Here is a 57,671-nt window from a genome sequence, read left to right as displayed (position 1 = left end):
AGCCGCGCAAGGCCGGCGAGGTCTGGGTCGACGGCGAGGGCATCACAGCCTTCAGCAGCGCCGCCTGCACACTCGGCGCCTATGCCGACCTCAAGGCCAAGGGCAAGAAGATCAATGTCGCCTATGTGTTCGACACCGCGCGTGGCATCAAGCTGTTCGCCGACCAGGCCTTCTTCGCCGCCGCCAATGGCGAGATCGCGCCGTTCCTGCTGAAGAAGGATGCGGAGGCCCATGCCGCGAAGATCGGCGGCAAGGTGATGGGACTGGATGAGGCGGTGAAGCTGGCAGTGGCGGGAGGCAAGACTTGAGCAGCCCCGCCCTCATGACCTCGCCCAACCAGGCCGCGGCAACCGCCGCGCCTGGCGCCGCCATCCCGCCGAGCCGGCCGGAGTTTTCCGCCCGCGCAGCGCGCTGGTTCCGGCTCAACCAGGACAGGCTGCGGGCCTTGCTGATCGGCACTGCCTCGCTGATCGCGTTCCTGATCACCTGGCATCTGCTGACGACCTACCGCGTCGTCTTCTTCGTGAAGTTCACCAACGTGCCGGCGCCCCTGGCGGTCTATGCGAGCTTTACCAAGGCGATCCATGACCCCAAATTCCTGATGCACATCCTGCTCAGCTGCCGCCGGATCTTCATCGGGTTCTCGCTGGCTGCACTGGTCGGCGTTCCGCTCGGCCTGATCATGGGCCGCTTCAAACTGGTGCACGAGATCGTCTTTCCGGTCGCGGAGGTGCTGCGCCCGATCCCAGCCATCGCCTGGGTCCCGATGGCGATCATGCTGTGGCCGACCAACGAGCAGAGCATCGTCTTCATCACCTTCCTCGGCTCGTTCTTCCCGATCCTGGTCAATACGCTGCACGGCATGACGCTGGTCGATCCCGTGCTCGTGCGCGCCGCCAAATGCCTCGGCGCGCGCGAGACCTCGATCTTTCGCGAGGTCTACTTCCCGGCGTCGCTGCCGCACATCTTCACCGGCCTCACCGTCGGCATGGGCGTCGCATGGGTGTCGCTGATCGCGGCCGAGATGATCTCGGGACAGTTCGGCATCGGCTACTTCACCTGGGAGGCGTACTCGCTGGTTCAATATGCCGACATCGCGCTCGGCATGATCGCGATCGGGGTGCTCGGGCTCGGCTCGAGCCTCGTGATCCGCGCCGCCGGACAACTGGTGATGCCTTGGAGGTCACGATGAGCCACGCCGCATTGGAGACCCGACAAGGCCATATCGAGGTCCGCAACTTCGCCTTGAGCTATGAGACCATCGACGGCGCCGTCGAGGCCGTCACCGACACGCAGATCCATGTCGCACCCGGCGAGTTCGTCTCGATCGTCGGTCCCTCGGGCTGCGGCAAGTCGACACTGCTCAATGCCGTGGCGGGCTTCCTGAAGCCGACCTGCGGCATCGTCACGGTGGACGGCAACGCCGTCACCGGACCGAGCGCCGAACGCGGCATGGTGTTCCAGCAGTACTCGCTATTTCCGTGGAAGACGGTGCGCGAGAACGTCGAGTTCGGGCTGAAGATGCGCGGCATGCCGAAATTCGAGCGCGCACGCGCGGCACGCACCTTGTTGGGGCTCGCGGGCCTCGAGGCGTTCGAGAACCACTATCCCGAGCGGCTCTCCGGCGGGATGAAGCAGCGTGTCGGCATCGTGCGCGCACTCGCCACCGGCCCCAAGGTGCTGCTGCTCGACGAGCCGTTCGGCGCGCTCGATGCGCAGACTCGCATCATCATGCAGCAGATCCTCACCAACATGTGGCAGCGGCTGAAGATCTCGGTTCTGTTCGTCACCCATGACATCGACGAGGCGATTTTCCTGTCGGACCGCGTCTACTGCATGACCGCGCGCCCCGGCTCGATCAAGGCCGAGATCCAGATTCCGCTGGAGCGGCCGCGACAGCAGGCCATGATGATGTCGTCCGAGTTCCTGGCGCTGCGGCGTGGCCTGATGTCGCTGATCCGCGAGGAAAGCCTGAAGGCGATGGGCGGCGAGATCACTGATCTCGGCATGCAGGGGCTCAGCATCGAGCTGCAGGGCCATTCCATCGCCGACATACTCTGAAGCGACGCCTGACGGGCCCGTTCAGGAGTCGCGCCGATCGATATGAAGCTTGCCCGCCTTCATCACCAGCGGGATGTGATCGCCCTGGCCGAGCAGGCAAGACACGTCGCGCAGCGGATTGCCGTCGACGACGAGAAGATCCGCAATCGCGCCCGGCGCGATGCGGCCGAGCTTGCCTTCCATGCCCAGCACCTCGGCGCCGATCACGGTGGCGCTGGCGATCGCTTCGCGGGGACCGAGAATCTCGGCGCGGATGCGAAACTCGTCGCTCTGCAGCCGCTGCGACGGGCCCAGCAGGTCGCTGCCGAAGCCCATCTTCACGCCGGCTTCGCGATAGATCTCGAGCGAGCGCAACCCGGCGTCGCGCACGTCCGCGATCTTCGCGACGCTCTCCGGCGGCAGGCCGTATTGCGCGCCCTCATTGGCAAGCGCCTCATAGGTGACGAGCGTCGGAATCACGTAGACGCCGTGCTCGGCCATCAGGCGCGCCGTCGGCAGATCGACGAGGTTGCCATGCTCGATGGTGCGCACGCCGCAGCGCACCGCGCGCGCGATCGCCTCGGCCGTGTAGGCGTGCGCCAGCACATAGGTGCCGCGTCCCCTCGCCTCGGCAACGATGGCGCGGATCTCGTCCTCGGAATAGCCGAACGCGCCGACCGGATCGGTCGGCGACGCCACCCCGCCTGACGCCATGATCTTGATCTGGTCGGCGCCCATCTGCAGCTCCTCGCGCACCGCCTTGCGCACGGCATCCACGCCGTCGGCGACGCGCGCCAGCGCGCCGACGCGCACGCAACACGGACACGGCGCGTTGTCGGAGAGGAAATCGGTGCGCGCCCGCATGTCGCCATGGCCGCCGGTCTGGCTCAGCGCACGGCCGGAGACGAACAGCCGCGGGCCTTCGGTGAGGCCGGTGTCGACCGCCTGCTTCAGCGGATAGCCGGCGCCGCCGGCGTCGCGCACCGTGGTGAAACCGCGGCGCAACATGCCCTTCAGCAAAATCGCCGAGCGCAGGGTCACCAGCACGTTCGGCATCTGCACCTGCTGGGCGAGGTTGAGCTCGACCGCGATCGCATGGACGTGCAGGTCGATCAGGCCGGGCATCAGGGTCTTGCCCTGGAGATCGATGGTCCGGTCGGCGCTCGCCTGCAGTGGCTTGTCCGAGACCTCCTTGATCAGGTCGCCTTCGACCAGCACGTGCCGCCCTTCGAGCAGGTCGGGCTGCAGCGGGTCGAGCAGAGCGGCGTTCTTGAACAGGATGGTCGACATCAAGGTGTCCTCGATCGGAGCGAAGCGTGCGTCAGCGGGCGAAGCGGGCCGACGATGACGGTGTTCTCCCCTATCCTGTCCTGCGGCTTCGAGCCAGCCCGGGACGGCATACCTGTCTTCTCAGCCGATCGACATCAGGCTAGCATTGCCGCCGGCAGCTGCGGTGTTGGTGGAGAGACTGACCTCGGTGACCAGCCGGTCGAGATCGTAGCAGCCGTCGCTGGTGCGCGGCGTGACGAGCGGGATGATCGGCCCGGGGCGCGCGGCGAGGTCGCGGCCGAGCGCAATCAATTCATCCGTTTCGCCTTCGGCGAGCACAGCCTGCAGATCGCGGAGAGCCCGCCAGCTGTCGACGATCCGCAGGCGGCCGCGCAACTGGCTGGTGAGCGGTCCCAACACGGCACAAGCAGGGTTGGCGCGTTCGACGAATGCGTCGTTGCCGGTCATGAGGATGACGCCGATCTGGATCAGCAGCGCCTGCGCGCTTTGCGCCAGTGCAGCGACGGCGCCGCGCGAGGTGATGCGATAGATGTTCTGCTCGCCGACGGGGCCTGGCAGCTCGATCTCGAAGCCGGCCAACAGCTGGGTCCCATGCGCCTCGCACGCCAGCGCGGCCTCGGCATGTCCGCTGGCGCGCAACCCGTCGAGGTAAGAGCGCGTGACTGCGTCGGGCTGCGACGCCATGAGCCGCTGGCGCGGCGGCGTCGCGAACAGCCGGCGCAGATACAGCGGGCCGCCGGCCTTCGGCCCCGTTCCGGACAGGCCGGAGCCGCCAAACGGCTGCACGCCGACGACGGCGCCGATGACGTTGCGGTTGACGTAGATGTTGCCGGCAGCGCTGCGGCTCGACGCACGCGCGATGGTCTCCGTGATCCGCGAATGGATGCCGAAGGTCAGGCCATAGCCGGTGAGGTTGATCGCTTCGATGAGATCAGCGAGCTGCTCGCGACGGTAGCGCAGAACGTGGAGCACGGGGCCGAACACCTCGCGCTCGACATCGAAGATGCTGGCGATCTCGATGATTGTCGGCGCGACGAACGTGCCATGCGCCGCCTGCGGCGGCAGCGTCAGCCGCTCCACGGCATGACCGCGCGCCTGCATCATCGCGACATGCGCATCGAGCGTGCTGCGCGCCTCCGCGCTGATCACCGGGCCGACATCGACCGACAGCCGCGCCGGATTGCCGATCTCGAGCTCGTGCATGGCGCCGCGGAGCATCGCCACGGTCCGATCGGCGATCTCCTCCTGCAGGCACAGGATGCGCAAGGCCGAGCAGCGCTGCCCAGCCGAGTCGAAGGCGGATGCGATGACGTCGCCGACGACCTGCTCGGCCAGCGCCGAGGAATCCACGATCAGCGCATTCTGCCCGCCGGTCTCGGCGATCAGCGGCACCGGCTGTCCGTGCAGCGTCAGACGTTCGGAGAGCTGCTTCTGGATCAGCCGCGCGACCGCGGTCGACCCGGTGAACATCACACCCTGTACCCGCGCATCGGCAACCAGCGCCGCACCGACGCGGCCGTCACCTGGCAGCAGTTGAAGCGCGCCCGGGGGCAGTCCCGCCTGATTGATGATGCGAGCCGCTTCGGCGGCGATGAGCGGCGTCTCCTCGGCCGGCTTGGCCAGAACCGGATTGCCCGCCGCGAGCGCAGCCGCGATCTGGCCGGTGAAGATCGCGAGCGGGAAGTTCCACGGGCTGATGCAGACGACGGGCCCGAGTGGAGAATGCGCACCCGCATCTGCCAGGTCCTCGATCTGATCCGCATAGTAACGCAGAAAATCGACGGCCTCACGCACCTCCCCGATCGCGTTCGCGAACGTCTTGCCGGCCTCGCGCACGATCAGGCCGATCAGAACGCGTCCGCGCGCCTCCATCTCGTCCGCGGCCATGCGCAGGCATGTGGCACGTTCACGCGCGCCGGTCGACGCCCAGCGCGGCGCAGCCGCGGCCGCATGGACCAGAGCAGCTTCGATCTCCGCCGGCGCCGCGTCCCGAACGGCGCCCACGATGTCGGCGAGATCAGCCGGATTACGAACGAGGCGTTGGGATTCCCGCTCCGCCGCCATCGACGGCAGGGCTTGCCATGCGAGGCGGCCACTCTCGGCGAGCGCTTCGCCGAGCCGCGCGAGTTCGCCTTCGTCGGACAGATCGAGGCCAGCCGAGTTCCGCCGCCTGGCGCCGAACAGCCGTCGCGGACTGCGGATCTTGTCGTGGGGTGCACCCGGAGCCTGCGAGGAGCGCACGAGCGCCACCGGGTCCACGATCAGTTCGTCGACGGACACCGCCGGATCGGCGATGCGATTGACAAAGGACGTGTTCGCGCCATTCTCCAGCAGCCGGCGCACCAGATAGGCCAGCAGCGTTTCATGCGATCCCACCGGCGCGTAGATGCGACACGGACGGTCGAGGCGGTCACAACCGACAACCTCTTCGTAGAGCGGCTCGCCCATGCCGTGGAGACATTGAAACTCGTATTGGCCACGATAGAAATTCGGCCCCGCCATTTCAACGATCGACGCCAGGGTTCGTGCATTGTGGGTCGCAAATTGCGGAAACACCGCGTCAGGCGCCGCCAGCAGCTTGCGCGCGCAGGCAAGATAGGACACGTCGGTGTGGCTCTTCCGCGTGAAGACCGGAAAGTCCTTCAAGCCATCGACCTGCGCACGCTTGATCTCGCTGTCCCAATAGGCGCCCTTGACCAGCCGCACCATCAATCGACGTTGCGAACGGCGGGCAAGATCGACGAGCCAGTCGATGACGAAGGCACAGCGCTTCTGATAGGCCTGGACGACGAAGCCGATACCATTCCAGCCGGCAAGGTCACGATCGAGGCAGAGCGCTTCGAGCAGATCGAGGGACAGATCGAGACGGTCGGCCTCTTCGGCGTCGATGTTGAGACCGATGTCATACCGCCTCGCGAGCCCCACCAGTTGCTTCAGGCGCGGCAGCAGCTCCGCCAGGATCCGGTCGCGCTTGATGCGGCTGTAGCGCGGATGCAGCGCCGACAGCTTGATCGAGATGCCGGGCCCTTCATAGATGCCGCGCCCCGCCGAATGCCGTCCGATCGCATGGATCGCGGTCTCGTAGGCGGCGAAGTAGCGCGCGGCGTCGTCCGCCGTGGTCGCCGCCTCGCCCAGCATGTCGTAGGAGTAGCGGAAGCCCTGCTCCTCCCAGCGCAGGCCGTTAGACAGCGCCTCCGCAATCGTCTGGCCTGCGACGAACTGCTCGCCCATCAGCCGCATGGCGAGCGTCACGCCCTTGCGAATGATCGGCTCGCCACCACGGGCGATCAGCCGCGTCACGGCCGACGCCAGGCCCTCCTCGCTGGCGGCAGCCGTCAGCCTGCCGGTCACGATCAGCCCCCAGGTCGCCGCGTTCACCAGCAGAGACGGGCTGTGCCCGATGTGAGCGCGCCAGTCGCCCGTGGCGATCTTGTCGCGGATCAGCGCGTCGCGGGTCGCGGCGTCGGGGATCCGCAGCAAGGCCTCCGCCAGGCACATCAGCGCGACGCCCTCCTGGCTCGACAACGAATATTCCTGGATCAGGCCTTCGATCCCGCCCGACCGCGTCTTGGCGCGCAGCCGCAGAACGAGATCCCGCGCCAGGGCGGCGGCCCGTTGCGATGGGGCCTCAGCGAGGGCCGCAAGCTCGAGCAGCGGCGCGAGGCACTCGGGTTCGGCGCGACGATAGGCCGAGGTGATCGCGGCCCGCAGCCCGCTCTGCACCCGGAGCTGCGCACCGAACTGCGCAAACGGCATGGGGACGTTCTCCAGTGAATCGATCGTCTTCATTCTACCGGATACTGCCCCCTCGGTGCGCCTCTAATCCCGTCGCCCCTGAGCATAGCGGCCCTTGCTCTGGCCGATCGGAGCGTCCTCTTGATGAAACCCGTGCCGGGGCGGTCGGTGTCAAGGTGGCCCGACACGCCGGAGTTCCATTGCGAAGGTGGTGACGCTGACCTGACGGAGGACGCGCGAGCCGCAGCGATCGGCAGTGTGCGCCATCGCCGACTGGGTCAGGTCGGAGCTACGCCACGCGCGTCGACGAACCCGCCATTCAGAATCGCGAGGCCAGCTCGACGAGCTGCCGATGTGCCCTGTCTCGCGCCGCGCCCGTGTGCTCGGACGGCCCGCTGGTCGGCCCAAGAGCGACGAACTTGACGTCGCGGAGGCCCATGAAACGCAGCGCTTCGCGCAGATAGGGCGTGGCAAGATCAGACCGCCCGCGGCTCATGCCCGTCGTGAAGTCACCGCCGCTCGCGATGATCACGAGCGTCGGACGGTCCTTCAACAGCGGCAGATAGCCGCGCGCAGGATCGAAACGAAAGGTGAGACCGGGCTGGTTGATGATGTCGAGCCAGTGCTTGAGCTTGTAGGGGATGCCGAAATTCCACATCGGCGTCGAGATCACGACGCGCTCGGCCAGATCGAGCCGCACCGCCATGCGCTCGGCGATCGCGAAAGCCGCGCGTTGGCTGTCGGTGAAGGCACGCCCGCCCATGCGCGCATATTTCGCCTGCAGGATCTCGCCATCGAACTCGGGCAGGCTCTCACGCCACAAATGCAGCTCGTCGACGTCCCAACCCGGCCGTGCCTGCCTGAAGCGATCGAGAAAGACGCGCGCGCCGGCGCCGGATTCGGAGTCCGCACGCGGCGAGGCGACGAGATGAAGCAGCTTGGGCATGCCCTACCCCAGCGCTTTGATCACGGCATCGGCCCGGGTGACGACGGAGACGTTCTGCAGGGCGAAGTTGATCGACGCGTTGTGCCAGTCGGCATTCATGGTCGAGCAGCAATCCTCCGGCACCACCATGAAATAGCCCTTGTCGGCGCCGGTGCGCGCGGTGTGCTCGACCGACATGTTGGTCCAGGCGCCGGTGTTGATGATGACGTCTCGTCCGGTGGCTTTGAGGATCGTCTCCAGCCGCGTGCCTTCCCACGCGCTCATCCGCATCTTCTCCACGACGAAGTCGCCGCTGCGCGGCTCGAGCCCCGCAACGGGCGCCGCGCCCCAGCTGCCGCGGACCATCGCCTTGCTGTCGACCAGCCCCTCGAACAGCGGGGCGTTGAGCGTCACCCCGGGCGCGCCGGGCTCGACCACGAACCAGACATGGATGATCACGACGCCGCGCGCCCGGGCGGCCTCGGCCAGCCGAAGGACGTTGTCGACCACGCGCTGCTGCTTGGCATGACCGGGCGCTCCGGACTCGGCAAAAGCACCGCCATCCATGATGACGTCGTTCTGGAGGTCCTGGATGATCATCGCACAGCGGCGCGGATCGAGCTGCATGTCGCCCGTTGCCAGTTGCGGCGCCTGCGGAGAGGACGACGTTGTGGCGCCCCCAGGCCGCGCACTCATGTACGGCTCGTGGCGCGGACCGACCTTGGTCGCGATCGCGTAGACCGAATGGGTGGCGGTGAGATAGAGCGTGCGAAACTCAGGCCCGCCCCAAGCCAGGTTGGCGACCAGCTCCGGCACGCGCACCTTGCCGAGCAACTCGCCACCGGACGCATAGACCCAGACGCCGCCCGGCGCGGTGACCCAGACATTGCCGCGCTGATCGCATTTCATGCCGTCGGGCACGCCCGGCTCGAGCTCCGAGCGGATGCCGCTGGCGAAGACGCGGCCGTTCGACAACGTACCATCGCTGCCGACGTCGAACACGCGGATCACGGCCTGCACGGTGTCGTTGACGTAAAGCAGCTTCTCGTCCGGCGAGAAGCACAGCCCGTTGGGCTGGTCGAACAAATGGCGATCGACCAGCAGAAGCGGCGCGCCGCCGCCGGGCGCCACCCGGTAGACGCCCTGGAAGCCGAGCTGCCGCGGCCGCTCGACGCCATAGACCGGCATGCGGCCATACCAGGGGTCCGAGAAATAGATCGCGCCGCTGGAGTGGACGCACACATCGTTCGGGCTGTTGAGCTCCTGGTTCTGAAAATGCGACGCCAGGATCTCGCGCCGCCCGTCAGGCCGCTCGCGCACCAGCGACGACGTCGCATGCTCGCAGACGACCAGATTGAGCTCGGCATCGTAGGTCATGCCGTTGCACTTGTTCGACGGCCGCCGCATCTCGACCACGCCGCGCTTCGCATCCCAGCGGCGGCGGACATCCGCGGGCATGTCGGAGAACAGCAGGAACTGCTCGGCCGGGTGCCAGATCGGCCCCTCCGTGAATTCGAATCCGGTCGCGACCTGCGCCACCGGCGCGTACGGATCGATCAGGCTCTCGAATTCAGGACGCAAGGTGACGTGGGTCATGACGCGTCCTCACGCCGGAAACCAGTGCCGCTGCGGCAGCGACTGCACGACCGGGCCCGGAACCTGATCGTGCAGTCGCCCGACCACCATCCCACCCTCGATCTTGGCGGGGCGATCGTGCACCGGCAGCAGGTAGCGCGAACTCGACAGCAGCTTCTTGATCGCCGCCTTCTCGGCGCGCTTGCTGGTGCCATGGTTGCCGGTGGTGCGCGGCTCGGCATCCTGGATCTCGTTGAACGGCGTCACGATCTGGTCGTTGAAGTCGTAGATCACGTCGCCGCAGATGGTGGCGATGCCGTCGGCCGTGTGGACATGAATGTTCATCGATCCCTCGGTGTGGGCGTTGGCGGCGTCGCAATAGACGCCGGGCATCAGCTCCACCGGGCCAGTCAGCTCCAGATCGAGGAAACGCAGCGCGCTCTTGGTGTGCAGCCTGTCGATCAAATGCTTGATGTCGGGCGCCGGATATTGCGGATGCATCAGGCCCGAGACGGAATATTCGAGCTCGCGCCGGTTCAGCACGACCGTCGTGTTCATCGGAAACAAATCGTCCTTCCCTGCATGATCGATGTGCAGATGGGTGTGGCAGACATAGCGGACGTCGCCCATGCGCACGCCGTGGCGCGCCAGCTGGTTCTCGATCATGTTCTCGTGGTACTGCAGGCCGCGCATGCCCAGCGTCTCCATGATCTGGTTCGAGCGATAGCCGGTGTCGACCACGACCGGATACGGCCCGCCCAGGATCAGGAAACCGAGCGTCAGCACCCGGCGGGTACGGCCGCAATCGCGGCCGAGCACGAGGAAGCTGGATTCCAGCTCGATATCACCATAGTCGAGAATCTTGATTTCCAGCGCCATGAGCGTTCCCTGTTGCTTTTGTTGTCGTTGCGCGCGACGTCAGCCGAGCCGATAGACGCGCCGCGCGGTTTCTCCCATGATTTGCATGCGTGCGCGCTCATCGAGATCCTCGATCGCCGCCTCGTAGGCCGCAACGAGCGCGCGATATTCCGTCCAGAGCTTTTCGATCGGAAAGTTCGAGCCGAACAGGCAGCGCTCGGCACCGAACATGCCGATCGTCTCGCGTACGACGTCGGCGACGTGCGCGGGATCGTTGCGGCGGATGAAGGTGCCGAGGCCCGAGAGCTTGCTGACGACATTGCGGCAGGCGGCGAGCCGCTGCATTCCCGCGCGCCATTGCTCGCGTCCCGCCGGAGAGAGATCCTCCAGCATGCCGGCGTGCTGCAGGATGAAGGTGACCGACGGGCAACTCTCGGCCAGGGCCGCCGCGCCCGCCATCTGCGGCGCGAACACCTGCAGGTCGAACGACCAGCCATAGTCGGCAAGCCGCGCGATGTTGGCACGGATCTTCGGAACACTGCAGAGATCGGGCGACGCAGCGAAGCGATACAACGGATTGTCATGCCAGTGCAGTTGCATCCGGACGCCACGCATCAGCGGATAGCGCGCAAGCCGGTCGAATTGCGGCCGCGCGTCATCGACGGCGAGATCGGCATAGGCGACGATCGCATGCGGAAAGCCGTGCCGGTCGGCGATTCGCTGCACCCATGCGGCCTCGTCCTCGAAACCGTCCTTGGCCCAATTTGTCTGGACATAGACCGATTGAGCCACGCCGCTCCCTGCGATGTCTTGCAGATACTCTTCGATGGGGTAGTCGCGGCGGATCGGCTCATAGGGGCCGAAGATGCGCGGCTGCATCGGCCCGACCAGCCAGGGCAGATCGGCCTGACGCCAGATGTGATGATGCGCATCGACATATCCGCTCATGCCGCCCTCCTCTGTGCCAGCGACAGCACATGCGTGACGATGGCTTCGTCGGAACCGCCGGGAACGATGTCGTCGACAAAGGGCGCGATCGCCTGCAGTGCCTCCGTTTGCGGCTTGAAGCCGGGCCCGGTCGCCAGTGGCGTCAGCCAGCTCAGCCGCCAGGCGCGCAACGACAGCTTCCAGACGGCATCGCGGAGCGCCTGATGATCGCCGCGCTCCAGCCCGTCCGAGATCACCAGCACCGCGGCGCCGCGTGCATAGGTCGAGAACCGCGGCACCGCGAGGAACGCCTGCAGTGCCTCGCCGATCCGGGTCCCGCCGTCCCAGTCGCTGACGAGATGGGAGGCCGCGAGCAGCGCCTGCTCGCGCCGCTTCAGGCGTAACGGGCGCGTCACGCGCGTCAACCGCGTGCCCAAGGTGAACACCTCGGCCTGGGGCACCGCCTGCACCAGCACATGCGCCAGCCGCATATTGTCCTCGGTGCGCGCCTTCATCGAGCCGGAGACGTCGATCAGCAGCAGCAGGCGGCGCAGTCGCGGCCGGCGCTTCAAGCGCCGCAGCGACAACACCTCGCCGTCACGCCGCACGCTCTCCCGCAAGGTCCTGCGCATATCGACGAAACCGCCGCGCCGCGCCCGCATGCGGCGGTGGCCGCGCCGCTTCGGCAGCCTTGCCCGGGCCTGGCGCGCGAGGCGCTGCAGGGCATTGCCGGCGGTGGTCGCAGCAAGGCGGCGCGCGACCAGCGCCTCGGTCCGCGTGGCGGCCAACCCGGATTCGTTCTGCTCCTGGGCGCTGTCGGGATCGACGCCCTCGTCGCCCTCCTCCTGCAGCCGCACGACGTCGTCCTGCTGGTCGGTGTCGCTAAGGGCTGCCGCGTCAGTGACCCCAAAATGAATGTCGAACAGCAGATGATAGGTCGCGAGCCGCTCGGGCGGGGGCGCCAGGGTTGCGGCTCCAGCACGGCGAATGTCGTCGAGACTGGACGGGCCCAGCAATTCGATTGCGGCGAGAAACGCCGTGGTCTGCTCGGGCGCGATCGCGAATCCGTTCCGCCGCAGCAGCGCGGCGAAGGTCAGGAAAATTTCGGTCGCGCGTGGCAGTCGCGGCTCGCTCATGTCATCGCCTCCGCGAGCAGCGCATCGAGCCGGGGCGCGATGAAGGACAGATCCTCCTCGTCCTTCAGCGCCACGCCGATCGAGCGCTTGAAGGCATCGGGCCAGCGCGCACCGGTCTGGTTCAGGAGCGTCGCCGCTTCGGCCCAGTCGACCGCCTCGGCAATGCCCGGCGCCTTGCTCAAGGGCTCGCGCCTGAGCTTCGCTACCGCCGCCACCACGGCGCGCGCGGTCGCTTCGGCGACGCTGGAGGCGCGCATCATCACGATCCGCGCCTCGCGCTCCGCATCGGGATAATCGATCCAATGGTAGACGCAGCGGCGGCGCAACGCCTCATGAAGATCGCGGGTCCGGTTCGAGGTCAGCACGACGATCGGCCGCTCGGCGGCACGCAACGTGCCGCGCTCGGGGATCGAGATCTGGAAGTCGGAGAGGAATTCGAGCAGGAACGCCTCGAACTCCTGGTCGGCGCGATCGATCTCGTCGATCAGAAGGACGGTCGAGTCAGGTGCGCGCAGACAGGCGAGCATCGGCCGCTCGATCAGGAAGCTCTCGCCATAGATGTCGATGCTCTCCTCGCCGGCCTGACGGATCGCCAGCATCTGGCGCGGATAGTTCCACTCGTAGAGCGCCGCGGCGGCGTCGATGCCCTCATAGCATTGCAGCCGGATCAGCTTGCGGCCGAGCACGGCGGCGATCGCTTTCGCCGCCTCCGTCTTGCCGACACCCGGCGCGCCTTCGAGCAGCAGCGGCTTGCCGAGCGCAAGCGCGAGATATGCGGCAGTGGAGAGCCCGTCGTCGGCCAGATAATAGGCTGCGCGTAGCGCCTTCTCCAGCGCCTGCGGCGAGTCGATGCCGACGATGTTGCTGCGGACCACCATCGCGCCTCACCGCCGCGTCTGCGGCCGGGCGCCGCCCTGGGCTTTGATCGCACGCAGCACTCTTTCGGGCGTGATCGGCAGCTCGTCGATACGCACCCCGACCGCATTGAAGATCGCATTCGCGATCGCCGGCAGCACCGGGTTGGCGCACATCTCGCCCGGCCCCTTGCCTCCGAACGGGCCATCCGGCGCGGGCCGCTCCAGCACGGCGATGTCGTGCGGACAGATATCGCCGGGCCCAGGCATCAGATACTCGACGAAATCCCGGGGCCCCTGCTTCGGATCAGGATAGTAAGGCTCTGTCGTCTCATAGAGCGCGTGGCTCATCCCCATCCAGGCACCGCCGACCAGCTGCTGCTCGACCAGACGCGGATTGAGCGCGCGACCCAGCTCGTAGGCAGAGTCCATCCGGATCACGCCGACTTCGCCAGTCTCGTCATCGACCTCCACCTCGGCGACAAGACAGGCATGTGCATAGCAGGTGGCCGGCGACATCTCGCCGGTCTCGGGATCGACGTCCGACAGCGGCACCAGGAAGATGCCGCGCCCGGAGATCGTCTTGCCCTGGCGGAACTGCGCGGCGATGGCGACGTCCTTGACCGAGATCGAGCGGTGCGGCGCGCCCTTGACGTGGATGTTGCCGCGGCCGTCGGTCTCGAGGTCACTGGCATTGACTTCCAGCTCCTCCGCGGCCGCCTCCATCATCACGCCGCGCGCCTCCCTGGCCGCGGCCATCACCGCATTGCCGACGCGATGGGTGCCGCGCGAGGCGAACGAGCCCATGCAATGCGGCCCGGTGTCGGAGTCCGCCGTGTCGACATAGACGTCCTCGACGGGCACGCCGAGCGTCTCGGCGCAGATCTGCCGCGTCACCGATTTCATGCCCTGCCCGAGATCGATCGATGACAACGCCACCGTGAACTTGCCGCTGGGGTTGGAATGCACCAGCGCCTGGCTCGGATCGCCGCCGAGATTCATGCCGATGGGATAGTTGATCGCCGCCATGCCGCGGCCGCGGTGCCTGGTCATGTCAGCGCCTCCTTGTGCCGAACACCGACGAGAACCGTGTCGCGCCATGTGCGGGAGCCGGTGCCGGGCTCTGTGGCGGGGGCGGCTCCGAAGACGGAGAGATCGGAAGCCTGCGGTCATAGCTCGTGCGCTGCTGCGCCGGCGCAGGCCGCGCGCTCGCCGGCTCACGTGGCGTGGACGGCACTGCCGCACGTGCTCCGCCGCCATCCTTGCGCGACGACATCCGGCGGAATTCCTCGCGGATCGGCCATTTGGCCTTTTCAGCGGCAACCTGAACGCATTCGATCAGCGCGGTATTCTTCGCCTCGCGCCGGTGCGCCTTCATGTCGCCGTCGCGATAGGCATTCAGGATGCGGAACTCCATGGGGTCCATGCCGATGAGATGCGCGAGCTTGTCCATCTGGCATTCGAGCGCGAAGTCCATGCCGGTAATGCCGAAGCCGCGCATCGCCGTGGCCGGCGTGCGGTTGGTGTAGACGCAGTAGATGTCGCCATGGACGTTCGGGATCGTGTAGGGACCCGGCAGGTGCGCGGCGCATTTCACCACCGCGTAGCTCGAGAGCCGCGTATAGGCGCCGGAGTCGAAATAGCCGCGGATCTGCCGCGCGACGATGCGGCCGTCGCGCATCACGCCGTCCTTGATGTAGATCCGCTCCGCGCCGCGCGGCGGCCCGAACTGCATCTCCTCCTCGCGCCCGAGCACGTATCGCACCGGGCGACCGGTCAGCATCGCGGCGAGGATGGCGAGCGGCTCGGTCAGCGTATCGACCTTGCCGCCGAAGCCGCCACCCACCGTGCCGCCGATGAAGTGGAACGTGTTCGACGGCAGATCGAGGATCTTGGCGCAGGTGTCGAGCGAGAAGAACAGCGCCTGGGTCGAGGTGTAGACCACGTAACGCCCGTTGGTGTCGGGGGCGGCGATCGAGCCGTTGGTCTCGACCGGCGCGTGCTCGATCGGCGACATCTGGTAGCGCTGCTCCAGCACGTGGTCGGCGCCGGCAAAGCCACGCTCGACGTCGCCGAAGCGGAGCTTCTGATGATCATAGCGCTCGTGATAGGTGAACGCATTCTTCGGATAGGTCTCGTTGACGACAGGCGCACCCGGCTTCAGCGCCTCCTCGACGTCGAACACGGCCGGCAAGGTCTCGTAGTCGATGCGCACCTTGGCCGCCGCCTCGGCCGCCGCGCGCGGCGACTCGGCAACGACCGCGACGATCGGCTCGCCGCGATAACGCACCTTGTCGACGGCCAGCGTCGGCTCATCATCCTTACCGAAATTGATCAGGCTGAGCAGTGTGTTCAGATTGCGTGGCACATCGGCGCCGCGGATCACCCGCCGCACGCCTTCGCTCCGCTCGGCCTCGCTGGTGTCGATGCGGCGCAGCCGCGCATGTGGTTGCGTCGACCTGACGACCCTCAGATGCAGCATGCCCTGCAGCTTGTGGTCGTTGAAATAGGTCGAGGTGCCCGTGACATGGCCGAGCATGTCCTGGCGCTGGGTGCCCTTGCCGACCTCGTTGAGATTGTCGTCGCGCTCGTCGGCGAAGATGTCCTTGCGCAATTCCAGCATGGCGTTCTCCTCAGGCACTGGCGCGCAGCGACGCGGCTGCCGCCAGCACCGCATTGATGATCGGCTCGTAGCCCGTGCAGCGGCAGATGTTGCCGGAGATCGCCTCGACCACCTGCTCCCGGCTCGGCTGCGGGATCTTGTCCAGCAGCGCCTTCGCCGCCATCAGCATGCCCGGCGTGCAATAGCCGCATTGCGCGGCGAAACCATCGGCGAAGGCGCGCTGCAGCGGATGCAGGGTCGGACCGCTCTTGATGCCGTCGAGCGTCTCGACCGCGCGGCCCTCGACGGCTTCGGCGAGCGTCAGACAGGACAGATGCGCGTCGCCGTCGATCAGCACGGTGCAGGCGCCGCAGCCGCCCTGCCCGCAGCCGAATTTCGGCGTGACGTCGCCGAGCATCTCGCGCAGCACAACCAGCAGATTGGTGCCGCCATCGACGAACAGCGCGACATCGCGGCCATTGTGCCGGAACTGAAGGGGGGTCTTGGCCATGCTCTAGCTCTCCTGTCCCGACAGCAGCCGCCGCAGATGCACGCCGACCACTTCGCGGCGATACCAGGCGCTCGCCAGCGAATTGTCGGTGGGCGCCGTTCCCTCGGCTGCCGCAGCGGCGGCGGCGCTGATTGCGCCGGCATCGAGCGGCCGGCCTTCGAGCGCGCGCTCGGCCCCCTTGGCGCGAACAGCGGTCGGCGCCATCGATCCCAGCGCGATGCGGGCGCCGGTGACGCGGCCGCCGCTCTGCGGAAGATGCGCGGCGAGCGTGATGACCGATCCGCCCTTCGGCTTGATGCGGGCGATCTTGCGGTAGCGGAAGGCATCGGCCGACGCCGGCCGGAGACAGGACACGGCGACGACCAGCGCACCGGCTTGACGATCGCGGGACTGCAGGAACTCTTCGAGCGGCATGTCTCGCAGGCCAAAGCCGCCCTGCATCGAGACCATGCCGTCGAGCGCCAGCAGCGCCACCGTGAAGTCGCCGAACGGCGCCGGCGCGAACAGGTTGCCGCCCACGGTCCCCATGTTGCGCACCGCCGGCCCGCCGATCGAACGTGCCGCCGGATGCAGGAAGCTGAGATCGCGTTCGGCAAGCACGCGGGAGAAGGTGACACCGGCGCCGATCCGGATGCGTGCACCCGCTGCATCGATGCCTTGCAGAGCGCGGTCGGTCGCGCGGATGACCGTCGCAACCGAGACGTCGCCTTCGTTGAGATCGCGCATCACCAGCGTGCCGCCGCCGAGATAGCGGGTGGCGCGATCGGACGACAGCGCGGATGCCGCCTCGCTCAACGCCTGAAACGTCTTGACCGTCACCGGCATCGATTCACCTCTTGCTCATGCCGCCTGCTTCAAATGCGATCGAATCGCCTCGAAGCCGGCCTGATAGATGTCCTCGGCGACCATGCGCGTGAGCGCCTCTGACTGTTCGGGCCGTGTCGTGAAACGGCTTTCCCAGTGCCAGAATGTCCGATCACCATCGGTGACCGGCAGCAGCCGGACATGGCCGACGTAGTTGAAGAGCTGGATCGGCGTGTCGAGCAGGCAGTAGCTGAAGCTCTGCTCCAGATCGGACAGCGCCAGCAGCTGCTCGCGCAGCTCGGAGCCGTCCTTGAGGCGGAAGCGTCGGATACAGCCGATCTTGTCGGACGCCTGCGAGCGCTCGATTGCCGAGGTCGCCACCGCCGGATGCCAGCGGTCATGGCCGTTGAAGTCGCGCAGCACATCCCACACCGCCGTGGTGGGCGCGTCGATGATGGTGCTCTTGACGACGTGCGGCATTGTTCAGCCTCCGAATGCGCGCTTCAGCGCATCGAAGCCACCCTGGAACACGCCACCGCCGATCGAGGCCACCAGATCGGCTTCGCGCTCCGGCGCGCAGTCGAACTCGGCGGTCCACTCCAGGAACGTCCTGTCACCGTCCGTAACGGGCGTCAGCCGCAAGGTCGCGACGTAGTTCGACACGCCCATCGGCGATTCCAGGATCGAATAGGTGCAGAACATGTCGTAGTCGGACAGGCCGAGCAGCTTCTCGCGGATGCGGTCGCCATTGCGCAGCCGAAAATCCCTGACGCAGCCGATCTTGTCAGCGGGTTCACCGCCCTCGATGCGGCTCTCGGCGATCGCAGGATGCCAGTTCGGCAGGCCATTGAAGTCGCGGACGCGTGCCCATACCCTGTCATTGCGGGCACTCACCACTGTGGAGACGTAGACCCTCGCCATGATGCCTCAGCCCTTCTTGCGCGGACCGCGGTCGGCCGGCGGCTCTGGCGGGCTGCCGTCACCCGCGCCGGCTCCGCCACCTGCATCCTTGCGCGCTGCGGTGTCTTTGCGGATGCCCTGCATGTCCCTGGCCTCGCGGATCAGGCCGGGCATCTTGGCGAGGCTGCCACCTTCGACACCGATGTCCGACAGAATGGAGTCGATCAGCGGCGCCTGCACGCGGTAGCGCAGCGCCGAGTCGATCACCTCGTCTGTGGCGCTGCGACCGCCATTGCCGTTGCCACCATTCCCGTTCAGGCCGTCGACCTGGAGAATGCGGATGCCCTCGATCTTCTCCATCGGCTTGACGCTTTCGCGCACGATACCCTCGATGCGGTCGAGCAGTTTGCGCCGGAACAGCGAATAGCGCGCCTGGTCGGTCAGAACGTTCTCGGCCTCATTGAGCAGCCGCTGTGCCTCGGCCTCGACCGCCGCGCGGACCCGCTCGGCCTCGGCCGCGATCCGCGTCTCCTCGGCCTGCTTCTCGGCGAGCAACACCTCCACCGTCTTCCGTCTGCGGGCGATCTCGCTCTCGCGCGCGGTGATCACCTTCTCCGCCGCCTCGGTCGCGCGCGTCCGCGCCTCCTCGGCCGAGACCTTGGCCGCGGATTCCTCCAGCGACTTCTGGTACAGCGCGATGGCCTTTTCCATCAGCGCCGTCTCGACATCCTTCTCGCGGTTCACTTCGAGCTTGCGCAGCTCGCGCTCCCTGCCGATACGCGCCTCGTCGAGACCTCGATCGGACGCGATGCGCGCGCGCTCCACCTCCTCGCGCGCGGCGATCTCGGCTTCCTGCAGCGACTGCACGCGAGCGACCTCGAGTTGCTCGATGGATCGGCGGCGCTCAAGCCTGACCGCTTCCAGCGCCTGCTCGCGCGAGACATCGGCGGTCTCGACCTGCTTGCGCGCGACGATCTCGGCTTCCTTGACCTGGCGATCCGCATCGATGCGCTCGGCGCGCTTGGCGGCGAGTTCGATCACCCTGAGCTCGTCGGCAAGCTCGATCGCCTTCTTCTGGTCGATGTTGAGCACCTCGCGGGTCCGCGACGAGGCGATGCGCTCGGCCTCCAGCGCCAGTTCGACCTCGATGCGGCGCCGCTCGACCGCCTCGCGCCGCTTGAGATCGGCCGCCTCGACGGCTTCCGTGCGGGCAATCTCGAGGCTGCGCGTCTCCTTCTCCGAGCGGATTCGCTTCTCAGCCACCGCCTGCTCCTGGGCGATCCGCGCCGCCTCGATCGCCTCTCGCGAGGCGATGTCGGCCTCCTCGATGGTCCTGACCCGCGCGATCTCGAGCGCGCGAACCCGCTCCTCCTGCGCGATGCGGCTGGCTTCCGTCGCCTCGCGCGCGGCAATGCCGGCGATCTCGATTCCCTGATTGCGCTCGATCTCCAGCCTGCGCGTGGCATGCTCCGCAGCGATGCGCTCCGCCGACAGCGCCTGCTCGCGTGCGATGCGTGCTGCCTCGACCGCCTTCTGCGCCTCGATCTCAGCTTCCTGAATATTGCGCACCTGTGCGATCTCGGTCGCACGCGTCCGCTCATCGGAGCTGATGCGCTCCAGGTTGACGATCATGGTCTGCGCGATCCGAGCCTTCTCGGTCGCCTCGCGCGCCGCAATCTCCGCCTGCTCGATGGCGCGGGTACGCTCGATCTCGCGCCGTCGCGTCTCCTCGTCGTTGGCGATGCGCGCATCGGAGACGACGCGATCCTGCTGGATGCGCGCCCTCTCCACCGCCTCGCGCGCGGCGATTTCCGCCTCCTCGATCGTGCGCGTGCGTTCGATGTCACGCTGGCGCACCTCGCGCTCCGACTCGATGCGGGCGGCGTCGATGGCGCGCTGGTTGGCGATCCTTGCCTTCTCGATATCTTCGCGCGCCAGCAGTTCGCGCTCCTCGACCGCCCTGCTACGCTCGATCTCGCGCTGGCGTGTGTCGCGCTCGGCCGCGATCCGTGCTTCCGCGATCGAAAGTTCGTTGGCGATGCGCGCCTTCTCGATCGTCTCGCGCGCCGCAATCTGTGCCTGCTCGGCCTCGGTCTCGCGCAGTGCCCGCTCGCGCGCCACCTCCGTTCGCTGCAGGGCGCGGCGCATCTCGATGTCGCGCTCCTGATCCAACCGCGCCGTCTCACTCTCCCGCTCGATCTCGAGCGCCTCGCGCTCGGCCTCCAGATTGCGGGTACGGATCTTGATCATCGAGTCCTGCTCGATGTCATTGCGCAGCTTGCGCTTGCTCTCGATATCCTCCATCAGCCGGGTCAGGCCTTCGGCGTCGAACCGGTTCGACGGGTTGAAGAATTCGAGATCGGTCTGGTCGAGATCGGTGATCGCGACCGATTCCAGTTCCAGGCCGTTCTGCGCCAGCGCCTCGGCGGCAGCCGCCTTGACGCGTCCGACATAGTCGCCGCGCTGCTCGTGCATCTGCTCCATCGTCATCTCGGCTGCGACCGAGCGCAACGCGGAGACGAACTTGCCCGACAACAGCGCATGCAGCTTCTCCGGCTCGAGAGTGCGCCGGCCGAGCGTCGCGGCCGCAATCGACACCGCTTCCCGGGTCGGCTGCACGCGGACATAGAAATCCGCCTCGATGTCGATCCGCATCCGGTCGCGCGTGATCACGGCATCCTGCTTCGAGCGCGTGATGCCCATCGGCAGCACGTTCATGTTGACCGGGGTGTAGTCGTGGATGAACGGCATCACGAAGGCGCCGCCATTGATCACGACGCGCTCGCCGAGGAAGCCGGTCCGGACGAAGGAGACCTCCTTTGAGGAGCGATGATACAGCCAGTTGACGATGTAGACGGCGACCACGATGACGATGATCGCTATGATCAGCCAAAGGATCAGCTCACCGATCAAAACCCCGGACATCCCATTCCTCCCTCAGTCTCCCGTCCGGCAAACATGGCGCAGGGCGCCGTTGCTGCCGGACTTCGTGTTGCCGTCTCAGACGCGGCGCGGCCGCGAGCTGATCGCCTTGAAATGTCGCACCTGCTCCGTCAGCGCCCGCTCCACCGGCAGCCGCTCCATCGAGGATGCGCCGTAGAAGCCGTGGCAATTCTTCGCATGCTTCATGATGAAGTCGGCATCGGCGGGCTCGGCGATCGGGCCGCCATGCGCCAGCACGAGAATCTCGGGATTGACGCTGAGCGCGGCAGACGCCCAGCTGTCGATCAGCCCCGGACAGTCCTCGAGCTTCGGCGCAGTCTGCGCACCGATCGAGCCGCCCGTGGTGAGGCCGAGATGGCAGACGATGATGTCGGCGCCCGCGATCGCCATGCCCGCGGCCTGGGCTTCATTGAAGACGTAAGGCGTCGTCAGCAGATCCTTGTCATGCGCGCGCCCGATCATGTCGATTTCCAGCGCGTAGGAAATCCCCGTCTCCTCGAGGTTCGCACGGAAGGTGCCGTCGATCAGGCCGACCGTCGGAAAGTTCTGCACACCGGAGAAGCCGAGCGTCTTGAGCTGATCGAGGAACACATCCATGTCGCGGAATGGATCGGTGCCGTTGACGCCGGCGAGCACCGGCGTGCTCTTGACCACCGGCAGCACCTCGCTGGCCATCTCGACCACTATCGCATTGGCATCGCCATAGGCCATCAGCCCGGCGAGCGAACCGCGTCCCGCCATGCGGTAGCGGCCGGAGTTGTAGATCACGATCAGGTCGATGCCGCCGGCTTCCTCGCATTTCGCCGAGAGCCCGGTGCCGGCGCCGCCGCCGATGATCGGCACGCCTCGACGCACCATGTCGCGGAACTTCTTCAACAGCGGTGCGCGCTCGAATCTCGGCATCACTCACCTCGCCTGTCTGCGCCGCGCCGGCAGTCGCCCCAACATGGGCCTGATGGCGCCGACGATGGTCGCGACGAACTCGTTGTCGTTGATGTGATGCGGCAGGCGGATCAGGCGCCGGTTCGAGGTCTGCCGCATCGTCTGCTCGAGGCTGCGGAACAGGGCCTCGTCCGCCTCGCGATCAAAGAACGGCTGGCCTGGCGCATCGAGCGCGGAGACGCCCTTCTCCGGCAGGAAGAAGCGAACCGGCCCGTCCATGCGGTTGAGACGCTCGCCGATCCAGCGTCCCATCTGCGCATTCTCGGCAGCCGTGGTCCGCATCAAGGTGACCTGCGGATTGTGGACGTGAAACTTGCGCCCGCGATAACGCTCGGGAATGGTGTCCGGTGCGCCGAAATTCACCATGTCTAGCGCGCCGACCGAGCCGACATAGGGCACGCGGCTGCGGATGATGGCGCCGAAGCGATCCTCGGTCGCCGGAAAGACACCGCCCATCAAGAGGTCGCAGACCTCGGTCGTGGTCAGGTCGACCACGCCGGCGAGCATGCCGGAATCGACCAGCTTCTCCATCGACCGGCCGCCGACTCCGGTCGCGTGGAACACCAGGCACTCACAGTCGTCGCGCAGCGCGGCGGTGATCTTCTGCACGGCCGGCGTGGTGACGCCGAACATGGTGATGCCGATGGCGGGTCGCTGCTGCGTGACGCGTTCGACGGCTGCGGATTGCCGCTGGCGCGCCGACACCATACCGGCCAGCGCGTTGGCGCCGTTGCTCAGCACCGCACGCGAGATCGAATTGAGACCCTGCACGTCGGTGACCGAATACATCATCGCAATGTCGGCCGGCCCGACATAGCCGCCGACGTCGCCAGAAGCGACCGAGGAGATGATCAGCTTCGGCACGCCCACGGCAAGCTCGCGCATGCCCGGAGCGACCAGCGACGTGCCTCCGGAGCCTCCGGCCGAGATGATGCCGACGACATTGTCCTGCCGTCGCAGCCAGCGTGCGAACGCCTCCGCCATCGCGGCGACGGATACGCCGCGGTCCGGCCCGAACACGGCCGAGCCGCCGCGGGGGTGATTGAGCGCAACCTCCTGCGCCGAGACATCGCAGCCCGTGTGGCGGCCGCTGGTGGAGACATCGACCAACCGGGTGCGGAGTCCATGGCCAGCAATGATGTCGCGGATGAAGCGCAGCTCGTCGCCCTTGGTGTCGAGCGTGCCGACCACGATCACGGCCGGCGGGCCCGACGCGACCGGCACCATGCGCTCGCGGCCCGGGCGCGCCGCATCGTCGAGCCGCGACACGCTGGTGGAGAGCGTGCGCGCCTTGGCCTCGATCAGCGCGATGGGGGCCGGCTGCGACCAGCGCGTCGGCAGCACGGGATTGGAGACGTAGACTCTGACCGGCGCGGACCTCGGCGCCGCTGGCACTGCGGGCCGGGCGACGGGCTCATCCCTGACCTGCTCCGTTCCGAGATCGGTCTCGTCGCCGGCATGCTGGCCGACACCGAGCAGACGCTGCTGCAACTCGCGGTCGGCGGCGAGCCGCGCGGAGTCGATGATGCGGTTGATGCGGCCGTTGACCATGATCGCCACACGCGGCGAGATCGCGGTGGCGACGCCGATGTTCTGCTCGATCACGAGCACCGCCATGTCGCCGTCCTGGCCGAGACGGATCAGCATCTCCTCGACCTGGGCGACGATCACCGGCGCGAGCCCCTCCGTCGGCTCGTCCATGATCAGCAGCTGCGGATTGGTCAGCAATGCGCGGGAGATCGCGAGCATCTGCTGCTCGCCGCCCGATAGCTGACCGCCGCCGTTGTTGCGCCGCTCGGCGAGCCGCGGAAACGTCTCGTAGACGCGATCGACGGTCCAGGCGCCGCGGCGCAGGCCCGCCGCCAGCCGCAGATGCTCGTCGACGCTCAGGGAGCGCCACAGACGCCGTCCCTGCGGCACATAGCCGACACCGAGCCTCGCAATGCGCGCCGGGTTGAGCCCGGTGATATCATTGCCGCGCAGCCGCACGGAGCCTCCGGACGGGCGCAGCAGACCCATAATGGCCTTGCACAGCGTGGTCTTGCCCATGCCGTTGCGGCCGACCAGCGAGAACACGCCGCTGTCGAGCCGGAGATCGACGCCCTGCAGCGCATGCGAATGGCCGTAGTAGACGTCGAGCCCGCGGACCTCGAGCGCTGGCGCGGAGCGGCTGCGATCATTCATGACCGCCTCCCAGATACAGCTCCTGCACCTCCGGGTCGGACTCGATCTCGTGCGGCGCGCCCTCCTTGAAGATGCGCCCGTTGTGCATCATCGTCACGCTCTCGACGACACGCAACGCCACGTCCATGTCGTGCTCGATGATGATGTAGCCGATGTGCGGCGGCAGCGATGTCAGGATCTCGACCAGCTCGCGCCGCTCGGTCGGCGACAGCCCCGCCGCCGGCTCATCGAACAGGATGAACCGCGGTGCGCCGGCCAGCGCCAGTGCGATCTCGAGCTGCCGCTGCTGGCCGTGGGCGAGCTCGGACACCATCTGGTCGCGTACGGCTGTGAGATGCACGGCCTCGATCAGTCGCTCGGCCGCCTGCATCAGCGCGTCGTTGGCACTCGGACGCAGCATCGAGAAGCGCGCGCGCGAGACGCCGCGGCAGGCGAGATAGACGTTGTCGCGCACCGAGAGACCGAGGAACAGCGCCGAGATCTGGTAGGTCCGGCGCAGACCGCGGCGGATGCGCTCATACGGCGGAAATGCGGTGATGTCCTCGCCGAAGAAGCGGATGGTGCCCGACGTCGGCAGGAAGTCGCCGGTGACGCAGTTGAACAGCGTCGTCTTGCCGGCACCGTTCGAGCCGAGCACCGCGCGCCGCTCGCCGGGCCGTACGGTGATCGTGATATCGGTCAGCGCAGCCAGGGCGCCGAACATCCGCGTCACGCCGCGGAGCTCGAGCGCTGCAGTCGAGCCGAGCGCCGAGAGACGGTCAGCCACCCTATCCATGGCCGTGCCCTCCCGGACGCGTCCGCGCCTCCCCACGTTCGCCGCGCTTGCGCCAGCGCTCATACAGGCCGATGACGCCGTCGGACGACCAGAACACGATGGCCAGGAAGCCGAGCCCGATCAGCAGCCGGAAGCGGTTGCCGTCGAGGCCGACCTTGACCAGGAAATCCAGCGCGAAGGTGCGCAGGATGACGAAGATGAAGGCGCCGATATAGGGCCCGACGGGACGGGTGATGCCGCCGACGACGGCGACGATGAGGATGTCGATGCAACGCTCGACCGCGACCGAGCCCGGCGAGATCTGCCGGTAGTTCCAGACCTGCAGCACACCGCCCATTCCCGCGATCAGCGCGGCGAAGGCATAGGCGGCGATGCGGTGGGCGTTGACGTTGAAGCCCAGCGCCGCCATCCGCCTGGGATTGTCGCGCACGCCCTGCAGCGCCAGGCCGAACGGCGCGCGAGACAGATAGAGCACCGCGAAATAACACAGCGCGGCCACCGCCAGCGTCAGGTAATAGAAGGCGACATCCATACGCCAATCGATGCCGAGAAAATGCGGCGTTGCGATCGTGTTGATGCCGGTATGGCCGTTGAAGATCGCCCAGTTCTGGTTCGTGAAATAGTAGAAGGCCGCGCCGATCGCGAGCGTGATCATGATGGTGTAGATGCCTTCGGTGCGCACGGCGAGCGCGCCGCCGAGCGTGCCGAACAGCACCGCGAGCACCAACGCCATCGGCGTCGCCAGCCACCACGGCCAGCCCAGGCTGATGTTGGCGTTGCCGCTGACGCCGAACACGGCGACCATGTAGCCGGCAAAGCCCGCGATGGTCAGCTGCATCAAACTGACCATGCCGCCATAGCCGGCGAGGAACATCAGGCTCAGCGCGATAGTCCCAAGGATCAACGTCGTGCCGAATATCTCGATCAGGAAGAAGCCGTTGGCGATGATCGGCATGATCAGCAGCAAGACGGCGACAGCCCAGGCCCAAGGCTGCTCGGTCACCGACCATGCTGCCGGCCGCGCTGCTGCTCCCCGTGATGTGAGCCCCCCGTCCCGCGCCTGCGCCTCCTGGATCAGCGACATCTCATCGCCTCGCCAGCAGGCCCTGGGGCCGCAGCGCCAGCACCAGAACCATGATCAGGAAGGTCACGACGATCGCATAGGTCGGGATGTAGACCGAGCCAAGCTGCTCGGCGAGGCCGATGATCAACGCGCCGAGGGCCGCGCCAGGGATCGATCCCATGCCTCCGACGATGACGACGACGAGCGAGGCCAGCAGAAATCGCGTGTCCTCGCCGGGCGAGATCGACTGGAACGTACCGCCGACCACCCCCGCAATGCCCGCGAGACCGGCGCCGAGCGCAAACACCAGCACGAACACGAGCTGGATCTGGACGCCGGTCGCCGCCAGGATCTCGCGATCGTCGACGCCGGCGCGGACGATCATGCCGACGCGGGTACGGTTGAGCGCAAGCCACATCGCGATGCCGATGACGACGGAGCCGCAGAAGATCACCAGCCGAACCAGCGGATATTGCAGGAACACCGCCTCACCCGACGATTTCATCGCGGTCATCAGGGGCAGCTGGATCGGCCCGATCAGCCAGGCTGGCGTCTGGATCTGATAGAAGTCGCCGCCGAATGCCCACAGCATCAGGTCGGCGAACACGATGGAGAGCCCGATCGTCACCATGGTCTGGCGCAGGTCCTGTCCCTCCATGCGGCGAAACACCAGCAGCTGAAGCAGGACGCCGATGACGGCAACGACGATGAAGGCGGCGATGAAGGCGAGGATCCAGGAGCCGGTCGCCGACGAGATGCCGTAGCCGACATAGCCGCCGAACAGATAGAGCGAGCCGTGTGCGAGATTGACGTTCCGCATCAGCCCGAAGATCAACGTGAAGCCGCTCGCCACCAGGAAATAGAGGCCGCCCAATGTGATGCCGTTGAAGACTGCGCTCAGGAAGACCTTCTTGCGCCCGATCGCCTCTTCCAGTCCGGGCGGCCAGACCGCAAAGATCAGCCAGGCCGCGAGCGCGACCCCGAGAAGAATGATGAGGGACCAGATCGCGTGGCGCTCGATGAAGCGGCTCATCGATCCTCCCTCACGACCGGGAGGACAGCTCCGTCGTCACAGTGGCCGGGCGAACCCAGCCGAAGATCGCCGGGTGTGCCGGCCATCGCTCGTCCTCCCTCGTCGGATCCTTATCCGGATCACGTTCTGTCGAGTGTAGCGGGGGACGCACGCGCGTATTTGATCGACAGTCTCTTTTCGCGAGGTGCGGAGCAGCACATCAGGGGCGCAGCACCTTCGCAGCGCGGCGATAGTCGGTCGGCGCCATGCCGACATTGCCGGCGAAGAACCGGGTGAAGCCGCTCTGCGAGGAGAAGCCGAGGTCGAAGCCGATATCGGCGATCGGCGATTCCGTCGCCACGATGGCGTCGAGCGCCCGCTCCATCAGCAGCGTGTTGAGATAGAGGTTCGGCGTCACCCCCGTCTGGCTGCGGAACAACCGATAGAAATGCGGCCGCGACAGCCCGGACTCGCGCGCGATATGATCGAGCTCGATCTCGGCGCAGGGACTGTCCGACATCAGCTTGATGCACTTGCGAACGCGGAAATCCGTCACTTCGGCACACGGCCGGTCCGGCACGACGTCCGATATCCGCCAGCTCTCTTCGTAGCAGCTGTCGATCAGCTGCCGCAACTCGCCGTCGAGGCAGCCCAGGGATGGCGCGCCACATACCAGCGCTGCAGTGCGGCGAATGCAGCGATCGAGCGCCGCCGTGCGGCGAAAGCAGGTTCGGCCGAACCGTACGCCCTGCTCGCGCGCGGCCGGCGGCGAGAACCACTCCGAGTTCACGTAGAGCACGAAGAAGATCGCACCATTCTCCGTGTCATTGGGAACGAAGTTATGCGGCTCCCACGGATTGACCGCGACGATGGACTCCTCGCCCATGAGATGGCGCTGGTCGCAGACGTCGATATGGGCTGGCGTTCCACCGACGTGAAAGATCAGATGCCCCTCGCGGTGCGCGTGCACGTTGAACGGTCGATTGAGCTGATAGACCGTCGCGCGACCGAAGCGAGCATGAAAGACGGCGAGCGCCCTACTCATCACTTCCTCACCGAAATGTCTTGTTGTTTGTCCTTCAGCGTCAATCATTGCCCCGGAGAATGCAAGAGACGCGACGACGCGGCCGGAGCGGGCTCCGGCCGCGTTGGCTGCTGACCATAATTGGTCAGTACTTCTTACATTCAGGCACGGTCCGGCTCGGCAGGCCGATCTTGGCGAAGGTCGCCGCGTCATAGCCCAGCGTCTGGTTGACGTCGGGGATCACCTTCACGACCTTGCTGAACAGGGCGCCCTTGCCGTCATCCACCACCTCGGTCACGAAGTTGGTGCCGATCGCCTGGCGGTTGGAGTCGAGCTTGATCTTGCCGTTGGGCGCATCGATCTCGATCTTGGCCAGCGCCGCCTTGAGTTTGGCCTGGTTGTTCGACAGATCGCCATTGACCTCGCGCAGCGCCAGGATCAAGGCCATCGTCGAGCCGTAGTAATTGGTAGCGAGCAGCGACGGACTCGGGAAGCGCTTCTCCGGCGGGAACGAGTCCTGATAGGCCTTGACGAACTTCTGCCAGCGCGGATCCTCCCAGGTATCGGCCTGGCCCGACGCCGCGATGGTGCCGACCAGCGCGTTCTTGGCATTGCCCTTCGACGACAGGATGGTTTGGTCGATCATGATCGAGCCGCCCATCAGATGCGCCTTGCCGCCGGCCTGCTGGTACTGGTTGAGGAAATTGACGGCGTCGGCGCCGCCCAGGCCGAGATAGATCGCGTCGACGTCATCGGGCAGCGCCGCGATCACGGACGCGAAGTCCTTGGTGCCGAGCGGCACCCATTGGCGGCTGGAAATCTTGCCGCCGAGGCCGCAGAACTCCAAGGCCAGGCCGAATACCTGGGTATAGATGAAGGAGTAGTCCTCGCCGACGGTTGCGATCTTGCGGTAGCCCTTGGTCTCATAGGCGTATTTGCCAAGGCCGACCTGCCACTGCGCGCCATCCATGTTGAAGCGGAAGAAGTTCGGCGCCGGGTCGACGTAGGTCGTCTCCTGCGCGCCGGAGGCGGCATTGACGAAGGTTAGCTCCGGATGCGTCTTGGCGAAGTTCTTGACCGCGATGCCCTCGTCACCGGACAACGGCGACAGCAGGATCTGCACCTTGTCCTGCTCAATCAGCTTGCGCACGGCGCGCACGGCCGAGTCGGGCGTGGCATCGGTCGATGCGACGACGAATTCCAGCTCCTTGTCGCCGATCTTCTTCCCGAGCACGTTGAGCGCGGTGACATGGCCGCGCATGCCATCCTCGCCGAGCACCGTATAGGTGCCCTCGAGCGTCGCAGTGACGCCGACCTTGATCTTGTCCTGAGCGTACGCCGTACTGGACAGCAAAAGCGCCGTGACCACGGCGAACCCTACGCGTCGCATGTGCATCGAACTCCTCCCTTGTCGCCCATTGCTGGAGCACACGATCGTGTGCCGGCCAGTCGTTGCCGGCCGTGTTGGCAGCGAGCCTCACCAGTCCCGCTCGCCATCTCGGGCAAGCAGCGGTGAGCCCCCATCGGTCATGGAAGCTAGCTGATGGCACACAGCGTCGGATCGGGTACGTGGCCGTCATCTTGACGGGCAGTCTCATTTTCCTTGATGCGACGCAAAAGGCGCGGGACGATTGCACGCGAGATCGCGGCAATCGATACCAATACCTTCTCGCTACGATCAGGATCCTGCACGGGGCGGGGACGCGAGCGCGCGCGGGGCCGTGCTGCCGCGGGCCACGATCTGAAAGCCGAGATCGATCTGCCTGGTCCGAGGGCGCCTGCCGGTGGCGATCGCCTGCAGCACCAGTTCGGAGGCCACGCGTCCCATGTCGGCGCGCGGCGTCAGCACCGTGGACAGCGGCGGGTTGGAAGCCGCGGCGAATTCGAGATCGTTGAAGCCGATCAGCGAGATCCGGCCGGGCACGTCCAGCCCCGCCTGCTGACAGGCAAACAGCGCGCCGAGCGCGATGTTGTCGTCGCAGCAGAAGATCGCGTCGGGCACGTCGGCCGCCAGCATGTCCGATGTCAGCGTTCGTCCGAGCGAAATGGTCGCCTGCGCCGGCCGCGAGGCGACCAGCGACGCGCAGTCCAGCCCTGCTTCATCCAGCGCCGCGCGATAGCCTTCGAGCCGCGCCCGTGCCCGATCGTCGCGCTGCCCGGAGAGATAGGCGATCCGCCGATGCCCAAGATCGAGCAGGAAACGTGTCGCGGCGTAGCCGCCCCTGGTCTGCGACAGCCCGACATTGAAATCGATCGGATCCCCCGTGAGCTCGAACGTCTGCACCACCGGAATGCGCGATCGCTCCAGAACCCGTCGCGCCGCGCGCGTCTGGTTGACCCCGACGAGGATCAGCGCCTCGATGTTCTGGCCGAGCAGCGCCTTGATCGCCCCCTCCTCCTCCTCCGCCGAGTAACGGCTGCTCACGACCACCGGGCGGAAACCGAGCGGCAGCAGGCTGTTGTAGATCGCCTGTAGATAGTCCGCGAAAATGCCGTTCGAGAGCGACGACACCACCACGCCGATGGCATGCGTACGCGCGGAGGCCAGCCGGCTGGCGGCGAAATTCGGCACATAGGCCAGCCGCTCGACCGCCGCATCGATCCGCCTGCGCAGCTCCACCGAAACCATGTCGGGCCGCCGCAGCGCGCGCGACACGGTGACAGCGCTGACATTCGCGATCCGCGCGACATCCTCCAGGGTGGTGCGACGCTTCTGAGACATTGTCTCCTCTACGGGAAAATACCCGGCCTCTTGTCGAACCTCATTCATGGCATGGGACCCGTCGCTTGGCAAAGCCGAGCAACGGTAATTGACAGCGCTGTCATTGCTCAGTAACCCTAGCGCGCCGAGACGACGAGCCCCGCTCGAACAACCTCCGAAAACAAGTGAGGCGTCTCGCACATGCGTCAATGATTGGCGCGACAACAACAGGGGAGGTCACGAATGTCGTCCAAGTCGATCAGGGCGCGATGCCTTGCCACGTGTGCATCACTGGTGCTGCTGTCGGCGTTCGCCGGCAAGGCGCTCGCAGAACCGGAGATGGTCAAGGGTCCGGCGGCAGAGCCCGAATGCATGGTGCCCTGGACCGCGGATACCAAGTTCTTCAAATTCCCGGCCAAGAAGGGCCCCTACCGCATCGCGCTTGCGAATGGCTACATCGCCAACACCTGGCGCATCCAGATGATCCAGACCGCGAAGGCCTATGCGGCGCAGCCCGAGGTCAAGGCGAAGCTGAAGGAATTCAAGGTCGTCTCGACGGGCGAGGACGTGCCGGCGCAGATCTCGGCGATCAACAATTTCATCGATTCCGGCTATGATGCCATTGTCGTCAACGCACAGAACCCGACCGCCTTCGGCCCGGTGATCAAGCGTGCCAAGCAGGCCGGTGTCGTCCTGGTTGCCTTCGACAACATTCTCGCCACGGAAGACGCCATCAACGTCAATGTCGATCAGAAGGGTCTCGGCGAGCTCTGGGCGCGATGGCTGGTCAAGAACGTGCCCGATGGCGGCAAGGTGCTCGAGGTGCGTGGTGTCGCCGGCACGTCGGTCGACACCGACCGGCACAACGGCTTGCACTCCGTGCTCAACGGCTCCGGCAAGAAGTGGCAGATCACCGAGGTCGTCGGCAAATGGGATGACGGCGTCGCGCAGAAAGCCACGGCAGATGCGATCGCAACCAACGGCCCGTTCGACGCGATCTCCGGCCAGGGCGGCGATACCGGTATCGTGCAGGCGATGCTCGACGCCAAGCACAAGATGGTGCCGTTCGGCGGCGAGACCGAGAACGGCTTCCGCAAGTTCTGCGCAGCCAAGGCGTCGGAAGGCCTGAAATGCTCGTCCGCCGGCACCGGGCCTGCGCAGGTCGCGGTCGCCATCAAGGTCGCGCTCGCCGCACTGGAAGGCAAGGTCGTGCCGCAGTCGGTCAAGCTGCCGCTCGCCGTCGTCGAGGATCCGAACTTCAAGAAGGACGTCGACTACTTCCCGTCGCAGTCCGACAACTTTTTCGTCGGCAACTCCTTCCCGACCTGCGGCATCAACTTCACGGCGCAGGAGATCATGGGGCAGTCGAAGGACAATCAATAGCCCCGAATGTGATCGCTGGCCGCGAGCCCGCTTGCGGCCAGCCCGTCTTTGTTGCCGAGGATCGAGGAAAGCGAGCATGAGCGCGGCCGAGCCGCTGTTTCGCGCGGAGGGATTGTCCAAGCGCTATGGCGGCGTCATTGCTCTCGACCGGGCGGACCTCGAGGTTCACCCCGGCCGTATCCACGCCATCCTCGGTGAGAACGGCGCCGGCAAGTCGACGCTGATCAAGCTCATGGTCGGCGTCGTCGCGCCGGATGAAGGCCGCATGATGCTTGGGGGACGCGAGGTCACGTTCAGCAATCCGTCGGCCGCGAACGATGCCGGGGTGGTGTGCATCTTCCAGGAGCTGTCGCTGATCCCCGATCTGTCGGTGGCCGACAACATCATGATCTCCCGTCCGCCGACGCGGCTCGGCCTGATCGACCGGCAAGCCCAGCGCCGCATCGCCGAAGAAGCGCTGGAGCGAGCCGGCGCCGGCGACATTCATCCGCGCGCACTGGTGAAGGACCTGCCGCTGTCGCGCCGGCAGATGGTCGAGATCGCCAAGGCGCTGTCGCGCCGGCCGAAGATCCTGATCCTCGACGAGGCGACGTCGGCACTCACGGCCTCCGACGTCACCAAGGTGTTCGAGGTGCTGAAGCGCCTGCGCAGCGAGGGACTGGCCCTGCTCTACATCTCCCATCGCATGCACGAGATCGCCGAGCTGGCCGACGACTGCAGCGTGTTCCGCAATGGCCGGAGGATCTCGACCTTTGCCGCCGGCACCAAGACGGATGCCGAAGTGATCGAGCTGATGATCGGCCGTGAATACAAGCATGCCTTTCCCGACAAGCCGGTCCGCGAGCCCGACGGCCGGCCGCCGGCCCTGCAATGCAGGAAGCTCGGCTGGGGCGATCGGCTGAGGGACATCTCCTTCTCGCTGCATGCCCGCGAGATCATCGGGCTCGGCGGCCTCGACGGCCAGGGCCAGCGCGAGCTGCTGCTGGCGCTGTTCGGCGTGCTCAGCGATATCAGTGGCGACATTTTCATCGATGGCGACAAGGTCGTGATCGACAGCCCCGTTGCCGCCAAGTCCGATCGCATCGGCCTCGCCTTGATCCCGGAGGATCGCAAGACCGAAGGGTTGATGCTGCCGATGTCGGTGCGCGACAATCTCTCGGCCGCCGCGTTCGACCGCTTCGCGCAGTTCGGCATCATCGACCGGCAGCAGCAATCCGCGCTGATCGACGACATGATCCGCCTCATCGAGATCAAGACCGCCTCCCCCGATCTTCCCGTCAGCGCGCTGTCGGGCGGCAACCAGCAGAAGGTCGTCATCGCGAAATGGCTGATGAACAAGCCGCGCATCATCCTGCTCAACGATCCGACGCGCGGCATCGACGTCGGCACCAAGCAGGAGATCTATCGGCTGCTGCGCCGCCTCGCCGACGAAGGCGCCGCGATCCTGCTCTATTCGACCGACTATGACGAGCTGATCGGCTGCTGCGACCGCGTTCTCGTGATGTATGATGGCGCCATCAGGCGCGAGCTCGCAGGCGCGGAGATCACCGAGCGCGCGCTGGTCAGCAGCGCGCTCAACGTCGACGACGGCGAACCAGCGGAAGCGAGCGCGCAATGACCGAGTGGCGGTACTGGCTCGCCGAGCAGCGCGGCACCTTGCTGGCGATCGGCATCTTCGTCGCGATGTTCCTGATCTATGCCACCAACCATCCGGCCGGCTTCAGCGCCAACATGGTGCAGACCGCATCCAACAAGGCGACGCTTCTCGCCTTCGTCGCCATGGCCCAGGCGATCGTGGTGATCACCGCCGGCATCGATCTGTCCGTTGGCATGATCCTGACGCTCACCAACTGCCTCGCGTCCTGGATCGTGGTCGGCACCGCCACCGAGACGGCGCTCGGCGTCGCCGGCGTGCTCGGCACCGGCCTCCTCTGCGGCATGATCAACGGCGCGATCGTGATCTTCGGCCGGCTGCAGCCGATCGTCACCACGATTGCGACAGGCGCGATGTATTACGGCGTCGCGCTGATGCTGCGGCCCAATCCCGGCGGGTCAGTCAACGAGACGCTGGCCGATGCGCTGACGGGACGCCTGTTCGGCGTCCTGCCGACCAGCCTCGTCGCGCTGGCCGCGGCGGCACTGCTGATCTGGGTGCCCTACAGCCGCTCGGTCATCGGCCGCGCCGCATTCGCGACCGGCTCCTCGGAGGTCGCCGCCTACATGTCCGGCGCGCCGATCCGCGCCGCCAAGTTCGCCGCCTACAGCCTGGCCGGCCTGCTGTCGGCGATCGGCGGCCTGTTCCTCACCTTCTTCTCCTATACAGGCGAGGCCGCCTATGCGAGCGGCAACGCCTATACGCTGTTCTCGATCGCGGCCGTGGTGCTCGGCGGCGTCTCGCTGATGGGCGGACGCGGCAGCGCCATCGGCGCGATCTTCGGCGCACTTGCATTCCGCACCATTGGCGATCTCCTGTTCGTGTTCGATTTCGATCCGCTGTGGCAGCCGCTGTTCCAGGGGATCGTGCTGATGCTTGCGGTCTCGATCGGGGCGTTCGGCCTGCTTCGCGTGCGCAACCGGCTGGAGTGGTTCGGATGAGCGAGGCGACGGCGTCACAACCGGCCCAACGCGGGGTTGCCATGCTGCGCCGGATCGATCCGGCGGTGGCGGCCTCGTTCGGCTGCATCCTGCTGTTGCTTCTGGTGGGCAGTCTGTATTCGCGCAGCTTCCTGTCCCCCGACTATCTGCTGCAGCAGCTGAAGGTCGCGAGCTTCCTGGGCGTGATCGCGACCGGCATGATGCTGGTCATCCTGCTCGGCCAGATCGACCTGTCGGTGCCGTGGGTGGTGACGGCAGGCGCAATGATGGCCTGTGCGGCAGCCGCGCACGGGACCACCGGCGCCATTCTTGCAATCCCCTGCGGCATTCTCTGCGGCGCCGCGATCGGTCTCTTGAACGGCATTGGCGTCGCTTACTTGCGCATTCCCTCGATGATCATCACGCTCGCGACCAACGCGGTCGCGCAGGGCCTGATGGTCGCCTACACCGGCGGCTTCGCGCCGCAGGATTCCGCCTCCAAGGCGATGCGCTATCTGGCGACCGGCAATGTCGTCCCCGGGCTCTCCAACGCGGTCCTGGTCTGGGCGATCATCGGCGGCGCGGCGATCTGGCTGCTGTCGCGCACGACCTTCGGCCGTGCGATCTACGCCATCGGCAATCGCGAGCGCGCCGCCTATCTTTCCGGCATCGACACGCGCCGCGTCACGATGCTGGCCTTCGCTTTGTCGGGCGCCCTGTCCGCCTTCGGAGGCGTGCTGCTCGCGGGCTACGCCTCCAAGGCCGCGCAGTCGATGGGCGACGCCTATCTGCTGCCGTCGATCGCTGCCGTCGTGCTCGGCGGCACCCACATCCTCGGCGGCCGCGGCAGCTATCTCGGGACGATCGCCGGCGTCATCCTGATCACGCTGTTGCAGTCCATCCTCTCGGTGATGCAGATCAGCGAAGCCGGCCGGCAGCTGATCTATGGCGCGGTCATCATCCTGATGCTGCTGATCTACGGCCGCCAGAAGGCGTGACGGACGCGGCGCGTCCATCCCGCCCCGCCTGCATCCCATCCTTGCTGCTCGAAGCGGACGGGCGAAGGGATTCGTTCCGTGCCCAGCGGTGGCCCTTACGTGTCCAACTTGATCAATTTGTATTTCGAGCGATGGCTGACGACATGATGGCCGAGGGCGATGTGTGGACAACGAGTGGATGATCGAGTCTGCTCTTGGATGGCGTTACATGGTCGAAATCGCCTCTCATATGAGGGAAAGCCGTGCTGCCGGCAGGCTGATGGCATAGCAGGTCTACCCCCATTCACGACTTGACCGTTCCGCAGGTCCGTAATTCGCCCTGTTGAATCATGTCGGCGAACGCCGAGCACGTCTGTTGCTCGGGGCAGACCGGAAGGGCCGCTCGACAGCCAAAGTGACACGATCAGCCCATTACGGACGTGGAGGGCTGCTGGTATTCACGATCGAACCGGGCTGGATCACTATGTCCGGGTTACCTCCGGTCGCGACCGTTAGCGCGGACATCCCGGCACGGCAGCCATGGGCCAGAAGCGGACATTTAACCTGGTGCGCCAGTCTCAAGCTCGAGCGGCAGCTGCGCCGGCGGGCAAACCTTCGCGATGAAGTCCAGCGTCCGGACAGCGAGATCGAACTCAGATGGCGAGCCTAGGGGCTGCAGCAGCAGTTCAAGGTCAGTCGAGCACTTTTTGAAGCTGCCGTCGAGCTCGCATCTCGCGCCACTCTTTCCCTGAGCGAGGAGACGGATACGAGCGTCACCATCGAGTGGCCACACCTTCCTCTTGGCCGAGAGACGGTCGAAGCTGATCTGCTCGATGATCGGGCCGCCGCGCCGACGCATCGTGAAGGTGCAGGGATCGAGCTTGCCGTCGGCGGCTATCGCGTGGTTGACCTCGAACCGTTGGCCGATACGGCCTTCATTCTCATCAGCAATGGCAATGTCGCCGAGCAGGTGGTTCTCAAGGGCGAAAATCCGCGTCGCCGCCATGACCGGGCGCATGGCATCGGTGATCGGCTCACCTTCCCCGCCTGCCGGAGCGGCGGCGAGAAGCGTGGCGAAGGAGGCGATGGCGATCCCGGTGAGATAGCGCATGAGCGCCGTGATATCTCAAGGTGTCGCCCTGGGCAATGGAATGGAAAAAGCTGATGTCCACAAACCTCGGCGTCGCCTCTCCAAAGACAGCAAGCACTTGAACAGGTCCGCAACGGGTCAAAGACTGAAATTCTCATGCCGAGCAAATCTCTTCTGCACAACCTCGAATAACCGACATGGCATCGCCTTGACGGCCTTTCTCTGTCGGGCCATGGGCTGTCCTCCGANATCGCCTTGACGGCCTTTCTCTGTCGGGCCATGGGCTGTCCTCCGAAATGGGGTGGCGCTATGGCCGGTGTACCCCAGATAACAGGCGACTTGCCGCAGCGCCGCAAGTCGGCAGCCATGGGCCAGAAGCTGACGTTTCTCACTCTGGGAGTCGGACGAACAAGTACAATACCGTACGCGACCACCGGCCATTTGCCGAACTTTCCGATAAACGGCGCTTGCTGCGACCCACGCGCAAATTCCAATATCGCCGGTCGAAATAGAATGTGTGGCACGGCGGGGATTGAGTTGATTTCGCTACGAATGCTTGTTGGTCTGGCTCTAATTGTGACCTTGCTCTTTGTCGCCGCAGGCGCGGCGACATCGCTCCTTGTAGCTAATGGCGCTGAAGAGATCGCTGGATCTGAGCCGTATTGCATCCAGATTTCTGACGGGGCCTCCGACTACCGGCCCGCACGCGTATGGTTCGACCTGTCGATCTTTAGAATGAGGGCCAAGCACGATGGTCCGCTCTACATGCAGCACCACGCGATCCTCGTTGTCGGCGAACCGGCCAATGCGCGCCTATATCACTGGTCGTATCTCCGCCGCACCTTCGAGCCGGGCGTATTAAACGGGCAGATTGAGGGTCGGGGGCCGGCGATTACATGCCTGCAGGTGCGTGACTTCGTGGGTAAGCGGCTGGCACTGATCCCCGTGTCGCCGGACAGCTATTACATCAGGTATTCTGGAGGTGAGACATATCTCATCCCAACCGTCTGGCAAGCAGAGTGGAGCGGCGGGTCACGCCCGAGCTTGCTGCTTGCGACGACCGCTCCCGACTTCCAACCACTCAACCGCCGTCTGATGCCGGCGGAATTTGACAGCAACTCGGTCTTCGTCACGTGGGACCCCGAATGGATGCTAAGTCTAATGAAAGATCCGCCCGGCGGAGAAATTGTCGAGCAAAGTAGCGAGTTTGGTCTCATGAAGACCAAAACCATCACGCATGGCAAGGACGGCAAGGAGTACGTCGGAAATGGCTATCTTGCTTATGATGACGGTCATGGCGTCAACACCACGATAATAGGCTGCGGCACGCCGTCCGAGGCTGTTCCGAAGTCCTGTCAGCACCGCTTCATCAACAAGGGCCGACACTTCTATTTCCGTCATCGGCCGGAGGACGTGCCCAATTGGCAGAGGATGCAGCAGCGTATCCTTGACTTGATGGCGTCGTTCGAGGTTCACCGCCGCTCGTAGCGAGATCAACCGAGCGGGTTGTCAGGGGAGTCCAAGTTGGCGTCGAGGTCAGCTTCGGGTCTTGGCCGTGTCACACAGCCAGGGTCACAAGCTGCTGTCCGAACGAGCTAGCGTCACGGCCGGTGTACCTCGGATAGTTACCGACTTGATGCAGCGCCGCACGTCGGCAGGCTCCAGGCCATTCGCGGCCCGGTCGCGCGGCCCTGTCACGTCCGTAATTCGCCCGTCTCGGACCTTCCGGTTAACGCCAAAGACGTCCGCTTGCTGGGCTTAACCGAAGAGATCGCCGGGAAACCGAGAACGCTCAAGGTCACCCGCGCGCAACTGATGGCAGGCTTGGTGCCCATGCGCCAAAAACCTCATTTCACGCGCAGCCTCAAGCACATCACCCCTGTCCAGTCCTCCCGCGAAAAATATTCCCCTTTCGCTTTTCCGAAAATCATGATTGTCTAGGCCCATCCCGTCCCGCCGAGGGGCGCTTCGCGGTCGTCACGAAACGTGGGTGCGGGATGCGGTGGGTGCATCGGATCGCAGCATGAGCGATCGTGCGGACGAACGAGCCCGATGCGCCGGCGAAATCGTAGGGTCCTGGCCTCCCGACGCTGAGGCCACGCTGGTGGTGATGATCCGCCGGTTACGGGGGCAAGACAGCCGGTCCCCGGGGAGAGGACGTATAAGCCGCTCAACCATCGCGCAGGGAATGCCGGGATGTCTCGGCTGAACCTGTGGTACCTGCCGCCAGCATTTTCTTTCGCTGGCGGGCCATGGGTGCGGCCAGCGCCCGGCATTCCCTGCGCCCTCTGTTGGCAGAGGGTGGAACGATCGCACAGCTCGGACGCATCAGGCGTCGCGAGGCCGGACCATCGTGGCCTGACGGATGGCATTTTGACCGATGTCCAAACAGATCTCGGCAATGCGAGCGTGTCGGCGAATTCGAGAGGCGATGGACGTCGCGTATGGACCGTCAGAAATCCGCGACCTTCGTTGCCCCGGGACGCGCGAAGCGCTCGGGTGCATAAGGCTCGGGATCGACGATCGGCGTGGCGGCGGTGACGAGATCGGCGATGAGATGGCCGGCGCCGGGGCCGATGCCGAAGCCGTGTCCGCTGAAGCCGGCGGCGACGATCAGGCCGGGCAGCGCGGCGAGCTCGCCGATGACGGGCACGCCGTCGGGCGTGGAGTCGATGTAGCCCGCCCAGGTCGCCGTGACCTGGCTCTGCTTCAGGGCCGGCAGCAGCTCCAGCGCGCGCGCATGCGTGAGACGGATGGTCGCCTGATCCGGCGCGGGATCGAGGATGCGCATGTGCTCCATCGGCGTCGGCTCATCGAGCCGCCAGCGGCCGAGCGTCTCATGGCCGGAGCGCAGGCCTTCGAGGCCGCCGGGGAGAAGGTTGCGCCAGCGCTTGGCGAACATCGGCAGGAAATGCGGCGCGAAGCGCAGCTGCTGCAGGGTCGGATCGACGCGGCCACGGCCGCTGATGGCGAGCGTATGCCCGCCGTCGCCGCGTCGCGTGATCGAGACCGCGGCGGTGTGCAGCGCCGGCGGCAGCGGCTCTGCGGATGGCGACAGCGCGAGCGCCGAGGAGCGGATGGAGGCGATCGGGAGGGCGACTCCGAGCTGATGGCAGAACGACGATGTCCAGGCGCCAGCCGAGAGCACAGCAAGCGACGTGCGAATGGTGCCACGCTCGGTGACGACCGCGGAGAGCCGGCCGCCGCGGCTCTCGACGCCGCGCACGGCGCACATCTGATGCACCGTGCCGCCCTGCTTCAGGATCGCGCGCGCCACCGCAGGCGCCGCATCGGCGGGGCTGGCGGTGCCGTCGGTCGGCGAGAATACGCCGCCCTTCCAGCGTCGCCCGGTGGCCGCGCCGCGCTCGCTGGCCTGACGGCCGTCCAGCATGTGCGTGGTCACGCCGGCCGTCTTGGCAAACTCGCCCCAGCGCGCCCAGCCGGCGAGCTCGGCCTCGTCATTGCTGAGATAGAACAGCCCGCAGCGCGAGAAGCCCGTCGCCTCGCCGCTGTCGCCGGCAAAGCGCTCCCACAGATCGAGGCTCAGCGTCGCCATCGGCAGCTCACGGGCATCGCGGTTCTGCTGCCGGCACCAGCCCCAGTTGCGGCTGGACTGCTCGGCACCGATCCGTCCCTTCTCGATCAACGCCACCGCAAGCCCGCGCCGTGCCAGATAGTAGGCCGCGAACACGCCGACGATGCCGCCGCCGATGACCACGGCATCTGCACGCTCGGGCAGCGTTGGCGACGTTTCGACGTGCACCAGGGGTGCGGGCATGGTGTCTCTCCGGCTTTCAGCCGCATCAAGCTAAAGCGGTATCCGGCACGGGAGACGCCGGATTCGACGGCCGGACGGCATTTGATTCTGCTGGCGCCCACGCCAGCGGCGTATTGTTTTGCATCGCATAATCCGGACGACGCGGCCTCATTCTTGCTTTACGAAACTTCCGATGGCCCAAGCGCAGAATTTTCTGCTGTAATGGACCAGGACGCGTCATCACACGGACCTTCGCTGCATGAAGCTCGATCGCATCGACATCAAGATCCTGCACGAGTTGCAGAAGAACGGCCGGGTCACCAATGTCGAGCTCGCCGAGCTGGTCAACCTGTCGCCGAGCCCGTGCCTGATGCGGGTGAAGAAGCTGCAGGCCGAGGGCTATATCGAGGGCTACTCGGCGCAGATCTGCGTCTCCAAGCTCGGCCAGACGCTCACCGTGTTCACCGAGGTCACGCTGAAGAACCACCGCCAGATCGACTTCGCCCGCTTCCTCGCCGCGGTCGAGAAGATCGACCAGGTGATCGAGTGCCATCTCGTCTCCGGCGGCTACGACTACATGATGAAGTTCGTCACCGCCGGGATCGGCGAGTACCAGACCATCATGGAGCGGCTGACCGACATGGACATCGGCATCGAGAAATATTTCAGCTTCGTCGTGCTGAAGTCGCCGATCGTGAAGCCATACCTGCCGCTGACCAGCCTGTTTCAGGTGTAGCGCGCACTGCGCGCTCAATGCTGGCAATATTCGCGGACCTGCTCGGGATCCTGGCGCAGATTGTCGAGCCACGCCGGATCGAGCTTCGGCACCGACGAGAGCAGGAGCTGCGTGTAGGGATGCTCCGGCCGGGCCATCGCCTCGGGCGTGATCTGCTCGATCTTGCGGCCGCGATACATCACGACGATATCGTCGCAGATCGCCTCGACCATAGAGAGGTCATGGCTGATGAAGACATAGGCGAGATCGAGCTCGCGCTGCAGCTCCTTGAGGAGATCGATGATCGCGGCGGCGACGACGGTGTCGAGCGCCGAGGTGATCTCGTCGCAGACGATCAGCTTGGGATCGGCCGCCAGCGCACGCGCAAAATTGACACGCTGCTTCTGTCCGCCGGAGAGCTCGGCCGGACGGCGCAGCCGCAAGCTCCGCGGCAGCTTCACCATGTCGAGCAACTGGTCGATCCGCGCGCTGCGCGGCTTGCGCGCCATGCCGTGGTAGAAGGTCAGCGGACGGCCCAGAATGTCCTCGACCGTCTGCGCCGGATTGAGCGCGGTGTCGGCATGCTGGAACACGATCTGCACCTGGCGCAACTGGTCCGGGCTGCGGCTTCGCGCGCTACGCCCGAGCTCGCGCCCGTCGAACACGACCCCGCCGGCGAACGGAGGCAGAATGCCGGCAATGGCCCGCGCAAGCGTCGACTTGCCGCAGCCGGATTCGCCGATGATGCCGAGATTGCGTCCGCGCGCGACGCGCAGGCTGACATTCTCGACCGCCAAGATCGCGGGCCTGCCATCCGAGCGCAGCGGACCGTAGCCGACCGACACCTCGTGGACCTCGAGCAGCGCCTCAGCCGTCGTGGCGGATGTTTCGGGTCGAGATCCATGATGGGGTGCCACGGCGGCCAGCAGTTGCTGCGTGTAGGGATGTTGCGCGCGCGCGAGAATGTCGGCGGTCGTGCCGGTCTCCTGCACCTCGCCGTTCCTCAGCACCACGATGCGGTCGGCGATCTGGGCGACGACCGCGAGATCATGCGACACGTAGATGCCGGCGATGCGGTTCGCCGAGATGACCGACTTGAACGCGCGGAGCACCTCGACCTGAGTGGTGACGTCGAGCGCCGTCGTCGGCTCGTCGAAGATCAGCACCTTCGGGCTGGCGATCAGCGCCATGGCGGCTGCGAGCCGCTGCAACTGGCCGCCGGACACCTGGTGCGGATAGCGATCGCCGATGCTGTCCGGGTTGGGCAGCGACAGCGCGCGGAACAGCGAGACCGCCTTGGCGCGCGCCTCCTCGATCGGCATCACGCCGTGGATACGCACGACCTCGACGACCTGGTCCATGATCCGGATCGCCGGATTGAACGCCGCGGCAGCGCTCTGCGGCACATAGGCGATCGTGGCGCCGCGCAACGCGGCCCTGCCCTTCTCCGGAAGCGCCACCATGTCGACGCCGTCGACCACGACCGAACCGCCGACGATCTTGCACCCGGCGCGCGCATAGCCCATCAGGGTCATCGCAATCGTGGTCTTTCCGGAGCCGCTCTCGCCGATCAGCGCGACGATCTCGCCCTCGGCAATGTCGAGATCGACACCCTTGATGATCTCGATGGTGCGGCCGGAATCGGTGGTCGCCTCCACGACGAGATCGCGGATCTGTACGAGGCTCCTCATCTAGGACGCCTCCCGGTCGCGGATCTTGGTCGGGAGATTGTCGATCAGCAGATTGACCGCGATGGTCAGGCTCGCAATCGCCAGCGACGGGACGATCACGGCCGGCGCGGCATAGGGAAGACCGCCGATATTCTCGCGCACCAGTGCGCCCCAATCGGCATAGGGCGGCTTGACCCCCAGGCCGAGGAAGGACAGCCCCGACAGCAGCAGCACGATGAAGACGAAGCGCAAGCCCAGATCGACCATGACCGGCCCGATGATGTTGGGCAGGATCTCCGCGCGGATCAGATAGAACAGGCTCTCGCCGCGGATGCGGGCCACGACGACGAAATCCATGGTGTTGATGTTGACCGCAAGGGCACGCGCGAAGCGGTAGGCGCCGGGAATGTAGATCACCGCCATCGTCACGATCAGGACGGGAATCGACGAGCCCACAGCGGCGACGACGACGAGGCTGAACAGCTTGCTCGGGATCGAGTTCAGCGCATCGAGGAAGCGGCTCAGCACCATGTCGACGGCGCCGCCGGTGATCGCGGCGATCATCCCGAGCGTCACGCCCGACACACCGGCGATGATCACCGCCGCAACGGAGATGCCGAGCGTATAGCGGGCCCCCATCAGGATGCGCGAGGTCATGTCGCGGCCGAGATAATCGGAGCCGAGCCACAGCTCCCGGCTCATGGGGCCGAAATAGTCGGTGTCGACGATATCGCCGATCGGGTGCGGGATGATCGCAGGCGCCGCGAACGCCACCACGATCCAGAACAGCACGATCAGCGCGCCGGCGACGCCGACCGCATTGATGCGATAGCCGAAACGCGGCCTGCGCGGGGTGGATGTCACGGCGCTCGTCATCGCAGCCTCGGATTGGACAGGATGGCGATGATGTCGGCCGTGGTGGTCAGGAGGAGATAACCGAAGCAGAAGATGATGGCGCAGCTCTGGATCAGCGGAAGATCGCGGGTCGACACCGCATCGACCATCAGCTTGGCGATGCCAGGATAGTTGAACACCGTCTCGACGATGATGACCCCGCCGAGCAGATACGACAATGACAGCGCAACGGCATTGACGATCGGGCCGAGCGCATTCGGCAGCGCGTGGCGGAGCACGAGCCTTCCGCGCGAGGCGCCCTTCAACAACGCCATCTCGACATAGGGCGTGTTCAGGGTCTCGATCACGGCCGCCCGGCTCATCCGGATCATCTGCGCCGAGATCACCACGGTGAGCGTCACGACCGGCATCGCATAGGCGCGCGCGAAATCATACGCCGTGCGGATCTCGCTGGTGAAGGACACCGCCGGCAGCCAGTTGAGATAGACCGCAAACAGCAGAACGGCGAGGGTCGCGATCATGAACTCCGGAACCGAGACGACGCCGATGATCGCGATGGTGAGGCAGCGGTCATACAGTGTATCGCGCAGCATCGCTGCGGTGATGCCGAGCGTCAGCGCCAGCGGCACCGAAATGACCGCGGTAAGGCCCGCGAGCTTGAGGGTATTGACGAGCCGTCCGGCGATCAGCTTCGCGACCGGCATGTTGTTGGCATAGGAGACGCCGAGATCGCCATGCACCACGCCGGCAAGCCAGCGCAGGAAGCGGAAGATCGCGGGATCGTCGAGATGCATCGCCTTGCGCAGGCCTTCGACGGCTTCCGGGGTCGCGGCCTGGCCGAGCAGGATGGTCGCGGTGTCGCCTGGCAGCATCGCGGTGGCGAAGAAGACGGCGAATGAAACAATGATCGCGGTGACCAGCGCAATGGCCAGCCGGGCAAGGACGAGTGAGGCGATCCGATGTTTCACACTTGGCGTCCGTGAGCCTGATCAGAGAATAGCCGTCGCACGGACGTCGGTCGGAGTGACCGACATCCAGCATCGGAGGCCACATTCACGAATCGAGCCAGACATACTCCGCGAAGGCATAGCCCATCATGCCGCCGAGCGGGCTCGGCTCCAAGCCCTTCAGCTTGGACGAGGTGGCATCGATATTGGAGATGTAGGCCGGAACGATGGTGCCCGCCTCCTCCGCGATCATGACCTGCATCTCGGCATACATCTGCTTGCGCTTGGCCTGGTCGAGCAGACCGCGTGCCTCCATCATCATCTTGTCGAACCTCTCGGACTTGTAGCGGCTCTCGTTCCACGGCGCCTCCGAGGCGTACAGCAGCGAGAACAAGATGTCCGGCGTCGGACGCGGATTGATGTTGCCGAAATGGACGGGCGCCTTCAGCCAGTAATTGTCCCAATAGCCGTCCGACGGGACGCGCTGCACGTCGAGCGTCAGGCCGATCGCCGCAGCGGAGGCCTGGATCACCATCGCCATCTCGATTGCGGAGTTTGCGGCCTCCGAGGCAACGACCGGAATCGAGGTGCCGAGCACGCCGGCCTTCTGGAACAGCGCTTTCGCCTTGTCCGGATCGAACGGTTTGGGCTTGAGGTCTGGATTGTGAAAGAAGTTGGCCGGAGAGACCGGCTGGTCGTTGCCGACGACCCCGAAGCCGCGCAGCACCGATTTGACGATCTGCTCGCGGTTCACGAGGTGCTTCATGCCGTCGATGAAGTCCTTCTTGTTGCCAGGCGCCATGTCGAGCCGGATGTTGAGGTCGGTGTAGTTGCCGGTCGTCGACTTCGACAGCGCGATGCCCTCCTTGCCCTCGATGAGCCGGAGCGAGCGCGGGTTGATGCTGGCCGCAAGCTGGATGTCACCGGACAGCAATGCGTTGACGCGCGCATTCTCCTCTGTGATCGCGATGAACTCGATCTGGTCGAGATAGGGACCGTCCTTGAAATAGCTCTTGTTGCGCACGCCGATGGAGCGCACGCCGGGCTCGAACGCCTCGCGGACGAAGGCGCCGGTGCCGTTGCCCTTGGAGAAATCGGTGGTGCCGTCGGCCACGATCATGAAGTGATGCAGCGCGAGGATCATCGGCAAATCGGCGTTCGGGCTCGCCAGCGTGATCTCGACCGTGGTCTTGTCGACCGCCTTGAAGCCGGTCATCTGCGCCGCGATCTTGGCAACCTTGGAGCCCGTGGCCTTGTCGAGATGCCGCTTCAGCGAGAACACGACGTCGTCGGCCGTCAGCGGCTTGCCGTCGTGGAAGGTGACGCCCTTCTTGAGCTTCACGGTCCAGGTCTGCGCGTCCGTCGACTCCACGGACTCGGCAAGCTCCATCTGCGCCGCGCCGTTCTTGTCGAGCGTGGTCAGCCGATTGTAGAACGAACAGCAGCGGACATAATCGGTCGAGAACGAGGCCTTGGCCGGATCGAGCGTGTCGGCCGTCGAGGTCGACCAACCCGCCGCCTTGATCGAGCCTCCCTTCTTCGGCGTCGCCGCGAAGGCGCGCTCGGCGTGGCCCAGGATGGTGCTGCCGGCAGCGAGCGCGACGCCGTTCGCGAACATCATCTTCAGGAGATCGCGGCGCGACGCGCCACGCCGGATCGCCGCCTCGATCAGCCCATCGTCACTCGCCGTCCAGTTGGTGATCCCGTTGCTCATGTCATCCGTCCCCTGTTTGCGATCCGGCAGAATGCAGTCGTCAGCAGCGCGTCATGTCGCAGGCACGTGGTCCACCGCGTCAGCCAGCTCGGCCATCGAGTGGAAGTGGAAATCTGGCTTCGTGAAAGAAGCAGGCGCGATCGTGCCGCCATAGCCCTGCTTGTCGTGGCGCCGCTCGATCCAGCAATTGGCGATGCCGAGCTGCCGGGAGATGCCGATGTCGTGATACTGGCTCTGCGCGACGTGCAGGATCTGCGACTTGGCACCGCCGTCGCGTTCGATGTAATCGAACACTTGCGTAAAGAAGGCCGGGTCCGGCTTCTCGGTGCCGGTGTCGTCGACCGTGAACGTCGCGTAGAACGGCGACCCCAGCTCGCGCTCGAAATGATCCAGCGCCCAGCGCCGCGCATTGGTCATCGCGATCAGCCTGTAACGCCTGGCCAGACGCGCCATCGCAGCAGCGCTATCGGGAAACGCCTGCCAATGCTTGGCGGACTCGCGGAAGCGCTCGCCAAGTGCGGCCTGCCTGGGCAAGCCCAGCTGCGGCGCAATTTCGTCGTAGACACGCACGAGGTCATCGGGAAAACGATCGGCATCCGCGGCATAGCGTGCAGCGCGGTACAGGCCGAGCGCCTGCTCGCCATCGATCTGCGTACCGAATTCAGCCGCAATCTCGCCCATGCTGGCAACGATCCCGCCTTCGAAATCGATCAAGGTGCCGACCACGTCGAAGGTCAGATACCTGAATTGGGCGAGATCCATCCTGCACATCCTGCTCTGCGACGACTGCTATTTGCTGGTCTAGTGTGGAGCCGGGTTCCGGCGAAAACTTCCGAATTGCAGGGACCCGACGGCACAAAATTGCGAAGTGGAGCACGCGCCGACATATCGGCGCTGCTGCACAGGCGGCGATCTGCCCGTGCCCGCTTTCACGGCATGGCCTGCCGCACGTCCGGATCGGCCAGGGTCTGGTCGAGCGTCCGTGCGGTCCGCTCGATGATGGCATCGATATCGGCGTCGCTGCAGCACAGCGGCGGCGCGTAGCCGAGCACGCCGGTCGGGAAGGCGCGAATGACGAGCCCGTTGGCCCAGGCCCGATCGAAGATGCGTTGCGACGGCTCGGCTATGGCCGGCAGCGGCGTCTTCTTCTCCTTGTCGACGACGAGCTCGATGGCGGCCAGCAGGCCGCGGCCGCGGACCTCGCCGACCAGCGGATGATCCTGCAGCGCACGCAGCCCCGCCATCAGCCGCGCGCCGGCGCGCCGGCCATTCTCCAACAATCCGTTCTCATACAGATCGAGTACGGCGAGACCGACGGCCGCGCTCACCGGATGGGCCGAATAGGTATAGCCATGTCCCACGGCCGCCGCCCCTGCCCCGTCGGCGATCACGCCGTAGACATGATCGGACATCAGCACCGCACCCATCGGCACATAGCCGGAGGTCAGCCCCTTGGCCACGGTCATGAAGTCCGGGACGATGTCGTCGTCGGTGCAGGCGAACAGCGGCCCGGTGCGGCCGAAGCCGGTGATCACCTCGTCGGCGACGAACAGGATGCCGTGGTGCCGGCAGCGCTCGCGCATCGCCTTCATCCAGCCCTCGGGCGGCACCAGCACGCCGCCGGAGCCCTGAATCGGCTCGGCGTAGAATGCGGCCACCCGCTCTGGCCCGCCGATTTCGGCGATCTTGATCTCGAGCGCGGCCAGGGATGCCGCGATGATCGCCGCAGGATCGCTGCCCACCGGGTTGCGGTACGCGTAGTGGGAGGGGATCTTGTGCTGCCAGTTGAGCGGCACGCCGAAATTGGCATGGAAGGCGGGCAGCGCCGTCAGGCCGGCGCCGACCGTCGACGAGCCGTGATAGCCCTGCTGCAGCGTGATGAACTGGTCGCGCTGCGGCTGGCCCTTCACGTGCCAATAGTAGTGAATGAAGCGCACGGTGCTATCGACGGCATCAGAGCCGCCGAGCGTGAAGTAGACGTGGTTGAGATCGCCCGGCGCGCGCTCGGCGAGCGCGGCTGCCAGCCGGATGGCCGGCTCGGAGGCGAGACTGAAGTAGCCGGTGGCGTAAGGCAGCTCGCGCATCTGCTTGGCGGCCGCCTCCACGATGCTCTCATGACCGTAGCCGGCATTGACGCACCACAGCCCCGCGAAGCCATCGACAAGCTGATGACCGGAGGCATCGGTGAGGACAGCCCCCTTGGCCGAGGCCAGCACGCGCGCGCCGGATGCCTCGTGTCCACGATAGGACGCGACCGGATGCACCAGATGGGCGCGGTCGAGCTCGATGAGCGAGTTGCTGAGCATGATGATCTCCGGTTCAGCCGAATGCCTGGCTGGCCAACGCAAATGACATCGCGGTCGGCGGAATCGCGGCGCCGGTGACTGGACGGCGCATGACGATGCCGCCGCCGACATCAGCCAGGCCGAGGCCGGCCAGCCACGGCGCGAGCCTGGTCTCGGTCCCCGTGTCGAGCCGGATGAAGTCCCCCTCGCGCCCGGCGAGAAAATGCGCAATCAGCGCCTGCGCGTCATCGAGCGCGGGCGCGACCACAGGACCGATCACGAAGCCACGGCCGAAGCGGCGCAGCGTGGCGAAGCCCGCGATGCGGCCCTCTCGTTCGAGCACCGCGACCTCGCCAATTGCGGCGAGACGCACAATCAGACCCCTGCGATCCGCCCCGAACGCCGCCGCATCGAGTGCAGTGACTGCGCCGAGATCGTCGTGCGCGGCCGCGCGGACGCGCTCCGTTCGTGCGATCGGCAGTCGGAGATGTCCCTGATGCTGGACGATCTCGCCGGTCCGGCGGAAGCCGAGCTTCTCGTACAGCGGTAGGCCGTCCGCGGTGGCGACGAGTTGCAGCCGCCGATCACCGGCAAGCGTCAGCGCCTCCAGCATCAAGCGCCGTCCGAGCCCCTGCCCGCGCTCGCACTCATCGACGATGACCATGTTGATGGTCCCGGCGTCGCCGCCATAGGGCGTCATCAGCACGGTGCCGATCACGCGCCCATCGGCGGCAACGGCAACGCACCCCTTGCTGACGGTGAGTGCGACCTGCCAATCCTCCCGGCGATGCGGCCAGCCGGCCTGCTGCGACAGCCGCGTCGCGGCCTCGAGATGCTCCGGGCTGAAAGCGGTGAGCGTTGCCGCGGCGGAAATCATGTCTGCACTCCTGTTCGGCATGGAGTCTGGGCGAGGCACACCCGGCAGATCGTCTGAAGGCGCCGACGCCCACGACATCTTCCGCCGCAAAATCGGGGCAAAGCCGCATCTTATGCTGGCGCCCCCGCCTATCATCAGGGCCGAAACCATGACCGGCATGAGGATCCATGAGCCGCTTTCGCCCGAAGTATGTGACCTTCGACTGCTACGGCACGCTGATCAATTTCGAGATGGCGGAGGCCGCGCGCGATCTCTACGGCGCAATCCTGTCCGAGCCGGCCATGACCGAATTCGTCAACGTCTTCTCGGCCTATCGCCTCGACGAGATCCTCGGCGCATGGAAGCCCTATGCCGAGGTCGTCAGCAATGCGCTGGCGCGCAGCTGCCGCAGGATCGGGATTCCCTACAAGCCCGCGGACGGCGAGATGGTCTATCAGCGCGTGCCGACCTGGGGCCCGCACCCGGACGTGCCAGCGGGCCTCGCCAAGGTGGCCAGGGAAATTCCCCTCGTCATTCTCTCCAACGCCATGACGGCGCAGATCCCGTCCAACGTCGCCAGGCTCGGCGCACCGTTCCATGCCGTGTTCACCGCCGAGCAGGCGCAGGCTTACAAGCCTCGGATGCGCGCCTTCGAATACATGTTCGACATGCTCGGCTGCGGTCCGGAGGACATCACGCACTGCTCGTCCTCGTTCCGCTACGACCTGATGACGGCGCACGATCTGGGCATCAAGAGCAAGGTCTGGGTCAATCGCGGCCACGAGCCGGCCAATCCCTATTACGGCTACACCGAGATCAGGGACGTCTCCGAACTGCCCGGCGTGTTCGGTCTCTAAGAGTGCCTGCGATGAAATATGTCTCCTACTGGCGCGACACCGCGACCGCTTTTGCCGGCGGTCACACCGGGCCCGTGGAGGGGCACTACGACGTCGCCGTCATCGGCGGCGGGTTCACCGGGCTCGGCGCAGCACGACAGCTCGCCAAGGCCGGCGCCAAGGTGATCGTGCTCGAGGCTGATCAAGTCGGCTCCGGCGCGTCGGGGCGCAATGGCGGCCATCTCAACAACGGGCTGGCGCACAGTTATCTCGCCGCGAAAGCCGAGCTCGGGACCGAGCGCGCGATCGCCCTCTACAAGGCGTTCGACGACTCGATCGACACGCTGGAGCGCCTGATCGCGGAGGAGAACATCGCCTGCGATTTCCGTCGCTGCGGCAAGCTCAAGCTCGCCTCGAAGCCGGGGCATCTCGATGGGATTGCGCGGAACTTCGAAGCGATCAACCGCGAGGTCGATGCGGATACGGCGCTACTCACGGCGGAAGACCTGACATCCGAGATCGGCTCGCCGTTCCATGGCGGCATGCTGTTCAAGAAGAGCGCGATGATGCATATGGGCCGCTTCGCAGCCGGTCTGGCCGCGGCAGCAAGCCGCCACGGCGCCGTCATCGTCGAGCAGGCCGCCGTCACCGAGCAGGTGCAGGAGGCCAAGGGTTTTCGCCTGACCACGGCCAGGGGAACGGTGCGAGCCGAGCAGGTGCTGCTCGCAACCGGCGCCACCACGCCGTCGGCCTTCAGCTATTTCCGCCGGCGCATCATCGCCGTCGGCAGCTTCATCATCGCGACCCGGCCGCTCACGGTGGCCGAGGCGGCGTCGGTGCTGCCGAGCAACCGCACCTATGTCAATTCGATGAACATCGGCAACTACTTCCGCCTGTCGCCGGACAACCGCCTGATCTTCGGTGGCCGCGCGCGTTTCTCCGCAACATCGGATCAACAGTCGGACGCCAAGAGCGGCGCCATCCTGCAGGCGGCAATGCTGAGAATGTTCCCGCAACTCGCGGGCGTCGCGATCGACTATTGCTGGGGCGGCCTCGTCGACATGACCGCCGACCGCTATCCGCGCGCAGGCCGCCAGGACGGGCTGTGGTACGCGATGGGCTATTCGGGCCACGGCGCGCAGCTCTCGACCCATCTCGGCATGATCATGGCCGACGCGATGCTCGGCCGCGCCGATAAGAACCCGATGAAGGACGCCGGCTGGCCGGTCGTGCCCGGCCATTTCGGCAAGCCCTGGTTCCTGCCGCTCGTCGGAGCGTACTACAAGACGCTGGACTGGATTCGCTGAGCCGTGGCGGTGCGCCGGTCATCAGTAGCCGCGTCGGCGGTCGACGAGACCGACCGGCGCAAGACCCGCGCGGTGCCGCTTGATGTTCTCGGCCACCGCGAGCGCCGCCGATTCCGGCTGCGTGACGCTGGCGACATGCGGGGTGATCAGGACACGCGGATGCCGCCACAGCGGATGATCGGCCGGCAGCGGCTCCGGATCGGTCACGTCGAGCACCGCGCCGGACAAATGGCCGGTGTCGAGCGCGTTGAGCAATGCCGCCTGATCGAGCTGCGCGCCCCGCCCGGTCTGCACCAGCGCGGCGCCGCGCGGCAGCTTCGCGAGCAGCCCGGCGTTCAGCAGGCCGCGCGTCTCGTCCGTCAAAGGCAGAAGACAGATCAGGATGTCGGTCGTTGCCAGCAACTGATCGAGACCGTCGGCACGGTGATAGGTGGTCACTCCGTCGACCGTGCGCGAGCTGCGACTCCATCCGGACAAGGGAAAGCCGAACGGTTTGAGCCGCTCCAGCACGGCCTGCCCGAGCATGCCCAGGCCGAGCACGCCGATGCGCCGCTGCTGCGCCTGAGGCTGCGCGACGGCCCGCCACTGCTGCTGTCGCTGCTGATCGAGATAGACCGGCCAGCTCCGATGCAACGCCAGGACGGCCAGCGTGACGTATTCCTGCATCATCCTGACGATGCCGTCCTCCACCATGCGGACGATCTTGACCTGTTCGGGCACCGCCGCGGCGTTGAACTGGTCGATGCCGGCGCCGATCGAGAACAGGATCTCGAGATTGCGATAGATGCCGAGATCCGCCGGCACCAGCCAGCTGATCATGTAGCGGACGTCGTCCGGATCGGCTCTGGCCGGGTCGATCTCGAACGGGAGGTCCGGCAGCTCGCGCGCGAGGACCTCGCGAAAGATCGCGCCGCGCCGGGCATCCGAGTTGAACAGGAAGGTCATGGCCGTCATTCCGAGCGGACCGGCCGGACCGATCCGGCCTCGCCCATCTCCGTCATGCTAGCGGCGCGGAGCATGTATTCCATGCCGAATACGGACGAGGATTGAGTGGAATGTTGCGCGGATCTGTCCGAAAAACATCGATGTGGCCGCCTGATGCCGGCATCGACGGCGCGGAAGCGACCGACAGGGAAGACGGACATGGATGATCCCAGCGTCGAATCTCGCGCCGTCGACGTCTTCGAGATGCGCCTGGCCGATATCGAAACGGTCGACGTCGCACAGCTCCTGGCGTTGTCGATCGCGGTCCGCTGGCCTCACCGCGCGGCGGACTGGCAATTCATGCGCAGCCAGGGACGCGGCCTCGTCGCGCTCGACGAGATCGGCCGCGTCTGCGGCTCGGCGATGTGGTTTCCCTACACCGAGACGTTCGCCGCCGTCGGCATGGTCATCACCTCGCCTCGCCTCCAGGCGCTCGGCACCGGCAGCTGGCTGATGACGCGCGTGATCGCGGAATGCGGCGGACGCGCGCTTCGACTCAATGCCACCAACGCGGCGTATCGGTTGTACAGCTCGCTTGGCTTCCAGCGCGAGCGGACCTTGTACCAATGTCAGGGTAAAGCGAACGGCGCAGCCGCGAGCTCGGTTGCGACCGAGGGCGTCCGGCTGCTGGCGGAGGCCGAGCTGCCATCGGTGATCGAGAATGATGCCCAGGCCTATGGCGTGGCGCGAGCGAAGCTGATCACCGCTCTGTTCCAGCGTTCGCATGGCTATGGCCTGTTTCGATCCGGCCGGCTCGCGGCGTTTGCGCTGTGCCGGCCGCTCGGACGTGGGCACGTGATCGGGCCCGTCGTGGCGTCGTGCGACACGGACGCGATCGCCGTCATCGCTCCGCATGTCGCGGCCCATAGCCGCCAGTTCCTGCGGCTCGACACGCACAGCGAGGGCGACGAATTCCGCGCCTTCATCGCCGGCGCCGGCCTCGCGCTCCATGATACGGTGACGACGATGTCGTTGCGGCCCCACGGAGCCGAACCGCCGACTGGCGGGTCGTCGACCTGCTACGCGGTCGTGAGCCAGGCATTCGGCTGAGGGACGACAGGCCCGTCGCGGTCGGCTCCAAATTCGCCGGATCGATCAGAGCCCCGCCTCGAACGCCTCGCGCTCAGCACGGCTCAGATGCAGGCCGTGCTTGGTGCGCCGGTCCAGGATATCGGCTGCCGTGACTGCCCATTCCCGCTCGCGCAGATAGGTCAGCTCGCGCTCGTAGAAGGTGCCACCGAAATGGCGGCCGAGATCGTCGGCACGGCGCGCCGACCCGAGCAGGTCGCGCGCGCACGTCCCGTAGAGCCGCGCATAATGCGCGACGGCCTCGCGCGGCAATCCCTGATACTCCGCGGCGAGGTCTTCGAGGAACTGCTCGAACGACGCGCCGATGTCGCCGCCGGGAAGGCAAGCGCCCGCCGTCCATGCCGGTCGCATCTGCGGAAACCATGGCGCAAGGCGCTCGAGCGCCTGCTCCGCGAGCCGGCGGAAGGTCGTGATCTTGCCGCCGAAGATCGACAGCAGCGGCGGCTGGTCGGAGCCGCCATGCACCTCGAACACGTAGTCTCGGGTGACCGCGGACGGATTGTCAGCGTTGTCGTCGTACAGCGGCCGCACGCCGGAAAACGCGTGAATGATGTCGGCCTTGCCAGGCGCAGCGCGGAAGTAGCGGTCGAGCACGGCCAGAAGATAGTCGATCTCGCCGCCCTCGATCGCGACGTCCTCGGCGCGGCCATCATGCACGATGTCCGTGGTGCCGATCAGCGCGAGATCGGTCTCATATGGGTTGACGAAGATCACGCGGCGGTCGGTGTTCTGCAACAGATAGGCCTGCGAGCCGCTCCAGAATTTCGGCACGACGAGATGGCTGCCCTTCACGAGCCGCACATGATGCGCGGAGTTGAGGCCGACGACGCCCTGCACCACGTCCTGCACCCAGGGACCGGCCGCATTGACCAGAGCCCGCGCGCGGACGATCTGCACCTCGCCACGCTCGGAGCGCATCTCCAGCCGCCAGCAATCAGCTTCGCGGCGCGCGCTGACCGCGCGGGTGCGCGGAAGGATCGTCGCGCCGTTCCGCGCGGCATCGACGAGATTGAGGATCACGAGCCTGGAATCGTCGACCCAGCAGTCCGAATATTCGAACCCGCGCCGGAATTCAGGACGCAGCGGCGCGCCCTCCGGCTCGTGCGCGAGATCGACGTTGCGGCTCGCCGGCAGCTGCTTGCGGCCGCCGAGATGATCATAGAGAAACAGCCCGGTGCGCACCAGCCAGGCCGGACGCTGCTCCGGCGAGTGCGGAAGCACGAAGCGCATCGGCCAGATGATGTGCGGTGCCGAAGCCAGCAGCACCTCGCGCTCGATCAGCGCCTCGCGCACCAGCCGAAACTCGTAGTATTCGAGATAGCGCAGGCCGCCATGGATCAGCTTGCCGGAGCGTGACGAGGTGCCTTGCGCGAAATCGTCCTTCTCGCACAGCAGCACCTTCAGGCCGCGGCCGGCGGCATCACGGGCGATACCGGCGCCATTGATGCCGCCGCCGATCACGGCGAGGTCCAACAGACCGTGATCGGTTCCGCTGCGTGAGACCGTCCCGTTCATCGCGCGCTGCTGTGCTTCTTCTCAGGTCTGCGACCAACAGCGGCAGCGCGCGTCTTCGATGCCGGCTTCTCTGGGGTCTTGGCGGACTTCGCCGCTTTGGCCTTGGGCTCCTGCAGCCCATAGGTGGAAAAGCCCTGCGCCGTCTCGGCGATCTCGGCGTCGCCGAGGATGTGCGGCTGGCCGAGCGCGAGCGACAGGTAATACTGCTTCGCAATGGTCTCGAGCTCGACCGCAAGCCACATCGCTTTGTCGAGGTTGGCGCCGACCGCGATCATGCCGTGATTGGCGAGCAGGCAGCCGTTGCGTCCCTCCAACGCTTCCAGCGCCAGCTCCGAGAGCTCGGCCGTGCCGAAGCGCGCATAGCCGGCGCAGCGGATATCCGTGCCGCCGAACGCCGCCATCATGTAGTGGCAGGCCGGGATCGACTTGCGCGCGATGGCGAGCACCGTGGCGTAGGTCGAATGGGTGTGCACGACGCCGCCGACATCGGGGCGCCCACGCATAATGTCGAGATGAAACCGCCATTCCGTCGACGGTTTCAGCGGACCGTCCCAGGAGCCGTACTCGCCGTCGAGCGGCATCGATGCGATCATCTCGGGCTTCATCGAGTCATAGGGCGTGGCCGACGGCGTGATCAGCATGCGATCCTTGTAGCGGGCGGAGATGTTGCCCGAGGTGCCCTGATTGAGACCCGACGCGTTCATCCACCGGCACTTGGCGATGATGCTCTCGCGTAGCTGTCGTTCCTCGCGATTCATTTGAAAGACCTTTCGTCAGCAGGGATTGAGCGGCGGCTCACCGGCGAGATAGCGGCGAACCTCTTCGGCCGCCTGGTCGGCGGCAAAGGTGACGGTGCGCACGGAGGCGCCGGCGATATGCGGCGTCAGCGTGACGTTGGGGAGCTGCAGCAGCGGCCAGTCCGGCGGCGCGGGTTCGACCGCGAAGGTGTCGAGCATCGCGCCGGCAAGCCGCTGCGAGCTGAGCGCGTCATAGAGCGCGTCGTAATCGACCAGCGGGCCGCGCGCCGTGTTGATCAGGATCGCGCCCGGCTTGATCTTGGCCAGCGCCTCGCGATCGATGAAGCCGGTGGTCTCCGCGGTCACCCGGGCGTGCAGGCTGATGACGTCGGCCCGCGCCAGCAACTCGGAAAGCGCGACATGCTCGACGCCGTCGTTGCGGTCCTGCGCGCTGAGCTGAACGTAAGGGTCGGTCACCAGGATCCTGCAGCCGAACGCCTTCAAGAGCTTCACCACGCGGGTGCCGATCGCGCCATAGCCGACGATGCCCACCGTCATCTCGCCGAGCTCGCGCCCCGTCCGATCGGCGCGGTAGAGATCGCCGCGCCAGTCGCCGCCGCGCATCGATTCATGGCCGCTGCGAATGAGCCTGGTCTCCGCGAGCATCGCGCCGATGGTAAACTCGGCCACCGCGCTGGCGTTGCGTCCAGGTGTGTTGACCACGAGCACGCCGTGATCGCGCGCCGCCTGCATGTCGACATTGACCGGGCCGCCGCGGGAGACCGCGATGAATTTGAGGCTCGGCAGCCGCTGCAGCATCGCGCGCGAGATCGGCGCGAGATGCGTCACCAGCAGCGGCGCTTCGCCGATGAATGCGGCGAGCTCATCGGGATCGCCCATGAACTCCTTCAGCCCGTCGAGCTTGGAGCCGGCATAGCCGTGCTCCATCGGCTCGTCCGGCCAGGGCTGCTCGAGCATGCGGATGTCGATGGCATCGCCGCAGATCGCGGTGATGCGCTCGGCGAACACCGAGGGCAGCATGAAGCGGTCGCCGATGATGGCGATGGAGCTAGACATGATTGGCTCCTGCACGCTGGGCGGCGAGTTGCCTCCACACCGGTCGCGCGGCAAGACGCGCTTCGACATAGGCCGGAAACAGCTGCGCATAGCGCTCCGCGAGCACCGCATCCGGCGGCTGCGGCTCATCGAGATACGGTCTCACCCACTCCTCCGCGCAATCCATCATGTCCGGATAAAGCCCCGTCGCCACGGCCGCGATCATCGCGGCGCCCGAGGCGCCGGCTTCCTCGCGCCGGCAGACCCGGATGGTGCTGCCGAGCACGGCACCCAGAATCGTTCCGAGCGCACGGCTGCGGGCGGCGCCTCCCGTCAACCGGATCTCCGTCGGCAGTGACCCCATCGCCGCGTAGCAGTCGCGTGCGGCGAAGGCCAGTCCTTCCATCACGGCCCGCATCAGATCCCAGTAGCCATGACGCGTGCGCAGGCCGATCAGCTGCGCCGAGGCCTCGTGGGACACGAACGGCCCGCGCTCGCCGGCGTCGGAGATGAACGGATGATA

At 66.2% G+C, this 57,671-nt stretch carries 50 protein-coding genes (2 of these 50 cut by a window edge); 13 read left to right on the top strand and 37 right to left on the bottom strand.

The annotated features are described in order from the left end of the window. The 3 genes in view from HL666_RS32260 to HL666_RS32250 are tightly spaced (each overlapping or abutting the next) and all read left to right on the top strand, a layout consistent with a single transcriptional unit that may run on beyond the window. A protein-coding gene (locus HL666_RS32260) for an ABC transporter substrate-binding protein (protein ID WP_172113386.1) crosses the window boundary here: on the top strand, positions 1-308 show its final stretch. Its footprint begins 1,108 nt before the window's first position; only the last 308 of its 1,416 coding nucleotides appear in the window; its start codon lies beyond the left edge, outside the window; the stop codon is at positions 306-308. After that, the gene (locus HL666_RS32255) at positions 305-1,192 is read left to right on the top strand and encodes an ABC transporter permease (protein ID WP_246739299.1); all 888 of its coding nucleotides are present in this window, start codon (positions 305-307) and stop codon (positions 1,190-1,192) included. Before HL666_RS32260 ends, HL666_RS32255 begins: the two co-directional genes overlap by 4 nt. Next, positions 1,189-2,061: an ABC transporter ATP-binding protein gene (locus HL666_RS32250; RefSeq protein WP_172113385.1), complete on the top strand. Its 873-nt coding sequence runs from the start codon at positions 1,189-1,191 to the stop codon at positions 2,059-2,061. Before HL666_RS32255 ends, HL666_RS32250 begins: the two co-directional genes overlap by 4 nt. A 21-nt stretch (positions 2,062-2,082) precedes the next feature. Here HL666_RS32250 and HL666_RS32245 read toward each other — a convergent pair whose 3' ends face one another. From HL666_RS32245 to HL666_RS32135, 23 genes are all read right to left on the bottom strand, one after another. After that, complete coding sequence (locus tag HL666_RS32245) at positions 2,083-3,330, bottom strand: metal-dependent hydrolase family protein (RefSeq protein WP_172185575.1); 1,248 nt, start codon at positions 3,328-3,330, stop codon at positions 2,083-2,085. Positions 3,331-3,450: 120 nt separating this feature from the next. Continuing rightward, positions 3,451-7,086 (bottom strand): trifunctional transcriptional regulator/proline dehydrogenase/L-glutamate gamma-semialdehyde dehydrogenase, encoded by a 3,636-nt coding sequence (putA, locus tag HL666_RS32240; protein WP_246741680.1) that lies wholly within the window; start codon positions 7,084-7,086, stop codon positions 3,451-3,453. Positions 7,087-7,384: 298 nt separating this feature from the next. Then, entirely contained in the window at positions 7,385-8,011 is a 627-nt protein-coding gene (locus HL666_RS32235; RefSeq protein WP_172113382.1) for an FMN-dependent NADH-azoreductase, read from the bottom strand. A 3-nt stretch (positions 8,012-8,014) separates the two neighbouring features. Next, entirely contained in the window at positions 8,015-9,586 is a 1,572-nt protein-coding gene (locus HL666_RS32230; RefSeq protein WP_172113381.1) for an isochorismatase family protein, read from the bottom strand. Positions 9,587-9,595: 9 nt separating this feature from the next. After that, positions 9,596-10,444 (bottom strand): MBL fold metallo-hydrolase, encoded by an 849-nt coding sequence (locus HL666_RS32225; protein ID WP_172113380.1) that lies wholly within the window; start codon positions 10,442-10,444, stop codon positions 9,596-9,598. A 39-nt stretch (positions 10,445-10,483) separates the two neighbouring features. Then, the gene (locus HL666_RS32220) at positions 10,484-11,371 is read right to left on the bottom strand and encodes an amidohydrolase family protein (RefSeq protein ID WP_172113379.1); all 888 of its coding nucleotides are present in this window, start codon (positions 11,369-11,371) and stop codon (positions 10,484-10,486) included. Beyond that, entirely contained in the window at positions 11,368-12,486 is a 1,119-nt protein-coding gene (locus HL666_RS32215) for a VWA domain-containing protein (protein ID WP_172185571.1), read from the bottom strand. The genes HL666_RS32220 and HL666_RS32215 overlap by 4 nt, the downstream gene beginning before the upstream one ends. Beyond that, the gene (locus tag HL666_RS32210) at positions 12,483-13,364 is read right to left on the bottom strand and encodes an AAA family ATPase (protein WP_172185569.1); all 882 of its coding nucleotides are present in this window, start codon (positions 13,362-13,364) and stop codon (positions 12,483-12,485) included. The genes HL666_RS32215 and HL666_RS32210 overlap by 4 nt, the downstream gene beginning before the upstream one ends. Before the next feature lie 6 nt (positions 13,365-13,370). Further along, positions 13,371-14,393 (bottom strand): xanthine dehydrogenase family protein molybdopterin-binding subunit, encoded by a 1,023-nt coding sequence (locus tag HL666_RS32205; protein WP_172185567.1) that lies wholly within the window; start codon positions 14,391-14,393, stop codon positions 13,371-13,373. A 1-nt stretch (position 14,394) separates the two neighbouring features. Next, positions 14,395-15,963 carry a xanthine dehydrogenase family protein molybdopterin-binding subunit gene (locus tag HL666_RS32200; protein ID WP_172185565.1) on the bottom strand — a complete coding sequence of 523 codons (1,569 nt, stop codon included), beginning with the start codon at positions 15,961-15,963 and terminating at the stop codon, positions 14,395-14,397. A gap of 10 nt (positions 15,964-15,973) precedes the next feature. Then, positions 15,974-16,453 carry a (2Fe-2S)-binding protein gene (locus HL666_RS32195; RefSeq protein WP_172113374.1) on the bottom strand — a complete coding sequence of 160 codons (480 nt, stop codon included), beginning with the start codon at positions 16,451-16,453 and terminating at the stop codon, positions 15,974-15,976. 3 nt (positions 16,454-16,456) lie between these two features. Then, entirely contained in the window at positions 16,457-17,278 is an 822-nt protein-coding gene (locus tag HL666_RS32190; RefSeq protein ID WP_172113373.1) for an FAD binding domain-containing protein, read from the bottom strand. Between the two features lie 15 nt (positions 17,279-17,293). After that, on the bottom strand, positions 17,294-17,737 hold the full coding sequence (locus tag HL666_RS32185; protein WP_172185563.1) for an SRPBCC family protein: 444 nt from the start codon (positions 17,735-17,737) through the stop codon (positions 17,294-17,296). Between the two features lie 3 nt (positions 17,738-17,740). Continuing rightward, entirely contained in the window at positions 17,741-18,178 is a 438-nt protein-coding gene (locus HL666_RS32180) for an SRPBCC family protein (RefSeq protein ID WP_172113371.1), read from the bottom strand. A 6-nt stretch (positions 18,179-18,184) separates the two neighbouring features. After that, positions 18,185-21,082 (bottom strand): flotillin family protein, encoded by a 2,898-nt coding sequence (locus tag HL666_RS32175; RefSeq protein WP_172185561.1) that lies wholly within the window; start codon positions 21,080-21,082, stop codon positions 18,185-18,187. Positions 21,083-21,157: 75 nt separating this feature from the next. Continuing rightward, positions 21,158-22,003 (bottom strand): phosphoenolpyruvate hydrolase family protein, encoded by an 846-nt coding sequence (locus HL666_RS32170; RefSeq protein ID WP_172134383.1) that lies wholly within the window; start codon positions 22,001-22,003, stop codon positions 21,158-21,160. Between the two features lie 3 nt (positions 22,004-22,006). Further along, positions 22,007-24,226 carry an ABC transporter permease gene (locus HL666_RS32165; protein ID WP_172185559.1) on the bottom strand — a complete coding sequence of 740 codons (2,220 nt, stop codon included), beginning with the start codon at positions 24,224-24,226 and terminating at the stop codon, positions 22,007-22,009. After that, a complete protein-coding gene (locus tag HL666_RS32160) occupies positions 24,219-25,001 on the bottom strand; it encodes an ABC transporter ATP-binding protein (protein ID WP_172185557.1) in 783 nt (260 codons plus the stop codon). The genes HL666_RS32165 and HL666_RS32160 overlap by 8 nt, the downstream gene beginning before the upstream one ends. Further along, a complete protein-coding gene (locus HL666_RS32155; RefSeq protein WP_172134386.1) occupies positions 24,994-26,085 on the bottom strand; it encodes a branched-chain amino acid ABC transporter permease in 1,092 nt (363 codons plus the stop codon). Before HL666_RS32155 ends, HL666_RS32160 begins: the two co-directional genes overlap by 8 nt. A gap of 1 nt (position 26,086) precedes the next feature. After that, positions 26,087-27,097 (bottom strand): branched-chain amino acid ABC transporter permease, encoded by a 1,011-nt coding sequence (locus HL666_RS32150; RefSeq protein ID WP_172185555.1) that lies wholly within the window; start codon positions 27,095-27,097, stop codon positions 26,087-26,089. Positions 27,098-27,296: 199 nt separating this feature from the next. Then, positions 27,297-28,121 carry an AraC family transcriptional regulator gene (locus tag HL666_RS32145; RefSeq protein ID WP_172185553.1) on the bottom strand — a complete coding sequence of 275 codons (825 nt, stop codon included), beginning with the start codon at positions 28,119-28,121 and terminating at the stop codon, positions 27,297-27,299. 124 nt (positions 28,122-28,245) lie between these two features. Continuing rightward, positions 28,246-29,496, bottom strand: a complete 1,251-nt coding sequence (locus HL666_RS32140; RefSeq protein WP_172113363.1) for an ABC transporter substrate-binding protein — start codon at positions 29,494-29,496, stop codon at positions 28,246-28,248. Positions 29,497-29,778: 282 nt separating this feature from the next. Next, positions 29,779-30,822: a LacI family DNA-binding transcriptional regulator gene (locus tag HL666_RS32135; protein WP_172185551.1), complete on the bottom strand. Its 1,044-nt coding sequence runs from the start codon at positions 30,820-30,822 to the stop codon at positions 29,779-29,781. Positions 30,823-31,044: 222 nt separating this feature from the next. Between HL666_RS32135 and HL666_RS32130 the strand changes: the two genes are divergently transcribed. The 4 genes from HL666_RS32130 to HL666_RS32115 all read left to right on the top strand — a co-directional run bounded on the left by HL666_RS32130 (position 31,045) and on the right by HL666_RS32115 (position 35,756). Then, the gene (locus HL666_RS32130; RefSeq protein ID WP_172185549.1) at positions 31,045-32,184 is read left to right on the top strand and encodes a sugar ABC transporter substrate-binding protein; all 1,140 of its coding nucleotides are present in this window, start codon (positions 31,045-31,047) and stop codon (positions 32,182-32,184) included. 76 nt (positions 32,185-32,260) lie between these two features. Further along, entirely contained in the window at positions 32,261-33,802 is a 1,542-nt protein-coding gene (locus tag HL666_RS32125) for a sugar ABC transporter ATP-binding protein (RefSeq protein WP_172185547.1), read from the top strand. Beyond that, entirely contained in the window at positions 33,799-34,779 is a 981-nt protein-coding gene (locus HL666_RS32120; protein ID WP_172113359.1) for an ABC transporter permease, read from the top strand. Before HL666_RS32125 ends, HL666_RS32120 begins: the two co-directional genes overlap by 4 nt. Then, complete coding sequence (locus tag HL666_RS32115; protein WP_172185545.1) at positions 34,776-35,756, top strand: ABC transporter permease; 981 nt, start codon at positions 34,776-34,778, stop codon at positions 35,754-35,756. Before HL666_RS32120 ends, HL666_RS32115 begins: the two co-directional genes overlap by 4 nt. Before the next feature lie 538 nt (positions 35,757-36,294). Here HL666_RS32115 and HL666_RS32110 read toward each other — a convergent pair. Continuing rightward, positions 36,295-36,846 carry a hypothetical protein gene (locus HL666_RS32110; protein WP_172185543.1) on the bottom strand — a complete coding sequence of 184 codons (552 nt, stop codon included), beginning with the start codon at positions 36,844-36,846 and terminating at the stop codon, positions 36,295-36,297. 531 nt (positions 36,847-37,377) lie between these two features. Between HL666_RS32110 and HL666_RS32105 the strand changes: the two genes are divergently transcribed. Then, complete coding sequence (locus HL666_RS32105) at positions 37,378-38,313, top strand: hypothetical protein (protein WP_172185541.1); 936 nt, start codon at positions 37,378-37,380, stop codon at positions 38,311-38,313. Between the two features lie 261 nt (positions 38,314-38,574). Then, on the top strand, positions 38,575-38,766 hold the full coding sequence (locus HL666_RS32100) for a hypothetical protein (protein WP_172185539.1): 192 nt from the start codon (positions 38,575-38,577) through the stop codon (positions 38,764-38,766). Positions 38,767-39,277: 511 nt separating this feature from the next. Here HL666_RS32100 and HL666_RS32095 read toward each other — a convergent pair. Further along, complete coding sequence (locus tag HL666_RS32095; protein WP_172185537.1) at positions 39,278-40,603, bottom strand: NAD(P)/FAD-dependent oxidoreductase; 1,326 nt, start codon at positions 40,601-40,603, stop codon at positions 39,278-39,280. 238 nt (positions 40,604-40,841) lie between these two features. On the opposite strand from HL666_RS32095, the gene HL666_RS32090 reads away from it, so the two are divergent. Next, positions 40,842-41,318: an Lrp/AsnC family transcriptional regulator gene (locus HL666_RS32090; RefSeq protein ID WP_172134578.1), complete on the top strand. Its 477-nt coding sequence runs from the start codon at positions 40,842-40,844 to the stop codon at positions 41,316-41,318. Positions 41,319-41,332: 14 nt separating this feature from the next. On the opposite strand, the gene HL666_RS32085 is transcribed toward HL666_RS32090, so the two are convergent. The 7 genes from HL666_RS32085 to HL666_RS32055 all read right to left on the bottom strand — a co-directional run bounded on the left by HL666_RS32085 (position 41,333) and on the right by HL666_RS32055 (position 49,645). Beyond that, positions 41,333-42,988, bottom strand: a complete 1,656-nt coding sequence (locus HL666_RS32085) for an ABC transporter ATP-binding protein (RefSeq protein ID WP_172134579.1) — start codon at positions 42,986-42,988, stop codon at positions 41,333-41,335. Further along, complete coding sequence (locus HL666_RS32080; protein WP_172185535.1) at positions 42,989-43,843, bottom strand: ABC transporter permease; 855 nt, start codon at positions 43,841-43,843, stop codon at positions 42,989-42,991. After that, a complete protein-coding gene (locus HL666_RS32075; RefSeq protein ID WP_172134581.1) occupies positions 43,840-44,790 on the bottom strand; it encodes an ABC transporter permease in 951 nt (316 codons plus the stop codon). Before HL666_RS32075 ends, HL666_RS32080 begins: the two co-directional genes overlap by 4 nt. An 85-nt stretch (positions 44,791-44,875) precedes the next feature. Continuing rightward, entirely contained in the window at positions 44,876-46,483 is a 1,608-nt protein-coding gene (locus HL666_RS32070) for an ABC transporter substrate-binding protein (protein WP_172113351.1), read from the bottom strand. 51 nt (positions 46,484-46,534) lie between these two features. Further along, complete coding sequence (locus HL666_RS32065; RefSeq protein ID WP_172185533.1) at positions 46,535-47,254, bottom strand: HAD-IA family hydrolase; 720 nt, start codon at positions 47,252-47,254, stop codon at positions 46,535-46,537. A gap of 158 nt (positions 47,255-47,412) precedes the next feature. Further along, a complete protein-coding gene (locus HL666_RS32060; RefSeq protein ID WP_172185531.1) occupies positions 47,413-48,789 on the bottom strand; it encodes an aspartate aminotransferase family protein in 1,377 nt (458 codons plus the stop codon). Between the two features lie 13 nt (positions 48,790-48,802). Beyond that, the gene (locus tag HL666_RS32055; RefSeq protein ID WP_172134613.1) at positions 48,803-49,645 is read right to left on the bottom strand and encodes a GNAT family N-acetyltransferase; all 843 of its coding nucleotides are present in this window, start codon (positions 49,643-49,645) and stop codon (positions 48,803-48,805) included. Positions 49,646-49,812: 167 nt separating this feature from the next. On the opposite strand from HL666_RS32055, the gene HL666_RS32050 reads away from it, so the two are divergent. Beyond that, a complete protein-coding gene (locus tag HL666_RS32050; RefSeq protein ID WP_172113348.1) occupies positions 49,813-50,481 on the top strand; it encodes a haloacid dehalogenase type II in 669 nt (222 codons plus the stop codon). 11 nt (positions 50,482-50,492) lie between these two features. After that, positions 50,493-51,767, top strand: coding sequence for an NAD(P)/FAD-dependent oxidoreductase (locus HL666_RS32045; RefSeq protein ID WP_172185529.1), 1,275 nt, complete (start codon positions 50,493-50,495; stop codon positions 51,765-51,767). A gap of 21 nt (positions 51,768-51,788) precedes the next feature. Here HL666_RS32045 and HL666_RS32040 read toward each other — a convergent pair whose 3' ends face one another. After that, positions 51,789-52,712: a 2-hydroxyacid dehydrogenase gene (locus tag HL666_RS32040; RefSeq protein ID WP_172185527.1), complete on the bottom strand. Its 924-nt coding sequence runs from the start codon at positions 52,710-52,712 to the stop codon at positions 51,789-51,791. A gap of 198 nt (positions 52,713-52,910) precedes the next feature. Here HL666_RS32040 and HL666_RS32035 point away from each other — a divergent pair, with 198 nt between their 5' ends. Beyond that, positions 52,911-53,801: a GNAT family N-acetyltransferase gene (locus HL666_RS32035; RefSeq protein ID WP_172113345.1), complete on the top strand. Its 891-nt coding sequence runs from the start codon at positions 52,911-52,913 to the stop codon at positions 53,799-53,801. 45 nt (positions 53,802-53,846) lie between these two features. Here the strand turns inward: HL666_RS32035 and HL666_RS32030 are convergent, their stop codons facing one another. The 4 genes in view from HL666_RS32030 to HL666_RS32015 are tightly spaced (at most 15 nt apart) and all read right to left on the bottom strand, a layout consistent with a single transcriptional unit that may run on beyond the window. Then, positions 53,847-55,355, bottom strand: a complete 1,509-nt coding sequence (locus HL666_RS32030) for a glycerol-3-phosphate dehydrogenase (protein WP_172185525.1) — start codon at positions 55,353-55,355, stop codon at positions 53,847-53,849. Beyond that, positions 55,352-56,113, bottom strand: a complete 762-nt coding sequence (locus HL666_RS32025; protein WP_172185523.1) for a class II aldolase/adducin family protein — start codon at positions 56,111-56,113, stop codon at positions 55,352-55,354. The genes HL666_RS32030 and HL666_RS32025 overlap by 4 nt, the downstream gene beginning before the upstream one ends. A gap of 15 nt (positions 56,114-56,128) precedes the next feature. Further along, positions 56,129-57,169: a 2-hydroxyacid dehydrogenase gene (locus tag HL666_RS32020; RefSeq protein WP_172185521.1), complete on the bottom strand. Its 1,041-nt coding sequence runs from the start codon at positions 57,167-57,169 to the stop codon at positions 56,129-56,131. Continuing rightward, positions 57,162-57,671, bottom strand: the 3' portion of a protein-coding gene (locus HL666_RS32015; RefSeq protein ID WP_172185519.1) for an FGGY-family carbohydrate kinase. It continues 1,071 nt past the right edge of the window; only the last 510 of its 1,581 coding nucleotides appear in the window; its start codon lies off the right edge, out of view; its stop codon occupies positions 57,162-57,164. Before HL666_RS32015 ends, HL666_RS32020 begins: the two co-directional genes overlap by 8 nt.

Origin of the sequence: Bradyrhizobium aeschynomenes, from assembly GCF_013178945.1 — a bacterium.
Classification (GTDB): domain Bacteria; phylum Pseudomonadota; class Alphaproteobacteria; order Rhizobiales; family Xanthobacteraceae; genus Bradyrhizobium; species Bradyrhizobium aeschynomenes.
Note: the sequence above shows the minus strand (reverse complement) of the source record. Positions and strands in the feature narration are given on the sequence as shown.

Coding starts and splice junctions, on each gene's coding strand:
- HL666_RS32250 (WP_172113385.1), top strand. CDS start 1,189: ATGAGCCACGCCGCATTGGAGACCCGACAAGGCCATATCGAGGTCCGC.
- HL666_RS32245 (WP_172185575.1), bottom strand. CDS start 3,330: ATGTCGACCATCCTGTTCAAGAACGCCGCTCTGCTCGACCCGCTGCAG.
- putA (WP_246741680.1), bottom strand. CDS start 7,086: ATGCCGTTTGCGCAGTTCGGTGCGCAGCTCCGGGTGCAGAGCGGGCTG.
- HL666_RS32235 (WP_172113382.1), bottom strand. CDS start 8,011: ATGCCCAAGCTGCTTCATCTCGTCGCCTCGCCGCGTGCGGACTCCGAA.
- HL666_RS32230 (WP_172113381.1), bottom strand. CDS start 9,586: ATGACCCACGTCACCTTGCGTCCTGAATTCGAGAGCCTGATCGATCCG.
- HL666_RS32225 (WP_172113380.1), bottom strand. CDS start 10,444: ATGGCGCTGGAAATCAAGATTCTCGACTATGGTGATATCGAGCTGGAA.
- HL666_RS32220 (WP_172113379.1), bottom strand. CDS start 11,371: ATGAGCGGATATGTCGATGCGCATCATCACATCTGGCGTCAGGCCGAT.
- HL666_RS32215 (WP_172185571.1), bottom strand. CDS start 12,486: ATGAGCGAGCCGCGACTGCCACGCGCGACCGAAATTTTCCTGACCTTC.
- HL666_RS32210 (WP_172185569.1), bottom strand. CDS start 13,364: ATGGTGGTCCGCAGCAACATCGTCGGCATCGACTCGCCGCAGGCGCTG.
- HL666_RS32205 (WP_172185567.1), bottom strand. CDS start 14,393: ATGACCAGGCACCGCGGCCGCGGCATGGCGGCGATCAACTATCCCATC.
- HL666_RS32200 (WP_172185565.1), bottom strand. CDS start 15,963: ATGCTGGAATTGCGCAAGGACATCTTCGCCGACGAGCGCGACGACAAT.
- HL666_RS32195 (WP_172113374.1), bottom strand. CDS start 16,453: ATGGCCAAGACCCCCCTTCAGTTCCGGCACAATGGCCGCGATGTCGCG.
- HL666_RS32190 (WP_172113373.1), bottom strand. CDS start 17,278: ATGCCGGTGACGGTCAAGACGTTTCAGGCGTTGAGCGAGGCGGCATCC.
- HL666_RS32185 (WP_172185563.1), bottom strand. CDS start 17,737: ATGCCGCACGTCGTCAAGAGCACCATCATCGACGCGCCCACCACGGCG.
- HL666_RS32180 (WP_172113371.1), bottom strand. CDS start 18,178: ATGGCGAGGGTCTACGTCTCCACAGTGGTGAGTGCCCGCAATGACAGG.
- HL666_RS32175 (WP_172185561.1), bottom strand. CDS start 21,082: ATGTCCGGGGTTTTGATCGGTGAGCTGATCCTTTGGCTGATCATAGCG.
- HL666_RS32170 (WP_172134383.1), bottom strand. CDS start 22,003: ATGCCGAGATTCGAGCGCGCACCGCTGTTGAAGAAGTTCCGCGACATG.
- HL666_RS32165 (WP_172185559.1), bottom strand. CDS start 24,226: ATGAATGATCGCAGCCGCTCCGCGCCAGCGCTCGAGGTCCGCGGGCTC.
- HL666_RS32160 (WP_172185557.1), bottom strand. CDS start 25,001: ATGGATAGGGTGGCTGACCGTCTCTCGGCGCTCGGCTCGACTGCAGCG.
- HL666_RS32155 (WP_172134386.1), bottom strand. CDS start 26,085: ATGTCGCTGATCCAGGAGGCGCAGGCGCGGGACGGGGGGCTCACATCA.
- HL666_RS32150 (WP_172185555.1), bottom strand. CDS start 27,097: ATGAGCCGCTTCATCGAGCGCCACGCGATCTGGTCCCTCATCATTCTT.
- HL666_RS32145 (WP_172185553.1), bottom strand. CDS start 28,121: ATGAGTAGGGCGCTCGCCGTCTTTCATGCTCGCTTCGGTCGCGCGACG.
- HL666_RS32140 (WP_172113363.1), bottom strand. CDS start 29,496: ATGCACATGCGACGCGTAGGGTTCGCCGTGGTCACGGCGCTTTTGCTG.
- HL666_RS32135 (WP_172185551.1), bottom strand. CDS start 30,822: ATGTCTCAGAAGCGTCGCACCACCCTGGAGGATGTCGCGCGGATCGCG.
- HL666_RS32130 (WP_172185549.1), top strand. CDS start 31,045: ATGTCGTCCAAGTCGATCAGGGCGCGATGCCTTGCCACGTGTGCATCA.
- HL666_RS32125 (WP_172185547.1), top strand. CDS start 32,261: ATGAGCGCGGCCGAGCCGCTGTTTCGCGCGGAGGGATTGTCCAAGCGC.
- HL666_RS32120 (WP_172113359.1), top strand. CDS start 33,799: ATGACCGAGTGGCGGTACTGGCTCGCCGAGCAGCGCGGCACCTTGCTG.
- HL666_RS32115 (WP_172185545.1), top strand. CDS start 34,776: ATGAGCGAGGCGACGGCGTCACAACCGGCCCAACGCGGGGTTGCCATG.
- HL666_RS32110 (WP_172185543.1), bottom strand. CDS start 36,846: ATGCGCTATCTCACCGGGATCGCCATCGCCTCCTTCGCCACGCTTCTC.
- HL666_RS32105 (WP_172185541.1), top strand. CDS start 37,378: ATGCTTGTTGGTCTGGCTCTAATTGTGACCTTGCTCTTTGTCGCCGCA.
- HL666_RS32095 (WP_172185537.1), bottom strand. CDS start 40,603: ATGCCCGCACCCCTGGTGCACGTCGAAACGTCGCCAACGCTGCCCGAG.
- HL666_RS32090 (WP_172134578.1), top strand. CDS start 40,842: ATGAAGCTCGATCGCATCGACATCAAGATCCTGCACGAGTTGCAGAAG.
- HL666_RS32085 (WP_172134579.1), bottom strand. CDS start 42,988: ATGAGGAGCCTCGTACAGATCCGCGATCTCGTCGTGGAGGCGACCACC.
- HL666_RS32080 (WP_172185535.1), bottom strand. CDS start 43,843: ATGACGAGCGCCGTGACATCCACCCCGCGCAGGCCGCGTTTCGGCTAT.
- HL666_RS32070 (WP_172113351.1), bottom strand. CDS start 46,483: ATGAGCAACGGGATCACCAACTGGACGGCGAGTGACGATGGGCTGATC.
- HL666_RS32065 (WP_172185533.1), bottom strand. CDS start 47,254: ATGTGCAGGATGGATCTCGCCCAATTCAGGTATCTGACCTTCGACGTG.
- HL666_RS32060 (WP_172185531.1), bottom strand. CDS start 48,789: ATGCTCAGCAACTCGCTCATCGAGCTCGACCGCGCCCATCTGGTGCAT.
- HL666_RS32055 (WP_172134613.1), bottom strand. CDS start 49,645: ATGATTTCCGCCGCGGCAACGCTCACCGCTTTCAGCCCGGAGCATCTC.
- HL666_RS32050 (WP_172113348.1), top strand. CDS start 49,813: ATGAGCCGCTTTCGCCCGAAGTATGTGACCTTCGACTGCTACGGCACG.
- HL666_RS32045 (WP_172185529.1), top strand. CDS start 50,493: ATGAAATATGTCTCCTACTGGCGCGACACCGCGACCGCTTTTGCCGGC.
- HL666_RS32040 (WP_172185527.1), bottom strand. CDS start 52,712: ATGACCTTCCTGTTCAACTCGGATGCCCGGCGCGGCGCGATCTTTCGC.
- HL666_RS32035 (WP_172113345.1), top strand. CDS start 52,911: ATGGATGATCCCAGCGTCGAATCTCGCGCCGTCGACGTCTTCGAGATG.
- HL666_RS32030 (WP_172185525.1), bottom strand. CDS start 55,355: ATGAACGGGACGGTCTCACGCAGCGGAACCGATCACGGTCTGTTGGAC.
- HL666_RS32025 (WP_172185523.1), bottom strand. CDS start 56,113: ATGAATCGCGAGGAACGACAGCTACGCGAGAGCATCATCGCCAAGTGC.
- HL666_RS32020 (WP_172185521.1), bottom strand. CDS start 57,169: ATGTCTAGCTCCATCGCCATCATCGGCGACCGCTTCATGCTGCCCTCG.